This is a genomic window from Idiomarina sp. UBA4520 (genome assembly GCF_002388365.1).
In the GTDB taxonomy this organism is placed as follows: domain Bacteria; phylum Pseudomonadota; class Gammaproteobacteria; order Enterobacterales; family Alteromonadaceae; genus Idiomarina; species Idiomarina zobellii.
On record NZ_DGMK01000003.1, the window covers coordinates 1 to 42,455 of the forward strand.

Consider the following 42,455-nt stretch of genomic DNA (forward strand, 5'->3'; position numbering starts at 1 on the left):
GAATTGATAAATAAGAAAGTTCCAGCTCCTCAGGCGCATTTAGTTGCAGATTTTGCCAAACGGTTATACCGAAACATAGCGAGTGATGATTTAACCAATCGTCACGACAGCGATATGTACGGTGCTGTCTTAGGACTTTGGCATAGCTTTAACGAATATACTCCAGGCGATAAAGCACTCATAAAAGTTTATAACCCAGATGTGCCAACTGACGGTTGGGAATCGCCGCATACTATCGTGGAAATTATCCAAAGCGATATGCCGTTTATGGTTGACTCAGTTCGCATGGCGTTATCGCGTCTGGGCATTACATCACACTTGCTGTTGCATATGCCGATTAGCCATAAGCGCGACAAGAGCCAGCAAGTTACAGAGCTACAAAAGCCGGGCACGCGTAGCAAAGATAATTATGTCGATACCGTGTTCCTGATAGAAATTGACCGTCAGACCAGTAAAGAAGAGATTAAGACATTGAAGAAAGAGCTGGTCTCGGTGATGGAAGAAATTAGCCTGGCTGTTCAAGACTGGAAGCCAATGCGTGAGCGCTTGCAAGAAGTAGCTAAAGAGCTTAGTAACGATTTTTATCCTGGCGATAAAGTCTATAAAGACGAGGCTAAGAAGTTTCTTAAGTGGTTGGCAGACGACAACTTTACGTTAACTGGTTATCGTGAATATGAACTCAGCCCGGTGAAAGGTGACTATGAGCTAAAACAGCTTAAAGAGACCAGCCTTGGTTTGATGAAAAACTCGGTCAGTGATAAAGGCCGTTTGGTTTCATCCTTGCCGGAAGATGCTCGCGAAATCATCCAGAATGATCGACTGTTACTATTGACTAAAACCAATTCTAAGTCGCGTGTCCACCGTCCAGCGTACTCGGACTACATTGGCATAAAACGATTTAACGAACAGGGTAAAGTTATTGGTGAGCACCGCTTTATCGGTCTTTACTCAGCGAGCTTCTATAATAACAGCACCTCAGATATTCCTCTGGTTAGCGAAAAAATCGAGCGTGTTTTGGAAATGTCTGGTTTCGCACCACAGTCTCATGCTGCAAAGGCGTTACTGAATATTTTAGAAACCTACCCACGTGATGAAATTGTTCAGGCTGAAGAGGATGACTTATTAGAAGTCGGTCTGGGCGTGCTGCAAATGCAAGAGCGTGATATGACTCGCGTGTTTTTGCGCCGAGATATCTTTGGTCGCTTCATGTCATGCATGGTTTACGTGCCGAAAGAGCGCTACAACACCTTACTGCGTGAGCGTACGCAAAGTATATTGGCAAGAACGTTCAAAACGGAATACGACGTTGACTTTACGACGTATTTTTCAGAGTCATCATTGGCGAGAACACACTATACAGTCCGTTTAAGTGATGGTCATCAGACGATTAACGTGAAAGATTTGGAGCAAAACTTGATTGAAGCTGCACGCACCTGGGAAGATAATTTCGAGAGAATTTTACAGTCTACATACGGTGAAGCTCAGGCAACGCGTCTCAACAAGCGTTATTCTTCAGCTTTCCCTCGCGCATATAAAGAAGATGTACTACCGTCGGTGGCTATCTCAGACATTAAGCAACTTGAGTCATTAGATGATGACCACAAGTTGGGCATGGTGCTGTATCGTGCGCAAGAAGAGAAAGACGACAGCAAGCATCTGCATCTGAAATTATTCCATAAAGACGAGCCTATTCATTTGTCTGACGTGCTGCCGATGCTCGAAAACTTTGGTTTACGAGTTATTGGTGAAAGCCCGTATCAGATTAAAACGAGCGATGGTCATATTTTCTGGGTTCTTGACTTCCAAATGCTTCACACGGCGGGTTCACTGGACTTAGATGAAAGTCGCGAAACCTTCCAAAATGCCTTTGCTAAAGTATGGGACGGGCAGCTTGAAGATGACGGCTTCAACCGTTTAGTACTGGGTGCGGGTATGAACGGTCGCCAGGCAACCATTTTGCGCATGCTTGCTAAATATATGCGCCAAATTGGTACAACATTCAGCCAAAGCTACATTGAGAGTACCTTTAGTAAGTATCCGCTGCTGGCTAAATTGGTTGTGAAAATGTTCTATACCAAGTTTGAGCCGGGCACCAAAGATGTCGAGAAAAAGCTCGAAGCGTTGCACACACGCATTAACACCGAGTTGGATAACGTTGCCAACTTAGATGACGACCGCATTATTCGTCGTTACGTTGAGCTCATTGATGCCGCACTTAGAACAAACTTTTTCCAAACCGATGAAAACGGCAACGATAAGCCTTATATCTCATTGAAATTCCTGCCGGAAATGGTGCCGGAAATGCCGCTGCCATTGCCGAAGTTTGAGATTTTCGTTTACTCACCGCGTGTTGAAGGTGTTCATTTACGTGGCGGCAAAGTTGCTCGTGGCGGCTTGCGCTGGTCTGACAGACGAGAAGACTTCCGCACCGAAATTTTAGGACTGGTCAAAGCTCAGCAAGTGAAGAATACCGTTATTGTGCCGGTTGGCGCAAAAGGTGGTTTTATTTGTAAAGCGCTGCCGGAAGACCGTGAGGGCTTTATGGCAGAGGGTCAGGCATGCTACAAAACGTTCATTCGCGCACTGTTAGACATTACTGACAACATTATTGAAGGCGAAATTATTCCACCGAAAGACGTTGTGCGTCATGACGAAGACGACCCATATTTAGTGGTCGCGGCCGATAAAGGCACCGCAACCTTCTCGGACATCGCTAACGGTATCTCTGCCGAATATAATTTCTGGTTAGGCGATGCGTTTGCGTCCGGGGGTTCAGTCGGCTATGACCACAAGAAAATGGGTATTACCGCACGCGGAGCCTGGGAGTCTGTTAAACGTCATTTCCGTGAAATGGGCATTGACTGTCAAACCACTGACTTTACCTGTGTTGCTATCGGCGATATGGGCGGTGACGTATTTGGTAATGGCATGTTGCTGTCTAAACACACGCGCTTACAAGCTGCGTTTAACCACATGCACATTTTCATCGACCCAGAGCCAGATGCAGCAAGCTCCTGGAAAGAAAGAGACCGCTTATTTAAATTACCGCGCTCTACCTGGGACGATTACAACAAAGAGTTGATTTCTAAGGGCGGTGGTGTTTTCTCAAGAAGTGCCAAGGCCATTGAGTTAACGCCAGAAATTAAAAAGATGATTGGCACCAATAAGAAGTCGATGACGCCAAACGAGCTGATAAAAGCCTGTTTAACGATGGAAGTCGATCTTATTTGGAACGGAGGTATTGGTACTTACGTCAAAGGTAAAGCGGAAACCGATACTGACGTCGGCGACCGCGCAAATGACGCGTTACGTGTTAACGGCCGCGAACTCAAAGCAAAAGTTGTGGGTGAGGGCGGTAACCTTGGCTTCACCCAACTTGGTCGTATTGAATTTGCGCAGAAAGGTGGACGCATTAATACCGACTTTGTCGATAACGTCGGTGGCGTCGACTGCTCGGATAACGAAGTTAACATTAAGATTTTGCTGAACGGTCTGGTCAACAGTGGCGACTTAACACAGAAGCAGCGTGACAAGTTACTGTATGACATGACTGAAGAAGTCGCTGAGATTGTTCTGGATGACTGTAATCGTCAAACGCAGTCGTTATCGGTCACTGCGCTGCGTGGCGCTGATCAGATAAAAGAGCTGCAGCGCTTTATTCATCAGTTGGAACGTGACGGTGCGCTGAATCGTCAACTGGAGTTCTTACCAGATGATGATGAACTGGCCGAACGCCAGGCTTCGAATCAGGGGTTAACTCGTCCAGAGCTTTCAGTATTAACCGCTTACGGAAAAATGGTTCTGAAAGAACAATTGATCACAGACGAGATCACTGAAGATCCTTACCATGCTCGTGAGCTATTTGATTCGTTCCCGGTACCACTGCGTGAGCGTTTTGCTGAAGCAATGACGTCGCACCCGCTGAAAGGGCAGATCATTGCAACCAAGCTGGCCAACAACATTGTTAATGACATGGGGCCAAACTTTGTATTCCGTAAGCAGGAAGCAACAGGCGCTAGTGTTGCAGAAGTTGCCTCAGCTTATGTTGTTGCACGTGAGTGTTTCAAAGTTGAAGAGCTAGTGGACAAAATTGAAGCGTTGAACAATAAAGTACCGGCTGAAGTTCAAAACGACGTATTGTTCCAGCTTCGCCGTATGGTCCGCCGCGCAACTCGCTGGTTCCTGCGCCACAGAAACCCAACGTTGAATGGTATTCAGGAACACCTGGATTTCTACATGGGCGCATTTGATGACCTTCGTAAAAACTGTCTGAAGTACATGATTGAAGACGAAGCAAAAGTTATTGAAGAGACCATTGAGAAATACAAAGAGCATGGCTTCCCGGCTGAACTAGCGAAGCACGTTGCCAGCTTGAGCACCATTTTCTCTGCTATGGATTTAGCTGAAGTGGCTAACGAAAGCGGGCAAAACCTGAAAACGGTCGGAACACTTTACTTCCGTTTAGGTGCTGAGCTTAACTTACACTGGTTCTTAACGCAGATTAATAACCAACCGGTTGCTAACCACTGGCAAGCACTGGCTCGTGCCGCTTTCCGCGAAGAGCTGGATTGGCAGCAACGCTCACTGACGCAAGTGGTATTAAAAGCAACCTCAGACGCGAAAGACCCAGAGAAGATGATAAGCGAGTGGGTAGAGAAGAACGAAACACTGCTGTACCGTTGGCAGCAAATGCTTTCTGACTTTAAAACTACTAAGAGCCATGAGTTTGCTAAGTTCTCAGTCGCGTTACGCGAGCTGATGTTACTTAGTCATAACTGTGCACCAAAAGTATCCAGCTAATGTACGGAATTATTCGTTCATGGCTGTTTCGCCAAGACGCCGAGCGCACGCATGAGTTTGCGCTCGGTATTTTAAAGCGTTGGCACAACACCCCGTTGTCGCTGTTTTGGAAACAGAGTGTTCCAGATAAACCGTGCGAGGTGATGGGTATTCGCTTCCCTAACCCGGTGGGTTTAGCGGCAGGTCTTGATAAAAACGGCGAGTGCATAGATGCTTTTGGTCAAATGGGCTTTGGTTTTGTTGAAATAGGGACTATCACGCCGGTTGCTCAACCGGGTAATGATAAACCTCGCTTATTCCGCTTGGTAAATGATGAAGCCATAATTAACCGGATGGGCTTTAATAACGAGGGTGTTGATAAGCTTTTGGAGAATGTTAAAGCCACTTCTTATAAAGGCGTGCTTGGCATTAACATTGGCAAAAACAAAGTAACTCCCGAAGAAGAGGCTATTAACGACTACCTTATTTGCCTTGAGAAAGTCTACCCGTATGCAGATTACGTCACCATTAATATTTCATCGCCCAATACGCCGGGTTTACGTAATTTGCAGCACGGCACTGCATTAGATGACTTGCTCAGTAAGCTAAAAGCGTCCCAAGCTGAGCTGCATAAAAAGCACGATCGCTACGTACCTTTAGTCGTGAAAATTGCCCCAGATCTAACAGCAGATGAAGTCACTGTAATGGCGAAATCACTGCTCAATGCCAACATTGACGGTGTTATTGCAACTAACACAACACTTGCCCGAGATAATTTAACTGACTCGCAAGCGTCAGAAGCCGGCGGTCTTAGCGGGCGTCCGTTGCAAGATAAAAGCACAGATGTTATCCGTCACTTAAGCAACGAGCTTCAGGGGAAAATGCCGATTATTGGGGTAGGGGGTATTAATAGCGCCGCTGCGGCTAAAGAGAAATTAGCTGCCGGAGCAAGTTTAGTTCAGGTTTATACTGGGTTTATTTATCACGGCCCTAAACTTATTAAAGAAGTTGTTAACGGCTTGTAATAGATACCTGAGTCTAGTATCTTTAGCCGTATATTATTTAGTCGCATTCGAATCATTTCGCTCATATTAGAAGAATAAAGGGCAACAGCGTGGAATCACAACCGCATTGGTTATGGCTATACAATCAAGAATCTGGCGAGCTTTCTGTTAAGCTCTCAGAAGAAAACTCATGCCAAATAGCGTATAAACCAAGCCAGCTGGTCAACATTCATTTTGAACGTTCTGAATTGGATATTGAGGATGCGACTGTATTTCAGTCAACAACCGAACTCCTCGAAGGCTATCCAAGCGACAAGCTCCCATGTGCTATTGACGATGCTGCATTACATGCAATGGCCTGGAAGCGTTTCGGCCGTCCTCAAATGCCACAAAGCTGGCACTTTCAAAAATCAGATATTACTGAATGGTCAGAAGAGCGTCGTTTATGTGAGCTCAACTCCGGGTTCGATCAAGGCTTGTTTATGATTATAGATGCGGATGATGAGTTTGCATCCTGTGTCTTGCTTGACGAGTCTATGCAGTTGTCTGCCATTAAGACCATGCGCCAATTTCAAGTAATAAAAGTGACCTTAAATCGGTTACTACCCGCCACTATTGACTTAGCAATGTCTTCACAGTCGTCCTGGGGACAGCGTTTAGCATAAAGTTTTTGTGTTAGCTTTCAGGTATTCTGTTTGGAAGTAAATTTCAGAAGATTATTTAAAGGAGTTACTTTAGAAAGGATAATTGGTTGCGGGGGCAGGATTTGAACCTACGACCTTCGGGTTATGAGCCCGACGAGCTACCAGACTGCTCCACCCCGCGTCCGATGAGGCGAATACTATACCTGTCCTTTCCATAGCGCAAGCCTTATTTCACTTAACCGCCTACTATTCAGTCAAATTGGAGTTAAGTGCTTATTAATTACTCATTTAAGGTTATTTCCCGGGTTATTAAAGACAGCCAAGTGGCTCTCCGTTATAATTGCGGTTTACTGAATGAACAAGTCGGAATTTATGCATCGTTTTTTTATCGCCTGTGCCAAAGGGCTCGAAGAGCTACTTCACGAAGAATTGCAGGCTTACGAATTACCTTATTTAAAACAAACATTTGCCGGTTGCTATATCGATGCTTCTTTAGAGCAGGCCTACCGCATTGTTATGTGGTCTCGTTTGGCAAGCCGTATGTTGCTCCAGTTAGGTGAACACGAACCCAGCAGTCTGGACGACATAAAGCTGACACTGACTCAGTTTAACTGGCAAAGTGTCTTTAGTAATAATGAAACCTTTATCGTGGACTTTTCCGGTGGTAATGACGATATTCGTCATACTCAATTCGGTGCACAATTGGTAAAAGACTGTATTGTCGACTACTTCCGAAATAAGGGGCTGGCAAGACCGAACATAGAAAAGGAGCAGCCCGATATTCGTATTGCGGTTCGTCTGCATAAAGGAAAACTGGTGTGGTCGTTAGACTTCTCTGGTGACGGTATGCACAAACGTGGTTATCGGACAGAGCAGGGCGCAGCGCCGTTGCGCGAAACCTTAGCGGCAGCAATTCTTATTCGCTCGGGTATTAAAACCGAGTTAGAAAAATCCCAGCCTGCTATTTTCGATCCTTTCTGTGGCTCAGGCACTTTGCTTATTGAGGCTGCGATGATGGCTTGTGATCACGCACCGGGTCTTGGTCGCGGGCACTGGGGCTTTCTGCGCTGGAAAGGACATGACACAGCTGCATGGCACAGTGTGCTAGACGAAGCGGAAGAACGCTTCAAGGTTGGCAAGGCCGCTTTCAAAGGCACCATAAAAGGTTCTGATAGTAGCGGAAGAATGATATCCATTGCCCGCAGTAACGCGAGTCGCGTACTACTGAATAATGTTATTGAGTGGGAAGAGCGAGACGCAACAGACCTGGAAGCCCCTGCTGAATCAGGCTTGTTGGTTACAAACCCGCCTTACGGTGAGCGTTTAGGTGAGGTCGTTGAGACCTTATTGCTTTACCAGCGTTTTGGGCAAACCTTAAAAGAAAACTTTCACAACTGGCAGTTATCAATACTTGCCGGTGACGAGCAACTGCTGAAGCGTTTACGACTGAGAAGTCATAAGAAGTATTCGTTACTAAATGGTGCTATCCCAGTCACTTTAGCGCTTTATGACTTAACTAAAGAGCAGCCAAACTTTACAGAAAGTAAAAGTAATGACCTTTTAAATAGACTTAAAAAGAATTATTCAAAACTTCGCAAGTGGGCTGACAAAGAAGAGCTGGATTGTTGGCGCGTCTATGACGCCGATATTCCTGAGTACAATGCTGCTATTGATATCTATGGCGACTACTTAGTGGTTCAGGAATATGCCGCTCCTAAAACAGTACCCGACGGGGTCGCAAACGACCGTCTGTGGTTCATGCTGGAAACCTTAAGTGAAGCCCTACCATTTGATGAAAGCAATATTGTATTAAAGCGACGCCAGCGCCAAAGCGGTCGCCAGCAATATGAGAAGCGCTCGCAGGAAAGTAAGGTACTGACGGTTCACGAATACGGTGCACGTTTCGAGGTGAACTTAACCGATTATCTCGACACGGGTTTGTTTATGGATCATCGCTTAGTTCGCAAGGAGCTTTTGGACAAGTGTAATGAGCTCGATATTCTAAACCTGTTTGCTTATACCTGTACAGCATCGGTTCAGGCTGCCAGAAGCGGGGCGAAACGTGTGGTTTCGGTAGATATGTCGAACACTTACCTTAAATGGGGTGAACGCAACTTTGAACTTAACAATTTGCGTGGCGACTATGATTTTATTCAAGCTGACTGCTTTAGCTGGATGCGGGAGCAAAGAGGGAAGCAAGCATTTGATGTAATCTTCCTGGATCCACCAACGTTCAGCAACTCCAAGCGAATGACGGGCACACTGGATATACAGCGTGATCACGTTGGGTTGATAAAAACCGCAGCAAACTTGCTGCACGAAGACGGTGTCATTTTGTTTTCTAACAACCGCAAGAAATTCAAAATTGACGTTGAAGGTCTGGAGAAAGCCGGCTTTGAAGTTAACGACCAAACGCAGGCGTCTATACCTGAAGACTTCAAACGTCATAAAGGCATACACCATTATTTTATTATTTCCCGGGCGCACTAATGTCGGCAGTTTACCTATTAACTAAGCCCCATTGCCCGTTGTGCACACAAGCGTTGCAAATGCTGCATCAGTTAGCATTAGAAGAGCCTGTAGAGCTTGGCGTCGTCGATATTTCGGAACAAGATGACTTACAAGAAGAATATGGCTGGCTTGTGCCTGTATTCGTGAAAGCCAGCGATGACAGTGAACTTCGTTGGCCATTTGATGAAAAGCAATTATTGGAGTTTATTGAGCAATGAGTTTGTTGCGAGTTCAGGATGCTCATTTAGCCTTTGGCGCAGATGCGATTCTTGATGGCGTCGATTTTACCGTAGAAGCCGGTGAGCGCATTTGCCTGGTTGGTCGCAATGGCGCAGGCAAGTCGACATTACTAAAGACAATTGACGGCGAAGTTACTTTAGATTCGGGTAGTGTGCAGTGGATAGGTGATACTAAAGTATCACGTTTACCTCAGGACCCTCCTGCACAGTCTACGCAAAAAATTTATGATTATGTTGCTGAAGGCTTAGCCGAAACCGGAAAGCTATTATCGGAATATCATGAGCTTTCCGAACAGCTGGCTGATGCAGCGCATAGCGAAAAGGTGTTACAAGACTTAGAAAGAGTTCAGACCGCTCTTGATGCCTGCAACGGTTGGCAAATGGCCACTCGTATAGAACAAACATTAACGCGCTTGCAGTTACCTGCTGACGACACCATGGCCTCATTGTCTGGTGGTTGGTTAAGACGTGTTGCTTTAGCGCGCGCTTTGGTTGTTGACCCAGACTTGTTATTGCTGGATGAGCCGACCAACCATTTAGATATTGAAATGGTCCGTTGGCTGGAGGAACAAATTGTCGCCTTTAAAGGGGCTGTGTTGTTTATCAGTCACGACCGCGCATTTATTCGACGTCTGGCCACTCGCATTATAGACCTCGATCGCGGCATACTCACCAGCTACGTAGGTAACTACGACAATTACTTGGTAAAAAAGAACGAAGCGCTGGAAGTTGAGGCTGCCCAAAACGCCGAATTTGACAAAAAACTCGCACAAGAAGAGACGTGGATCCGACAGGGCATTAAGGCGAGACGAACGCGCAATGAAGGCCGAGTTCGAGCGTTACAAGACTTGCGCAAGCAGCGACAACAGCGCCGTGAACTGCAGGGTAAAGCGAACTTATCAGTGAACGAGTCACAACGTTCCGGTAAGAAAGTCTTTGAAGGCGAAAATATGTCACTGGCGTTTGGGGAACAGCAAATCATTAGCGATCTCGATTTGTTGCTCATGCGTGGTGACAAAGTTGCTTTTGTTGGCCCTAATGGCTGTGGAAAGAGTACCTTAATTAAGGTTATTTTGGGTGACCAGCCGGTGGATTCTGGCGTCGTACGCTTAGGAACAAACCTGGAAGTTGCTTATTTTGATCAACATAGGGCACAACTCGATCCAGCACAGTCTGTTATGGACAACGTGGGGGATGGTAAACAGGATATAGAGTTCCAGGGGCGTCCACGACATATCCTAAGCTATTTACAGGACTTCTTATTTACACCGAAACAGGCGCGGACGCCGGTTAGTGCGCTGTCGGGTGGTGAACGTAACCGAGCTCTTCTGGCAAAGATACTGCTAAAACCAAGCAATATTTTGGTACTCGATGAGCCTACCAACGACTTAGACATTGAAACGCTGGAACTTTTAGAGCAGATTATTGCGAATTACGAAGGCACGGTACTCTTGGTTAGCCACGACCGTGAATTTGTCGACAACACCGCAACCAGTGTCTTGTATTTCGAAGGTGAGGGCGTCATAACCGAGATAGTGGGTGGTTTTACAGAGCTTGAGCATTACCTGAAAAACAAAGCTCCTACAACTAAGGCAGATTCTTCTAAAACTAAGGGAACCAAAGCCCTAACAAAAGAGTCTGACTCGAACGAAAAACAAGAATCGAATACACAAAAATCGGTTAAAGGTTCAGCCAAGCCGCGTAAAAAGTTATCCTACAAGCTACAACGTGAACTGGAAGCTTTGCCGCAAGTTATTGCTGAAAAAGAAGCACGACTGGAAAAATTACAAGAATCAATCAATGAAGCCGGGTTTTTTGAACAACCACTAGAAAAGACAGAGCCTGTGATGAACGAAATTACTGAGCTGGAAGAGCAGCTCATGCAGGATCTTGAGCGTTGGGAAGAACTCGAAAACTTATCAGAATAGAGTAGTTATTAATAATGAAAACATTTACAACAAAAGCTGTTACTGCCGCTATTTTGTCATCGCTGTCACTGTCAGCTGCCGCTGACTTGTATCAGGTAGAAGAAGTGCCGACAGCGGACAACTTCCGTCATAGCTTTGCCAGAGATATTAACGCTCAAAATTTTGTGGTGGGTGTTTCGCGCTTACCAGAAACCGCAGAAATTGACTTTGAACGGTTGGGTGTAGAAGACCCTGACACTCTAACTGACGAGCAAATTGTTAACTTTATTCGTAATCTTGCAAACGAAAGCTCTTCAGAAACGCAAAGACAGCGTATAGGGCTTAATCAAGCGTTCTACTTTGATACGACAACCCAGGCGGTAGAACCTATTCCGCCGACGGGTGAGCAATGGGCAGATAGTACTGACAGCTTTTTCTACAGCATAAACAATGCTAACTCGGCTGTGGGTTACAGTACCGCGCCTTACGAGCTTATCGAGTATACCTATACCGATGGCGACGGCGAGGAGCAAACGCAAGAATACTTTGTCTCTGACTTTATTACTCGTGGAGTATGGTTTAACAATGGCGAAGTAACTCAGGTAACGCCACCAGAAACGCAATACTTAGGCGGTGAAACAGCGTTAATGGACATTAACGATTCAGGCTTAGCAGCCGGTTATGCGAGTGTGGCAGTCAGCCCTTTAGCTGAAGAGCGAATTGCTGACTGTACGCCTGAAGACGAAGAAACGATAGTTACAGCTCCTGTGGAAGTTTGCGCATGGAATACCTGGTTCTCCTTAAAAAATAGTGCAGCCGGTAATATTGAACCTTTTCGCTTCAGCTTTTATTCCCGAAGAAGCAATAGCGGCTCCTTTAGAGCGAACCGCTCTATCTACGACGTTCGCGGCTTCTTATGGCAGTTAGATTCTAGTGGCAATGTCATTGGTGAACCACAGCAGCTTGGCACTTTAATGCCTCGTGAAGAAGAAGATGAAAACGACTTTTCGAGTTACGCATACACGGTCAACAACAACGGTATAGCCGGTGGTCAAAGCTGGACGTATCACCCAGACTTAGACGCGATAAAAATGCCGGCTATTTTTGTCGAAGGCGAAGCCTTAGCGGTAACAGAAGACACAAAATATCGTTGGGGTTCGGTCAATGATATTAACGATAATAACGTTGCGACGGGTTACCTTGCCGAAGTTATTTCGTCTAAGCTGAGAACTACCGGCTTCATTTATAGTGTGGACAACGAACAGCTTACAACCTTACCGGGGTTCTTCACTGGCTCATCTACAGTCGCTAATGCTATTAATGATGACGGTATTGTGGTCGGGACTGGAGAAGTTGAAGCAACCTTAGCGACTCGCGACAGAGCTGGCTTTATGTTCGACTCAACAGAAGAGGGCGCTGAGTTTATTAATTTGAACGATACAATAAGCTGTGACGCTCCCTACAATATTATTGAGGCGAACAGTATTAATGACAGCGGCGTTATTGTTGCAACCGCTTTAAAAGCTGAAGAGTACACTGACAGCGAAGGGGAAACTCAAACACGCGACGTGGTCGTTACGGTGAAACTTGACCCTTCGGCAGCTGATGGCGAGCTAAACGACTGTACCCAACAAGAAAACCGTGTTGAAAGACAAGGTGCAAGTTTAGGTCTTGGCACGTTGCTCGGCTTTATGGGTTTAGGCGCACTTATTTCTGTATTTCGCCGTAAATCAAAAATTAATAGCTAAACGTTCTATATAAAAAAGTGGCACAGTTTCAATTCGTTAAAAAATGTCAACTGAGACTCTGCCACTTTTACAATTGAACTCTCTCCAAATAAGTCTATCAATAGTAGAGAGGCATTAATAAAAAGCCTCTTTAAAAGAACAACTGTGAACAACAGGCGAGGATAGATTTATGAAAAGACAAAAACGCGATCGCTTTGAAAGAGCTCACACTCAAGGCTTTAAAGCCGGCTTACATGGGCGTTCGAAAGATAACTGTCCTTATCAAACTCAAGACGAGTTTAGGTCGCATTGGTTAGGTGGCTGGAGAGACGCCATGGAAGCAAGGAATACCGGCTTGTTTCGCTAATTTGTCATTCCTTTAAAGGAGAAACGCCGATAGTTGTTGCTATCGGCGTTTTTGTTTTAAGCAAACTTATGTCGTGCAATTAAAACGTTGAAGTATCGGTAAATAATCCGACTTTTAAGTCTTTCGCGGTATAAATTTCACGGCCATCAACTTCGACACGACCGTCGCCAACGCCCATGAACAGCTTGCGTTTTATAACGCGTTTCATATCAATGTAATAACTGACTTTCTTATGCTCAGGCAGAATTTGTCCCGTAAACTTAACTTCGCCAACGCCTAATGCACGACCGCGACCGGGGCCGCCTGACCATGCCAGGTGAAAGCCCAGTAATTGCCACATTGCGTCTAAGCCTAAGCATCCCGGCATGACTGGGTCACCAATAAAGTGACACTGGAAAAACCAAAGATCAGGGTTAATATCTAATTCTGCGTGAATATAGCCTTTGCCATGAGCGCCGCCATCTTCGCTAATCTCCACGATTCTATCCATCATTAACATATCAGGGGCGGGTAGCTTGCTGTTACCTGGACCAAACATTTCACCACGGCTGCAAGCCAGCAGCTCTTCACGAGTAAAGCTCGACTGATTCATAAACACCTTAAGTAATTGAAAAAACTGTGCAGCAGTTTAGCGTACAGCTGTACGCTAAACAAATCCGACAAGTGTTTATGAGGGGGGAATTAAGAAAAAAGTCGACGCCAAAAGCCAATAGGTTGACCTGACTCATCATCTTCTAAGGTATTTTCTTTTACCTTTTGGAAAAAATTATCCGCCCTGCAGGAAGAGAGTATCTCTAATGCTTCCTCGACGTGAGCCACAGCATAGATGTGGAAGTTCCCTTGTTTTACCGCGTCAATGACTTCCTCGTTCAAGTTCAGTTGGTGCTTATTGGAAACAGGAATAATGACGCCTTGTTCGCCATTTAAACCACGCTCTTTACACAGAGCGTAGTAGCCTTCAATTTTTTCGTTAACAGCCCCAATAGACTGCACATTACCGAACTGGTCCACAGCGCCTGTTATGGCTAACGTCTGCTTCAGCGGAATATTTGCCAGAGCCGACATCAAGCAACACAGTTCTCCTAAAGAGGCGCTGTCACCATCGACCTCATAGTAAGACTGTTCAAAGACGACTGTCGCCGACACCGACAGCGGCGCGTACCGTGCAAATTGGTTTGCTAAATAAGCACTGAGAATCATCACGCCTTTTGTATGAATATTTCCGGACAAATCCGATTTACGCTCGATATCAATAATATCGCCGTCGCCATAATGGATAGTCGCGGTAATTCGCGAAGGTTCGCCAAACTCGCTACCACCGATAGTTACAACCGTAAGGCCGTTTAGCTGACCAATTGCCTCACCATGTGTATCAATACGAACCTGTTGCTCAAGTATGCTGCGACGGCTAAGCTCAGCTAAATTGCCTTCGCGGTCACGCTGTTGTTGTAAAGCGTCATCAATAGCTTGCTTATCAATTTCCGTTTGTTGACGCTCCAAAGCACAGCTGTTCGCTTCTCTTAATACTTGTAACAAGCGCACGGAGTTAAGCGTTAGCTCCTGCTGATAGTCAGTGTATCGCGCGCAAACCTTTAGTAGTCCCGCATAGCCACTTTGGCTCAAAGGTAAAACATCAGCAATTTGCCAAACGTAATTAAGGTAATCGAAGTAGGGGGCAACAGGCTCATTCTGAGTGGCATAATGCCCATGAAAGTCCGCCAGAAATGGAAAGAAATGATCAAAGTCTTCGTCGTACTCACGCAGCTGGGCATACTCATTACGAGAGCCTAATAAAATTACTTTTAAGTTAACCGGAACCGGCTCAGGACGATAGAAGAACGCTGTACCAGAGTCAGGTTTTGCTGTTGACCATTCCAGCTCACTGCACTCAATCACGTTTTTCAAACGCTTCCAAAGCTTAATGTCTTCTAAAAGCTCTGCGACTTCAATGGCTAAAACGCCACCATTGGCTTTATGAATAAGCCCAGGCTCAATAAGGTGAAGCTCTGAACGAACAGTCCCTTCAATAGCCTGTACGCCAATGTGGCCGAATAACCGTTCCTCAGTAACTCGGTCACAATAGTAATAGGGAGCAGGGTGCTCGTGTGCGACTAAAATACTGGCCAGTTGTTCGCCTTGTATGTCTGCGGGCGCCACATCTCGTATTTGTTGCATATAGTCACGCAGTTTGTGCGTGTCATAGGTTTGAGTTATTTCTTTATAGGCTTCTTCGCGATTGTCCTTGGGTAAATTAATGAACGCCCAAACCGCTTCTAAAAATGACTCAGCAGAGCCTGACGGAATATTAACCGCAACAGGTCGAAGTGCATCTTTTGGATTCGCCATATAAACCCAGTCGTACCAGCTTGAATACTCCCACTGATGCTCATTGAAATAGGCGTTAAGTACATCACGTTTTAAAATGCCAGGCGAAAACAACGCATAGATATTTGAATACGTACCATGCTGCTGCAGTGAATCGCCAAAAGCCTTAGTGGCACGTGACTGACCAACCAAAGGGTTCTCACTCAGCTCTGCAGGAAAACTCTTCAACCAGGTTTCAATATCCGGCTGTAACGCCTTGTAGTCTAATTTCATAAAACCGTCTCTTTATTATCTATGAGCGCATGATACCAGAATTCCTGAGTAACCGATGATTTGGGCCGTAAAACGCCACATTATATAATTACGTATAATGTATATTATGTTAAATAAGATATATAAAAGGATAATCAAGGCGGTAAGCGCTAACTTTAAAACGTGTGCTCTGCTACTTCAGGAAGTTTTTCAGCAAGAAAATCTATTAAGGTTCTTACCGCAGGTTTCAGTCCACGGCGATGAGAATATGTCATGTGCATAATGCCAACCGGTAAGTTCCAGTTTCGTAGTAACTGAACAAGCAGCCCTTCAGATACCGCTTGCTGTCCTATGTAATTTGGCAATGCGACAATTCCCTGGTTATTAATGGCGGCTTCTTTTAACAGCATCATGTCGTCACTAATAAGCTTGGGCTGGAAATTAATTTGCTGCTTATCACCTTGTTCATTGGTTAGCTGATAATGGTAACGACCGCTGGTGTAATGCAAACTCAGTTGTGGGTGTTGTATTAAGTCCTGGGGCTCTTTAACCGGCTGCGCGTTTAACAGCTCAGGAGAAATAAACAAACTTGATGGTGACTTTGTTAACGGCCGCGCAATTAACGAGGAGTCTTCAATATACGGACGTACGCGAAGCGCAATATCGATATTTTCATCAATGAGGTTAACCGGCCTATTGGTAGCAATGACATTAAGCTGCACTTCGGGATATTTATCCATAAACTCTGGTAGTACTTTGACCAGTAAACTTTGGCTGATGGCATACGGACAGCTAATATTCACACGACCTCTGGGCTTTTCTAACAATGCCTGAGTCACCATTTGCGCAGACTCAGCCGCATCAACTAATGACTCGCAATGCACCAAAAATGCTTCGCCAACGTCGGTAAGCTTTAACCCTGAACGCCCCCTATTTACAAGGCGTACGCCCTGCTCTTTCTCTAATTGGCTGAGCCTGCGGCTTATGGTCGACTTCGGTAGCTCTAATTCTCTTGCCGCCGCATTAATACTGCCGGCACGCACCGTGCGGGCGAATAAATAGTAATTGGCAATATTAGGTATCGACATAAGTGTTCTAATTTTGGAACGTTTAATCCCATTTTATCGTCTTTTTATTTAATTCGGAACACGTAGTATTAACGCCAACATTATGAATAAGGTAAGACTTAAAGGAGCTACCCTATGAACGTATTACATTTAGACTCTGGTATTTTTGTTGAAGGCTCAGTGAGCCGTCAGTTAAGTGCTGACATTATTAAGAAGCTACAAGCAGAAAGCGATATTTCGGTAAAACACCGCGACTTAGTGACTGACGCTATTCCACACTTAGGCGCTGATGAATTGTTAGCTGAAGATAAGCCATTAATTAACGAACTGATTGAAGAGCTCAAAAACGCCGATGTTTTAGTCATTGGCGCACCTATGTATAACTTTACCATTCCTACACAGCTTAAAGCCTGGATCGATCGGGTATTGCAGGCAGGCGTAACCTTCCGTTATACCGAAAATGGTCCTGAAGGTTTGCTGGAAGGCAAAAAAGCCTATATTGCTTCGGGTCGTGGTGGTGTCTACTCAAGCGGCGACGCAAGTGCGCTTGATCATCAGGAAGCTTACCTAAAAACCGCACTGTCTTTTATCGGCATTACCGATGTTGAAATCGTTCGTGCTGAAGGCCTGAACATGGGTGATGAGTCACGAGAGCAAGGTTTATCGAATGCTCAGTCACAAATAGCAGACATTGCCTAGTTCCCAACCTACCGACGGATAAACATATAGATACACAGAGTTAATCCGTCGGGTCCCTTTTTGCGTAAACTTTAGACAGGTTCCTAAAAGGCTTGTCTAAATGATGATAAAAACAACCTTACAGCCACGAGTCACCCATTTGTTTTTTGCATGTGCATTACTGGCAAGCTTTGTCAGTCATGCAGCCACTAAGGTCGATGTGGTGAAAGTCAAAAAACAACACGCGTATCAAACTCTCTCTGTTCCTGCTTCCGTTGCGGCTAAAAATAATAGTGAATTAAGTTTCGGTGTTTCCGGAAGACTATCGTCATTTGAATACGATGTTGGTGATAGTATTACTGCGAATACCACCATAGCACGCCTCGATACGCGGCAAATCGATGCAAGTATTGAATCGCTAAACGCGCAGCAAGCCTCCTTAAAAGCAACCCTTAAAGATGAAAGACAGCAATTAGAAGAGCTTCAAAGTCTCGCGAAAACCGATTTTGTCGCTCAAAGCGAACTACGTCGAGCGCGCGCAGCTGTTGCAGTGGCTGAAGCTGACTTAGCCGAGGTGACTGCCCGTTTGAACGAACGTGAAGTAAACCAGGATTATCATCAGCTAAAAGTCCCGTTTAATGCTGTTATTGAGGGTCTGCCGGGATTCGTACAGAATTCGCCAAAAGAATCCTAATGTATTGATATTTAATGGTTTTACCATTTTTTAGATAACGTAATATCGCGTCAACTGGCCTAAGCCTGAGGTTCCAAAAGCTCGCCAAATAATTCACGAGCTTTTTCCTTTGCTAAGCTCAGTGCTCGTTGACCATCTTCAGTGCAACGATAGTATTTACGAATTTTCCCGTTGACTTCGCGTTTTTCACTTCTTAAATAACCATTTACTTCCATCTTATGCAGCATCGGATAGAGTGTCCCGGGGCTGAGTGTATATCCGTGAGTGCTTAGCTCATCTATCATCCCTGCGCCAAATATTTCCTCGTGGGCAGCATGGTGCAATATATGTAACTTAATAAAACCAGAAAACAAATCTCTATCTTGCATTTTACCCTCAGCAATACTATCGTTATCGAGTATCGATATCGAAATCCGATATTTATTTCTTAAGTACGCCAGAACTTGTGTTATTCAAGGAGAAACTATGAAAGTTTTATCACGCCCCTTGCTCTTGGCCTATGCGTTACTGTTTAGCACGTTCAGTTTAGCACAAGAGGAAAACCCGAATGACTGGATTTTAAATGCGGACTCAAGTGAAGAACGTTTTCAACTTATTCAAGGGTATTTACGCGGCTTTGATCAACCCATGTGGGAAGTTGGAGAGCGTTATGAAAAGGTTCATGAGGCTTTGACGCGTGAAAATTATCAGCTAGCCGGTTATCACTGGCGAAAAATCAGAACCACTATTCAAAATGGATACTTAAAGCGCCCTAAGCGTAAACCAAATGCTGATAGTATTTTTTTCAATGGAACATGGGAAAGCGTAAAAGAAGCGTTTGATAGCGCTGATAAAGAGACTGCATGGAATGCTTTCGGAGAAGCCAAACGCGCTTGCATGGCCTGTCATCAGGCAGAAGGTGTTGGCTATATGAACAATCAATCGCTATTTGAGCTCGAGCAAGAATAGGAGTTATTGACGTGTCGAACAAGTTAGTTAGGGAAACGGGCTTATTTGGTGCACTTGTCATCGGTCTGGGTTCAATCGTTGGTACGGGAGCCTATGTCAGCGTTGGTTTAAGCGCTGAAATTGCGGGCTCAGGCTTGGTTTTGGCCATACTGGTCGCCGCTGCGACTGCCTTAATGAACGGTCTATCGTCGGCACAGCTTGCCGTTGCGCACCCGGTTAGCGGCGGAACGTATGAATACGGTTACCAGTTCCTGAACCCGTTTAGTGGCCGAATTGCTGGTATACTTTTTGTTATAGCCAAAAGCGCTTCTGCAGCTACGGCCGCGCTTGCGGTTGCCTGGTATATTAGCTTAGGCTTGAATGTCCCTCCGTGGATCGTCAAATTTATCGCTGTCGGACTACTGCTAACGTTTACCGTGCTAGTCTTGTCTGGTGTACGCCGGACAAATTGGCTTAATGCATTATTGGTTTTCGTCAGTTTACTAGGCTTAATTGCTTTCGTAGGAATAGGCTTAAGCAGTAGCGGCATGTCTGGAGTAGACCCAGTCACATCATCTTCCTTGTCACTATTCCACGCAGCAGCACTGATGTTTGTTGCTTTTACGGGGTATGGAAGGATTGCAACCATGGGTGAAGAGATTAGTGCTCCACGTCGAAACATCCCCAAAGCCGTCATCATAACACTGGCTGTTATTAGCGCTATTTACATTGCGGTCGGCCTTACGATTTTGCATTTAGGTGGTATTCAGTCATTCGAGCAAAGTAATTTCAATATTGCTAACTTGATCCCTAATCATAGCTGGCGATGGCTTGTGGTTACTGGAGGCGTAATCGCCATGAGTGGTGTCGTTCTGAACCTGGTGTTAGGGGTGTCCCGTGTCATTCTTGCAATGGGCCGGCGCGGCGATCTACCAGCGAAAGTGGCAGGGTTGAGCGGCGATAGTAAATCAGCACCGGCAGCGACATGGATAACTTTCGCGATAATGTCCCTAATCGCTTTGTTTGGGGGGATTAAAGCCGCCTGGACACTCAGTGCCTTCACCGTATTAATTTATTACGGGATCACGAACATAGCTGCACTGAAAGTCTCTCAGACACAACGGTTTATACCGAAATGGGTATCTATTCTTGGTTTGCTGAGTTGTTTTGGATTAGTGCTGTTGGCAGCACTAGCTTAATTGAAAACATACGGTAAGACATTGATTTATTATTCAGTAAACATTATTGGATAACACGACATTTTTGCGATAGTATTAAACGGTAGTACCTTTTAATACTTAGGTAGGTTAGAAATGGCAACATCCGTAAAACTGAATGACGATATGAAAAAACGCGTGCAGCACTTAGCAGATGTTCGTCATCGCTCAGCGCATTGGATCATGCGTCAGGCGATCCAGGATTATGTTGAACGTGAAGAAAAACGTGAAACGTTTAAGCAAGATGCACGTCGTGCCTGGGAAGATTACCAACGTAATGGTTTGCATTTGACGGCAGCGGAAGCCGATGAATGGTTAGCCAAACTTGAATCGGGTGACAATGCTGAGTTGCCAACGTGTCACAAGTAATTTGGTCCCCGGCCGCTTTAGCGGATGTGCAACGTCTGCATGATTTTTTGCGAGAGAAAGATCCGATAGTGGCCCGTAAGGCCGTCAAAAGCATCCGCCAAAACGTCCTTATTTTGGCTGGTCAACCCGAAATTGGCCGCCCGCTGGATGATATGCCCATTGAATTCAGAGAGTGGCTCATTGATTTTGGTCAAAGCGGTTATGTTGCACTCTACCGTTACGATGGCTTTGAAACGATCATCCTTGCAGTGCGACATCAAAAGGAAGTTGGCTATTCGTGATCGCTTGGCTTATTCAGTACCTCAATACGATAATCCGGGCGCAGTGCCTGCCGGTTCATATCCAGTATATAATCACCAAAACGATTAATGTGCGCGGTTCGGTATGGCGACAACCCGGCAATAATGTCGGCAGTGATTTCGGTACCATCCTCCATTAGCTGCTTGAGCACACGCGTCATGCGCTCGGTGTTGTACAGCACGACCATGTTCGCCACTAGATGATTGTACTTCACGATTTTATTTTGCTCGTGACGGACATTTTGTGCAATAACACCTTCACCGCCGAAGAACAGCCATTTAATAAAACCGTTAAACTCTTCAGATTTATTGGTTTCTGACTGAATGACCTGCCGTAAGTCCACATTATCAATGTAGTTCAGGAGAAACAGTGTTCGGATCACTTTGCCCAACTCCCGAAACGCAAAATACAGTTTGTTTTTCCGGCTGTATGTGCCGAGTCGGCGTAACAAAGACGATGCGGGCATGCGGCCCAATTTTATGGATAAAATGATTTTCAGCATGTCGGGAAGCAGCTGCTCAATCAACGCAAAATCAATGCTGCCGGCAAACAGTTGATCGATGTGCTCGTAGCGGCAGGTCTTGTCGGGTCGAAATAAATTTAAATCATGGATGTTTCGGATCCGCGGCATCAATTGAATACCCAGCAAGTACGAGAGCCCGAATACCGGATAACTTTGCGACTGAGTATCGCCGTGTAAAAACTCAGGCTGGATCTCGGATTGGTTATTCAGTAGTCCGTCAATTAAGTAGTTTCCCTCGTAGGCACCACAGGACAAAAAATGACTGTATAACGCAATGTAGGTATCGGATACGTGGTAGTAACCGATGCCGCCGTAGCCACCGTAGCGAATATGGTACTCAGACATCAGGTTCTGCTCGTACAACTCCCATTTGGTTCCGTCTACCGACGCGTGCTGCCCGCTGCCCCAGAACCTCGGCAGATCGAACTGGTTGTATGCATTGATGACGTTGGCAATGGCCTTATCTAAACGATCATCCGTCACTTGTTTTAAGTTCAACCAGGCCACCTGCTTAGGGCTGATCCCCTTGATAGAGCGCGCCGTTTGTGTGGGCCCTAAATTGCATCCGTAACAAAATAACGTAGTAACGAAACGTCTGGCCGGATCATCCACCCGGCTTTGTTGGCCGGACAAGGGATAAAATAAATCACTGAGATTTAACCAACGTTCGCTGTCCACCAAAATGTCAACGATGCTCGTTGGCTCCAGTTGTTGGCTGATGGCATCATCCACACGCTGGATGGCCGCTCCGGGTCGCTGTGTTAATAATCGCTTTAAACTGATCCGACCCTCTTTTATCTGAGCGTAGGTATTTTCCGGAAAACGTTCATCCACTCGCTGTGCCAACCGCGCCAGTTTAGATTTCAAATGCTGAATGAGTTCACCGGGCTTCTCCAGTGGTAATTCGACCTGCTGCGCGTAGCGTGGCAGCTCGCGTGCGTAGGTTGCCTCATCAATCAGCCCCTTGCGATAATCCTTGTATTGCTCGCTGTTGACCACGTACAGATCCACAGATGCCAATTCCTGTTTAATGTGGAGTAAAATGCACAGCTCCAGATATTTGCGGTGAAACGTCATAAAATCGTCGTCCCGCTTGGGCGGTCCCAGTACCAGCTTTTTCCAGGCAGTAGATAACCATTTACTGCCTTTGACACCATCAAAGGCCTCCAACACATAGCGTGTGTCAATGTGCTCCTGACGGACATCGCGCAACGATAACAGACAACGTATCAGACGTTCGGTGGTTTTGTCGCTGGAGGTGCTGCGCAATGTGAGGATGGACAGGCAATTGAATAACAGCGACCGTTTGGTGCGATAAGGCCGCAAAAGAAAGGGATAGTAATTATTGCCGGAGTAAGCCAGGTGCTCATCGCATTTTGCCATCAGCGCTTCTTTATCCGGACCCGCGCGTTCATCGAGACGTTTGAGACGCTCTGCGGCACTGCCGGGCGTATCCATTTCCAGTAGCATATCGCGCAGGGTGCCAATGAGCTCGTTCGTCTGTGCCTGTTGCTGCAGGATGTAGCGTTGTAAGTTGTCTTGCGCCTGTCTCTCCAGCCCTCGTATAAGCTTAATAAACAGCTCAGCCACATCATCCAGCGCCTGTCCGTGTTGACTGCGGATCAAGATCACGGCCAGAGCGTACCGTTTGTTGGGCCTTAAGTCGCGCATTTCTTTGGCATCCAGTGCCCGGGCTTCCAGCATAAACTGCCGGTACTTGGCGGTGGGTAATGACAAGGTTGGCATTTGGGTTTCCAGCGTCCGCAGCCATTCCACGTGATGTAAGTAACTTCGGATCGCCTTGTTGGTCGGTTTTTTAGGCTCACGTTTGAGTCGCTGCCAGTCACTGTACGTGCCTGATGAGACTTGCGTTGACAGCAACCGATCCAACTGTTTTTTAGCCACCGTACTCAGTTTTGTCGTGATCCCTGCGTACAGCTGATCATTGACCTGTTGTCGGCTCTGTTGGGCCTGTCGCTCTAAGACACTGAGTCCGGGTAACTCAAAACGGTGATGAACGAGCTCTTCGAGCATCACGTTGATGATATCGGTAATGGCTTCTTTCGTAAGCGCCGCGGTTTCAGCGACCTGACGTAACCAGCCGTGCTCTAATTGGGTAAAACGCCGGATCCCATGATGTTGGCGGATCTGAGTAATGTGACGTTGCCGGGTACCCGAGCGTTGATAGTTTGCCCATTGCTCAGGGGTGGGTTTTACGTGAATGTCGGCGACTTTTCGGATGTGCTCAATGATGGGGCTTGGTGCCTCCGCGGGTGACAGAAAGTAACCGAGTCGTTGCACCAGTTTCAGTTGCACCAAAAAACCTAAGCGGGCGATGGGTTGTGAAATGCTCGCCGCCCATTGGCGTTCATTTTCCGTCGGGTGATACCGGGCCGATAAAATGGCATAGGTAAAGTGCGCCTCCAGTTTCGGATACGCGGTTTGCACTCGTTGTGTCATGGCACGGTACCGCCTCTCATTCTGTTATTCCCATTGGCGCTGCGTTTCCGGTTCGCGGATCACCGCTTCCAGATAATAACGTTCGTCACTGGCAATGCTATGCAGCCGATCCAGTAACTCGTCGGCCACCGTATCGAGCTCCGGTCGACGCCCGGGCGCCAACTGCAATCGATAGCGATGCGGCTCTATCTGATCCACATTCGCGCTGAAGGCCTTTAAGCCGAACCGCTCCAGACGCTTTCGAACAGTACGCTCCGCCCGTGTTTTGTGATCAAGCCGTAACAAACGCAGTTCAACCGTGAGTATGACCGACGTGGCTTCGGTCAGTTTTTTACTCTGGCGTACCACTTGAGCATTGGAGGGCATCGTTTCAAAGGGGGTAGAGGCTTCCAGGTAGCGCACGGCTGACTGGAGATCGCGCCACCCAACATACTCCATCAGCTCGTTCAGCGACCAGCCTTGCTGGGTCGCCCAGTTGGCAAATCCGCGTCTCAGTGAATGGCTACTGTACTGCTCAGCCTCTAACACACCCGCTTCTTTCAGGCGTTGCCGTAATAAGGGCAACACACTGGCCGAATTCATGGGCAGTGAAGCCATTTGCCCCCATCGGTTGATCCCTCGAAACACAGGGCCTTCGGTGATCGCTGCATCGTTTAACCAATCCTGATAGGCCTGAACCGGGCAAAGCGTCGACAACGCCGGTGTACGATAGGCCTGACCCTGATTGTTTCTGTCGGATTTACTGCGGGGTAAGTAGATCGACAAGCCTTCACCCGGCGCCAAATCAATGTTCTCTACATTCAGCCGGGTCATCTCATCACTGCGGAATCCCCGCCAAAATCCGATGAGCAGCAGCGCTTTATCCCGGCTCGCCCGAAGAGAGGTGGCATTGATGGTTGGTACGGCCAGGCGACAATGATCTAACCAATCACAGGTCTGCTCCAGGGCTTCGAGTTGTATGGGGCGCGCCTGCCTAACACGAGCCGGATGCAACTCGCGGATCCCTTTTAACACCTTACGAACCAACGGCGATTTGGTGGGATCGACAAAGCCCTGCGACTGATGCCATTGTCCCAGCGCGGCCAGCCGTAACTTCAGCGTATTATGCGCCAACACACCGGCATGATCCGACAGATACCGGGCAATTTGCTCCGCTGTGGCCGGCAGCCGGCCGCCCCAGTGCGCCTCGAAGTGCTCAATGGCTGATTGATAACTGCGCCGTGTATTCTCCCGGGTCGCGGCGTGCAGGTATCGATCCAAATCACTCATGATGTCCTCATTCGGACAGTACAGTTGACGGCTCGAATTGACCGTCGGTGCTCTGTACTGCTCAGTCGCTTATTCTCGTTTATTACGTAACAGAATAGCCGATAAATCAATAAGAAACAGGCTAACCCATCATAATTTCAGATTATCTAATATTAAAAACAGTTTAAATTAGACAAATTTGAAATATAGTTTAATATGTAAATACATATTACATACCACAGTATGAAATCATCAGGAGGACAGAATGGCCAGAGGCGGTATAACCAAAAAGGCGGTCGAGCAGGCGCGCAATGCGTTACTCGCACGAGGAGAGTCAATTTCCATTGATGCCGTTCGTATCGAGCTCGGGAATACCGGCTCAAAGACCACCATTCACCGTTACTTAAAAGAGCTGGAAACCGAAGACGACAAAACGGCACTTTCAGAGTCTTTAAGTGACGAGCTGATCGCGTTGGTCAACCAACTCTCCGGTCGTCTCAAAGCTGAGGCACATCAGACGCTGGAAGCCCAAGAAGAGCGGCATAGCGAGCAGGTGACGGCGTGGCAGGAGCGATTTGAGCAACAAAGCCAGGAGTTATTGGCCACACAAGCGCATGTTGAAGAGCTGCTGCAAACGTTGAAACAAGCCGAGCAGCAACAACAGCAACTTCAGGAGACAAACCACCGGCTGGAGGTAGATAATGAGCGGCTCCAGTCCGATCTGTCCTCACAGAAACAACGCCTGTCTGAAAAAGATGAGCGTATTGCGTCACTGGAAGAAAAACACACACAAGCCCGGGAAGCGTTAAATCATTATCGTGATTCGGTCCGTGAGCAACGAGAGCACGAGCAGCGGCGCTACGAGCGCGACGTTCAGGGGCTGCAAAGTGAGATCAACGAGCTGGAGCAGGCATTGACCGCACGGCAGCACAGTTATTCAGAGCTGACGCAACGCAATACCCAATTGGAAACCCAATTGACGGAGCTTAAAAGACACTACGACGCCGTATACCAGGAAAGTCGAAGCACGGACGCTCAGCTATCCGAGTTAAAACAACAGTACGATCGACTGGACAACCGGTTTGTAAGCGTAACGAGCGAATTACAAGGTGCCCAAGACAAACAGGAGCGCTTACAAACATCGCTCACGGAGCTTACGCAGGAAAAACAGGCGTTAGAGCATGAATCAGTGCAACTGAACGCGGTGATTGCAACACAAAAAGAAATGATTGAGCACTGGTTTACTTCCGGGCAACTTAAAACCTTCTCCCCACACGGAGAGTCTTAATTCGAGTACCGGTCGTGAGATAGTTCTCTACTCGGACTTGACTCCGACTCGTTGATATACGTCATAATCACGCGTACTATCAAACACTCCTGACATCAATGGAGATGGTTATGAATATTCTCTCACCCAAAATGCTCTTGATTGCCTGCGCATTATTTTTGTATGCACCTGTCGTTTTTGCAAGCTCACCCGGCGGTGACAGTGCTGATATTATCAGTGACATCGTCGACACACCTGCAACGGTAAAAGCGAATGGTGTTGTGCGCGTGGGATGGCAGCGCGACGATGTGCCTGTCATGGTTGACGGCCTAAAGCTTCCTACTCCGGCCGGGTTGGGAAGTTGGGCTGGCTTTAAAGAAATGCCTAACGGCGGTTTTATGCTGATGGGCGATACCGTGGTCTTCGAAGATGAAATCACGCCTGCGATGGACGCAGCTTTCGCACACGACCTAGAAATCACAGCACTCCACAACCACTTTGTGTTTGATAGCCCTTCTGTTTACTTTATGCACATAGGTGGCCACGGAAAAAACCTTGCAAAGCTTGCCGAAGGCGTAAAAGCGATGTGGGATGCTATTAAGGAAGTTCGTAAACAACACGCCAAACCAGTAGATCGCTTCCCAGGCAGTGTTCCTGATATTACCGGGGAGTACAAAACTGAGGCACTTGAAGGTATTTTGGGAGCCGAGGGCAGTCTCAACGGCGAAGTACTCAAGTTCACGTTTGAACGTTCCGCGACGATGCATGGTACTGAATTTGGTGCGCCAATGGGTTTGTCAACCTGGGCAGCTTTCTCTGGCAATAAAGAGCATGCGGTTGTTGACGGAGATTTCGCTATGACCGCTGACGAAGTCCAAGCTGTGATGCATGCATTACGCGAGGCCAATATTCATATTGTTGCGTTGCACAACCATATGGTTGGTGAAACTCCTCCTTATTACTTTTTACATTATTGGGGCAAAGGAGATCCCGAAAAACTGGCGCAAGGAATACGCTCAGCGTTAAAAGCACAGAAATCCATCGCTAAACAAAGCGAATAAGCACTGGGGTGTGACTGAAATTGCCTAAAGGGAGATAAACTTATAATTTATCTCCCCTTTAAGGTATTAACCTCAATGAAAGAAGGTTCTATGCGGGGTAATAACAGATATTTTCAGTGATTTTTGGGCAGGCAATCGTTCCGGAACACGTCGATTTCTTGAGTTATTTCAACACGAACTAACCAGCTTTTAATAAAAATAACGTTTATTGAATTTATAAATAGGCATTATTTTCAAAAAGTTAACTTCTCTTTGGCGAATTTTACACGAATCCCGGCCGACCCTCTTATTGCCGAAAGGTTAGTTAATGTCGGAGAGTGGGTGACAGAAGATCAGCCCGCATTTCGGATTATCCAGCTCGACAATATGCATGTGGATGCTTATTTAGCACAGCGCTATTTACACGAAATTGATAGCTCGACCGATGTTTCTATAGAAAGCGAGGATCGCAGTATTAACGCGACTATTGCCTCTACTGTCCCTTATATAAACCCAAATGACAGAACCTTTTTACTAAGGCTGACTCCTGAAAGCCCGGACAGACTGGTTATAGGCTCGGCGGTTAATGCGAACATTAAACTGCGTAGTGCTTCTCCCAGGCTGACCGTGCCCCAAGATGCGGTTATTCGTTATAGCGATGGGCGCACGTCTGTCTGGGTTGTTGAAAATAATAACGGTAAACAAGTTGCTAGAGAAAAACTGGTTGAATTAGGCCAGCAATTCGCCGGCTGGGTCGTTATCGAATCCTCTCTTAATGAGGGTGACAACGTGGTCGTGCGAGGTAATGAGTCATTGAGCGACGGAGAGGTCGTCACACCAACCTCTAGCGAGGACTACCAGTAATCTTATGATTGAAGCTCTGATACGTCACAAGCATGTCACCATTGTTGCAGTTCTAATTCTCTGCCTGCTGGGAATAGCAGCTGCGTTAAAGATCCCGGTTCAGATGATTCCTGATTTAGAGGTTCGTACCATATCGGTGCAAACCAACTGGCCCGGTGCAACGCCGCAGGATATTGAGAAAGAAATTCTGATCGAGCAGGAGGAGTATCTTCGTACCGTTCCTAATCTGCAACGTATGGAAAGTAGCGCGAGTAACGGTCAGGCGTCCATTGAATTGGACTTTCCATTTGGAATTGATGTTACCGAAACATTAATCCTGGTTAACAATGCGTTAAGTCAGGTTCCGAATTACCCTGATAATGTTGATCAACCCCGTATCTTTGCTGCTTCTTTCTCAAGCAATGCCTTTATGTACTTCCGAGTGGCCCCCCTACCCGATAATCCTAAGAATATTGACATGGTCAGGATGCGCGATTACATCGAAGACAATGTTCGACCACGTATGTCTTCTGTCGCTGGTGTCTCACAAGTTGAAGTCAGCGGCGGCGCTCAACGGCAGGTACGCATTCAACTAAACCGCGAAGCATTGAGTAATTATGGCTTAACCGTTACCGATGTTCAGCAGACTCTACAACGCCGTAATGTCGATACATCAGCCGGTGAGCTGGAGCAGAACAAACGCCGCTACTTGCTGCGCACTGTCGGTCGTTTTGACAGCCTGGATGAAATGGAACGTACCATTATTGAGCGTAATGGCGACCGCATTATTCGACTAAAGGATGTTGCCCGCATCGACCTGAACCACTTTGAAACGAGCAGTGAGTCCTGGTTCAAAGACGAGCAGGTGTTAAGCCTCCAGGTAAAACGCGAGTCTGGTTCCAATGTTATCGATATAAAATACGCCATGCTTGAAGAGGTCGAGCGTATCAACGAAGAGCTCTTGCACCCTGCTGGCATGCAAATAATCCTAAATTCTGACGATGTCCGCTATGTAGAAGCCTCTATTCAAAACGTGCTTTTCAACCTGGCTCTTGGCGCAGTGTTTGCGACCTTAGTCATGTACGGTTTAATGCGATCGGGTCGTGCAACACTCATTGCCGTTATTGGTATTCCCATATGTACCTTGGCTGGATTCATCGGCCTGCTTCTGCTCGAACGAACCATCAATGTTATTTCATTAGCCGGCATAGCCTTTGCCATAGGCATGACTCTGGACAATACCATTGTTGTTTTAGAGAGCATTGAGCTAGAGCGACAAAAAGGGGCATCTCCTAAAAAAGCGGCTGTTCTGGGTGTGCAAAGAGTCTGGACAGCAGTATTAGCCTCTACTCTAACCACCGTTATGGTGTTTTTGCCTATCCTCTTTATTGTGCAAGAAGCTGGGCAGCTCTATTCGGACATTGCTATCGCGATTTCGTCCGCTATTATCGCCTCAATGGCTGTTTCAGTCACATTGGTTCCGCTGTTGTCAGCCTACTTTCCAGCAAAAGCCAAAACAGACGTTACTGATAAGCTTTTGAGCAGTGTTGATAAAATGACTGAATCAACACTGGCTAGCAAGCGTCGCCAACTACTGACGGTTGGTACTACTTTTGTGGCTGTCATTGCTACCTGGCTCATTCTGACACCACCCGCCGAATATCTGCCTGAGGGAGAAGAAGCTAAGACATTCGCCTCGATGAATGCACCGCCGGGTTACAACTTACAAACCATGTCAGCAATCGGCGATGAGATCCGAGCGATTTTCGATCCGGCTCTTATTACTGAGAGTAACGAAGTACAAAGCCCGGACGGCCTAACTATACCGGCTTTAAAAACAATTAGTTACAACGTTTCGCCAACTAATATGCGGATCATTGCCGAGACTCGAAACCCGGATCGTATCGAGGAATTAATGGATGCAATAACCACGGTCTACGATCGTTATCCGGGAATGCGCGCCTTTGCTACTAAAGGCTCTATTATCAGTAGCAATGACGGTGGTACCCGCAGTATTAATGTTGACGTAGGCGGTACAGATTTAGCTGAAGTTTATAATGCTGCGCGTGCCATCTACTCTCGCGCTGAAAGTGTCTTTGGTAACCCCCGTATTCAAAGTAACCCCAGCTCGTTGACATTGCAGCAACCATTGTTGGAGATAAAGCCTAATTTTGAGCGTTTGGCTGAAATTAATAGTGACGCGCAAAGCCTCGGATTTGCCGTCGCTGCGCTTACTGATGGTGCCTTTGTGGGTGAGTTTTTCCAGGGGGACGACAAAATTGATATGTATTTATTCAGTCAGGACGAAACTAATGTTAAACCGGATGATTTAAACAATATGTCGGTTTTTCAGTATCAGGGACGCCCCCTGCCACTATCAGCGCTGGCTGAAGTGAAAGAAACTGTCGATACCAGCACCGTGCGCCGTGTAGACAGTCGCCGAACGGTCACGTTAAACATTATTCCGCCGGACGATGTACCGCTGGAGTCTGGGGTACAAACCGTTCAAGAAGAAGTGATTCAGCACTTGCGCGAGCAAGGCGTTATCGATAAAGACATTACCACACAACTCTCCGGTGCGGCCGATCAACTCGCAGAAACTCAAACAGCGCTCAGCCAAAACTATCTGCTTTCGGTGGCAATTGTTTATTTACTGATGGTGGCAATATTCGCCCATTGGGGCTATCCCCTGCTTATTATGCTAACCATTCCAATGGGAATTAGTGCCGGCATCCTTGGTTTAGCGCTCATGAATGGCGTTGGCGATTTATTGCCACTACTGGGAATGAAACCGTTGAGTCAGTCGTTCGATATGATAACGATGCTGGGTTTCTTAATTCTGATGGGAACTGTCATCAATAACCCAATATTGGTGGTAGAGCGAGCAGTATACTTGCGGGACAAAGAGAATTATCCGCTTATAGACGCCATAAAAGAAGGCTTACGCTCTCGTGTGCGCCCTATCACTATTACTACATTAACAACCTTATGTGGGATTGCCCCATTGGTATTTATTCCTGGCGAAGGAACCGAGTTGTATCGAGGCGTCGGTATTATTGTGATGTTTGGTTTAATAGGTGCAGCAGTAGTGACTATTGTAACTCTGCCAGCATTGTCTGCATTGTTATTGAAAGAGCGAGTGAAGGTGAATAACTAGTAAAAGTTACTTTATCAGCAAGATCTTTGATCTTTGGTCTACTTTTCTTTATGTAAAGAAAGGGTAAATTAAGACGATATAAAGACTTACGTTAAAAGTTAAGGAACGGCAATGAAGTTAATACAGCGTCTTAGCATTACGCAAAGGCTGGTCACTTTATTAGGAATAGCGGCTTTTGGTACCGCCCTGATGGTGGCGTTTATGATGTTTATCCTAAATGGACTTTTAATAGACGAAGAAAAGCGCAAGCTGGATGCTGTATTAGATTCTGCTCATACCATTGTTAACTACTATTACGAGCAAGCTGAAAACGGCGACATAACCGAAGAAGAAGCCCGCCAGCAAGCGTTTAACAGGCTGGACGATATTCGTTATGAAGGTGCAGAGTATATTTTTACCTTGAATCGGCAAGGTGAGATGGTTCAACACCCTTTTACGAAGTCGCTGGTCGGTAAAAACGTTCTTTCTTATGAGGACCCTGACGGTACACAATTGTTCCAGGAAATGGTCGACAAAGCACGCAATAACGACCGGGGTACTGTCGAGTACATTTGGCAAAAAGGCAGCGATGCCAATAACTTAGTTTCAAAAATTAGCCGAATTCGGGTTTTTGAACCATGGAACATCATTCTTGGTACTGGCCAATATACCGATAACATCGCGGCTATTTTATGGCAGGAATTCTTTAAGCTTGCTGGTCTTGCGTTGGTGCTTGCTGTTCCTTTGATGCTTTTATTTATACTGATCATTCGCTCAATCACTCGCCCGCTTAAAACCATCAACAGCGCCATGGTTGATATTGCCGAAGGCGAAGGTGACTTAACGCGCCGTTTAGACGACTCAGGCTCGGACGAGCTTGCCAGGCTCGCCGCTTCGTTTAATACCTTCGTGCATAAAATTCAGCAGCTCGTGCAAAGTGTTCAGGAAAGCGCACACAGTGAAAGTGAAGCTGCTAAAAAACTGACTGAGCTTTCTTCAACCAGTCGTCGTCAAAGCGACGAGCTTAGCTCGCAAACAGGCTCTGTTGCTACGGCTATTACAGAGCTTTCATCGTCCGCGGCTGAAGTGGCTGAACACGCACGTCAGGCGGCAGATTCAGCGAACACGGCAGATGAAGAAGCTGGCCGCTCTGCTGTTATCGTGCGCGAGTCAGTGAATAACATTGAAGCACTAACTAATGAACTTAAGAAGGCCGGTGACCAGGCCCGCCTACTCCAGGACGGTTCGGAAAAAATTGGCAATATTCTGGGTGTCATTGTCGCTATTGCAGAACAAACCAATTTACTGGCATTGAACGCCGCTATAGAAGCTGCTCGGGCAGGTGAAGCTGGCCGTGGCTTTGCGGTTGTTGCCGATGAAGTCAGAACCCTGGCAACGCGCACACAGCATTCAACCGATGAAATTTCAGGCATTGTTGACAGCATTCAGGGAGCCATAAAAGACGTTAGCCAAATCATTACGGACGTTGAGGGTCGTTCAGCTTCGACCAATGAAGAAGCGCTGAAAGCCGAGCAAGCTATCGGTCAAATACAGGAAGCGGTTGCCAACATCTCAACCATGAACGTGCAAATTGCTTCAGCTACTGACGAGCAAAGCCGAGTCACAAAAGATCTCAACGAAAATATCACAGGTATTTCAGACCTTTCCCACGCTAACCAAGAAGCAAACGCTCAAGTTGCTGAAGTCAGTCAGAACTTAAACAAGAACAGTGTTGATTTAAGTCAACTTGTGAGCCGCTTTAAAACGCAATAACCTTGAAAGTTATGGGGATACTGGCAATATCCCCCTGTACCTTTTAGAACATAAAGCGTAAAATAAAGGTACTTTTACAAGGAGTGTGTCTGGTAAAAGTCTCCTTTTTCCTGATCTTAATCATTGCGGATTTAAAAGATGAGTCAAACTATTCCACAACAACCGAACGAATATAATATGAAGGTCGTCCGACAGTTTACTGTCATGACCATTATTTGGGGTATCGTCGGTATGGCGTTAGGTGTATTAATTGCAGCCCAGCTTGTCTGGCCTGAGCTTAACTTTAATACCCCCTGGCTAACCTACTCACGTCTTCGCCCTCTTCATACCAACGCGGTTATTTTTGCGTTTGGTACCAGTGCGCTTTTTGCCACCTCTTATTACGTGGTGCAAAAAACCTGTAAAGTGAGTCTTTTCTCAGACAAACTTGCTGCTTTTACCTTCTGGGGCTGGCAAGCGGTTATTGTTGCCGCGGTTATTACACTGCCACTGGGGTTAAACAGTACCAAAGAATACGCTGAGCTAGAATGGCCAATCGATATCCTGATTGCTATTGTCTGGATCGCTTATATCATTGTATTTTTCGGCACCTTGGCCATTCGTAAAACCTCGCACATTTATGTTGCTAACTGGTTCTACGGCGGCTTTATTGTCGTTATTGCGATGCTTCACATCGTTAACAGCTTGGCAGTACCGGTAGACTTTACTAAGTCATACTCTATGTATTCAGGTGCTGTCGACGCTATGGTTCAGTGGTGGTATGGGCACAACGCCGTTGGTTTCCTATTGACCGCAGGTTTCCTGGGTATGATGTATTACTTCGTACCTAAGCAGGCAGAACGTCCGGTTTACTCATACCGTTTATCTGTTGTTCACTTCTGGGCTCTTATTTCACTGTATATTTGGGCCGGTCCTCACCATCTGCATTACACCGCTTTGCCTGACTGGACTCAGTCGGTTGGTATGGTCATGTCAGTTATCTTGTTCGTACCCTCTTGGGGCGGCATGATCAACGGTATCATGACGCTTTCTGGTGCTTGGCATAAATTGCGTACTGACCCAATCTTGCGCTTCTTAATTGTCTCACTGTCGTTCTACGGCATGTCGACTTTCGAAGGTCCAATGATGGCAATTAAATCGGTTAACGCCCTGTCTCACTACACTGACTGGACGGTTGGTCACGTACACTCAGGTGCGCTTGGCTGGGTTGCAATGATTACTATTGGCTCTATGTACTACTTAGTACCTCGCCTGTTTAACCAAAAAGAAATTCACAGCATTAAATTAGTGAACGTGCATTTCTGGTTGCACACTATTGGTGTTGTTTTTTACATCGTCTCTATGTGGATTTCAGGTGTTATGCAAGGCTTAATGTGGCGTGCAACTAACTCTGACGGAACTCTCACCTACAGCTTTGTTGAAAGTGTTCAGGCGTCTTACCCGTTCTGGACTGGCCGCTTTATTGGTGGTGTCTTCATTGTCGTAGGTATGCTGTTAATGGCATATAACTGTTATAAAACCATTCGTGCTGGCCGTCGTGAGACTGCCGCAGGCAACGTCGTACAAACAGCCTGAGGGGGAAGAAAATGAGTCGCTTTAAACACGAATTTGTTGAAAAGAACTTAGGCTGGCTGTCTATTTTCATGATAATCGCCGTGTCTATTGGTGGTTTGGTTGAAATTACACCGCTGTTATTTCAAAACCAGACTAACGAGGCTATTAAAGGCTTGAAGCCATACACTGCGCTTGAACTTGAAGGTCGTGATATCTACATCCGTGAAGGTTGTAATAACTGTCATAGCCAGATGATTCGTCCATTCCGTGCAGAAACTGAACGTTATGGCCATTACTCATTAGCCGGTGAACATGTTTGGGAGTTCCCTCACCTATGGGGCTCTAAACGTACCGGACCAGATTTGGCTCGTGTTGGCGGTCGTTACAGTGACGAGTGGCACTATGTTCACTTAATGAATCCACGTAATGTGGTACCAGAGTCGAACATGCCGGCGTTTCCTTGGTTAGCTGAAAATAAACTAACTGGCGACAAAACTGCGAAGAAAATGGAAGTGATGCGTTCTCTTGGCGTTCCGTATACCGATGAAGATATTGCCGGTGCCAAAGAAGCTGTTCAGGGCGAAACTGAAATGGATGCGCTTATTGCGTACCTTCAGTCGCTGGGTACCGCTTTACAGCAGGCCGATAAATAATGGATTACGGAACTTGGCGCGGCGTGTTTAGCCTGATTATTCTGGCAATTTTCATTGCCATTGTGTTCTGGGCTTTCAGCCGCCGCAGTAAAAAACAATTTGATGAAGCCGCCAACTCTATTTTTGAGGATGAGACTTCATCAACGACTAATAGCGACAAACCGGAGTCGAAGAAAGATGAGTAGCTTCTGGAGTGCATGGATCATTGTTTTAACGCTAGCCACCTTAGTGGTATTGATCTGGCTGCTGCGTTGGAACATGAAGAACTACACACACATCGAAGAAGGTCAGGAAATGGACCACGAATTCGATGGCATTGTAGAAATGAATAACCCACTACCTAAATGGTGGACGTATCTGTTTTGGGCGTGTTTTGTTTGGGGCTTTATCTACTTAGCACTATACCCTGGCTTAGGTAACTTCCAGGGATTATTAGGCTGGAAAAGCTCTAACCAGGACATTCAGTCACTAGAAGAGTCTCGTCAGGCAATGAAAGAAGCCCATGAACAAGGCTTAATTGTTGAGTATGACCGAGCTGTTCGTGATGCGGAAGAAAAGTACGGTCCGATCTTTGAAGCCTATGCTCAGCAACCCATTGAAGAGTTGGCTCATAACGAAGATGCGCTTGATGTAGGACAACGCTTGTTCCTGCAAAACTGTGCGCAATGCCACGGCTCTAATGCTATGGGTGGTCAAGGCTTCCCTAACCTAACGGATGATGCTTGGCTATACGGTGGCTCTCCGGACGCTATTAAAACAACGCTATTACAAGGTCGTCAAGGCAACATGCCGGCATTTGGCGAGCAGTTTAGTGACAAGCAAATCACAGAGCTTGCTAACTATGTTGCGAGTTTAAGTGGCCGCGATCGCGACCCTGACTTGGTTGAAGCTGGCAAAGCCAACTTTGCGGTTTGTAGTGCCTGCCACGGTGCTGATGGTACCGGTAACCAGCAATTGGGTGCACCTGACTTAACAGACAATGTCTGGCTTTACGGTGGCTCCATCAATAAAATAGAAGAAACACTGAAGCACGGTCGTAATGGTGTGATGCCTGCCTGGAAAGATATTCTGGGAGAGGATAAAATACACGTCATATCGGCTTATGTTTACTCGCTCTCTGACGACGAGTAAAAGGAAATCACAAGCCCCGCTACGGCGGGGTTTTTTGTAAGAGGTTTACTATGCAACAACCTTGGTATAAGCAGTTTTGGCCTTGGTTTCTTATCTCATTACCTGTCACCGTTATGATAGTCTGCGGCGTTATTATTTACCTTGCTGTTAGCCAAGGTAACTTCCAGATGGTCGTCGACGACTATTACAAACGCGGCAAAACTATTAACGCTATTATTGAACACGTCGAGGAAGCTCAGCGTCGTGGTATCAGTTTTGAATTTACCGCACAAAACGGTACGCTCGAATTACGTTATAAAACCGGAAAGCCAGAAGAGCTCAGTGCGTTAAAAGTGCACTTTGTTCACGCTACCCAAGCGTCAAAAGATTTCGACCTAATGATGACAGGTGGCGCGGACGGAACCTACCGAGCGGACATTCCGGAAAATATTGATGGTAAATGGACCATTACGGTTGAACCTTTCGATGGTGTCTGGAAAGTCAGCGAAAAATATCAGCTACCTAAGTCTGAATTTACACCTCTACGCCCTCTTCTTTATGGCGTTTAAACGATGGAATGCTTTCACTGTTTACAGCCCGTTCCAAAAGGCGTTGACTTAACCGTCAGTTATAAAGGCGAAGAGCACGCTGTTTGTTGTGCGGGCTGTCAGGCCGTTGCCAATACCATTATTCAGCATAACCTCGATGCCTACTACCAGCATCGCGATGAGCGACCATTGGAAACGCCGTTATTGCCTGACGAATTAAAGCAGTTAACCCTTTACGACCAACCCGATATTCAAAAAGAGTTTATACGGGACGCTGGCGACAATATTCAAATAGCCACCCTGACAGTTGAAAATATTACCTGTGGTGCTTGTGGCTGGTTAATAGAGCAAGAGTTAATGAGACTTAACGGCATTAGAAAAGCGGTCGTGAATGTTAGCAGCCGGCGTTTACAGGTTCATTGGGACGAAGGTGCCCTAAAACTCAGTGAAATATTGCAAGCGCTTGCACGCATTGGCTATAAAGCGTTGCCTTTTCAACCTAACGAAGCAGAACACCAATACGAGAAACAGCGCAAGAGTTACATTAAGCGCTTAGGCGTTGCTGGTATTGCGACAATGCAAGTGATGATGGTGGCTTTTGGGCTTTATTTTGGTGTGGGCGGTGACTTGTCTGAAAGCCTTCAGCGCTTCCTCTGGATTGTCAGTTTAGTCTTTGCCACTCCCGTTATTTTATATAGCGCTCAACCGTTTTACGCCGGTGCATTAAGAGGCCTGCAGGCCAGCAAGTTGAATATGGATATCCCAGTATCCATTGCCTTATTAGGTGCATACAGCGCCAGTGTATACGCCACTATTACCAACACTGGAGAAGTTTATTTTGAGTCTATCTCAATGTTTACGTTCTTCTTGTTGACCGGCCGCTTTCTTGAGCTACTAGCAAAAGAACGAGCCTTACGCTTTGCAACTAATCGTTTAACCTTGCTGCCCAAATTAGCTATCCGTGAAACCTCTGACAGTACAGAAGAGGTAGCCGTTCGCCAACTACAGGTTGGCGATGTGATTCGTGTTAAACCGGGGGAAACTTTGCCGGCAGATGGACATTTGCTCACTGACAAAGCGCAAGTTGATGAAAGCCTTTTGACCGGTGAAAGCCGTCCTGCTGCAAAAGTAAAAGGCGACAAAGTGGTTGCCGGTAGTTTAAACCAAAGCTCCCCTATCCGCGTGAAAGTGACCGAGGTGGCTCAGCAAACCGTGCTTGCCGGTATCATTGCGATGCAAGACGCCGCTTTAGCCGATAAACCCAAAGTTCAACAAGTGATTGATAAAGTTGCGGGCTATTTCATTGCCGGTATTCTTTTAACCGCAACTGTTACCTTCTTAGCCTGGTGGTTTATCAATCCTGAGCACGCTTTGTGGGTGACGTTGGCGGTATTAGTTGCTACCTGTCCTTGTGCACTGTCGTTAGCCGCTCCAACCGCTCTAACAGGCATTATTCACCGGCTGAATAATGATGGCATCTTATTAAAGAATGCAGATGTTATTGAGTCGGTAAAAAGCTTAAAAACAGTATTTCTGGATAAAACCGGTACCTTAACCGAAGGTAAGTTTAAGTTACTTTCAAAGCGAGATTATGCAAAGTCCCATCACAATGATGCTCTGGCGGCTGGTCTCGAAAGCCACTCTGAGCACCCTATTGCGGCACCATTAAAGCAGCTTTCATTACAGCCAGTCAGCTTCAAGAGCGTCGAGAACTACCAAGGTCTTGGGTTAGAAGGTATTGCAAACGGTGTTCGTTACCGCATTGGTAGCCGGACTTTTATTCAGCAGTGGCACCCTCAACACCAGCCTGAAGGTCAACATCAGGTTGTGCTTGCCAGCGAAGCGCAAGTGTTAGCCGAATACCATGTCGATGATCAGTTGCGCTCAGGTGCGTTAGAAACAATCACAACGCTGAAGCAACAAGGGTACACACCGATTATTGTCAGTGGAGACAGTAAAGATAGAGTGGAACGTGTTGCTCATTCGCTGGGTATCAAAGAGTGGCACCATGAGACAAAACCGGAAGACAAGCTGAGTTTAATAACTGACGCGCAAAGGAACGGCCATACGGTCTGGATGATTGGTGATGGCATCAATGACAGCCCGGTACTTGCACAAGCTGACCTTTCCATGACATTTTCTAACGCCTCTGATCTGGCTCAGACGTCGGCCGATGTTATTTTAATGGGCGAGTCACTTTGGCAAATTGAAACGGTTATTAAAGGTGCGACAAAAGTACGCAGCATTATGCGGCAGAATTTCAGTTGGGCTTTGCTGTATAATGTCAGCATATTGCCCTTTGCAGCGCTTGGCTTCGTTGCGCCATGGGCAGCCGCATTAGGGATGTCGTTAAGTTCCCTGCTGGTTATCGCCAATTCATTAAGGCTATACAAGAAATGAGTGTTATCTACGCATTAATTCCGGTGGCAATTATTTTCGTTATTATTGCCATTGCTATTTTCTTCTGGGCAGTTCGCTCCGACCAATTTGAAGACATTGAGCGACAAGGCCTGAATATTTTAATGGATGACGATAAGCCCAAAAACGCTGATAACAAAGCGCCGAATAGCCAGGCTAATAAAGAGCAAGAAAGTGATAATGACGCAAAGCGCTGATTATATAACTGCTCTGATGATGGGCTTAGCGGGCGCCGGGCATTGCTTAGTCATGTGTGGTGGCATAGCCAGTGCCATTGGCGTTCGTTCTAAGCCTTATATTGTCTGGGTTTATAACCTTGGACGCGTTGCTTCTTATGTTTTCATTGGTGCTCTTGTTGGTGCAGCTATTGGGCTGGTATCTCCCGAAGGTTCATACACTACAGTGGTACTCCGTTGGCTCGCTGCCCTATTTTTATTGTTACTTGGTCTATACTTTACGGGTTGGTTCTCCGGCCTGGTTTATATTGAAAAGCTGGCGTCACCGCTTTGGCGAAAAATTCAGCCTCTCGCGGGGCGTTTGAAGAACAACCAAGGGGTTTTAAACACATTTCTGGCCGGCGCGTTATGGGGCTGGTTGCCTTGTGGCATGGTTTATACCGCACTGAGCTGGGCGGCTATTAGTGGCACGGCTCAGGGCGGTGCGTTAACAATGGCTTTCTTTGGGCTAGGTACCCTACCCGCAATGATAGCCGCCGGTCATTTTAGTCAGTTTCTGCATAACTTTTTAAAAGCCCGAGGTGTTCGCACCGCTATGGGAATTCTGCTTATTGTTTATGCACTTTGGAGTTTCGTGACACTGATCAAACCTTTTTTCCACGTATCCGGCCATTAAAGGCTTCAAATTCACTGTTCATCAGCTATTCTTAAATAAAGAAACATGACTTTTGTCGCGTTCAAGTTAAGGAATAAAGATGAATAGCTTTAGTAAGTTACTGGTCGTTTTAGACCCTGCCGACGAACAACACAAAGCACTCAAACGTGCGCTGCACATGGCACGTCTTAACCCCGATTGTAAACTCACATTATTTCTGTCTATTTACGATTTCTCATACGAAATGACAACGATGCTGTCGAGTGAAGAGCGTGACATTATGCGCTCCAACCTTATTGCTGACAGAAAAGCCTGGATTGATGACTTACTCAGTGAGTTTGACACTGACAGCATGCAAATCGAAAAAGAGGTTGTTTGGCATAACCGTCCTTTTGAAGCCATTATTGAAGAAGTTTTGAAAAATAATCATGAGCTTCTGATTAAAGGCACCCAAGTGAGTCCAAGCTTTCAGAACCTGCTCTTTACACCAACAGATTGGCATTTATTGAGAAAGGCGCCTTGTGCCGTGTTATTGGTAAAAGAACACGAGTGGCCAAGTCACGGACAAATTATCGCAGCCGTCCACACGGGCTCAGAGGAAGAGCATCACCAAAAGCTTAATAAGCGAATAATTGAACATGCTCAGGCAATGAGTAAAACACTCGATGCCAGTGTTCATTTAGTCAATGCTTATCCCAGTGCGCCGGTGAATATCGCTGTTGAAATTCCTGAATTCGATGTCACTGAATATTCAGATGCACTGGAACAACACCACATTAATAGAATGGCGGCGTTAGGTCGTGAGTTTGGTATATCCACTCATGCACAGCACCTTTCTCAAGGCTTGCCAGAGCAAGTGATACCAGACTTTGCCAAACAACTGGACGCCGAACTTGTTGTGCTTGGCACTATCGGCCGTACCGGCATTAGCGCTGCCCTACTCGGCAATACCGCAGAGCATGTGCTCGACCAAATAAACTGTGACGTACTGGCCATAAAACCGGAAGATTTCAAATGCCCCCTCGCTTGATGCGAACCGCTTAGGTATAATCCGCGCGTTATTTTAAGCATGTCGGGTAAACGGGAGCCATAATGGCAAATAGCAGTCAGTACAGCTTCAATAAGTTACAGAAGCGAATTCGCCGAGAAACGGGTAAAGCCATTCAGGATTTTGGCATGATTGAAGACGGCGATCATATTATGGTTTGCCTGTCCGGCGGTAAAGACAGTTATACACTGTTAGATACCCTTATGTACCTTCAGCGTGTTGCGCCTATTAAGTTCTCTCTCGTAGCCGTTAACCTCGACCAAAAACAACCGGGCTTCCCTGAGCACGTTCTGCCAAACTACCTGGATTCACTAGACGTTGACTATAAAATTGTCGAAGAAGACACCTATAGCATTGTCAAAGACAAAATTCCCGAAGGGAAAACGACTTGCTCACTTTGTTCTCGTTTGCGTCGTGGCATTTTGTACCGTACCGCGAAAGAGCTAAAAGCAACAAAAATAGCACTAGGTCATCATCGCGATGACATGATTGAAACGCTTTTCTTAAACTTGTTTCATGGCGGTAAGCTCAAGTCGATGCCTCCGAAACTTGCCAGTGACAATGGTGAGCACATCGTTATTCGACCACTTGCATACAATAAAGAAAAAGACATTGAGCAATACTCTCAAGCTATGGAGTTCCCTATCATTCCTTGTAACTTGTGCGGTTCACAGGAAAATCTACAACGTAAACAAATAAAGCAAATGCTCAATCAGTGGGACAGACAGTTCCCGGGTCGGGTCGAAAGTATTTTTACCGCTATGCAAAATGTGGCTCCGTCGCATTTAGCTGACAATAACCTCTTCGACTTTCTGTCTGTCATGGCAGACGGTGTTGCTAAAGAAGATGGTGACAAAGCCTTTGATGACGAGCCTATTCAAAATAAGCAGTTTGTAGCGCCCAATGACTATGAAGATGGCAATGCCGGGGTACAGAGCATAAGTATTAAACAGCTGGCCTAAAAAAGCCCCTTTCGAGAGTGTTCAATATTCTGTG

At 46.4% G+C, this 42,455-nt stretch carries 35 protein-coding genes and 1 tRNA gene; 29 read left to right on the plus strand and 7 right to left on the minus strand.

Annotated elements, in window-relative coordinates:
- From B3850_RS01220 to B3850_RS01230, 3 genes are all read left to right on the plus strand, one after another.
- Positions 1-4,800: NAD-glutamate dehydrogenase (locus tag B3850_RS01220; protein ID WP_286911266.1), on the plus strand; the 4,800-nt coding region annotated here is incomplete at its 5' end.
- Positions 4,800-5,804, plus strand: coding sequence for a quinone-dependent dihydroorotate dehydrogenase (gene pyrD / locus B3850_RS01225; protein WP_273269502.1), 1,005 nt, complete (start codon positions 4,800-4,802; stop codon positions 5,802-5,804). The genes B3850_RS01220 and pyrD, both read left to right, overlap by 1 nt.
- A gap of 89 nt (positions 5,805-5,893) precedes the next feature.
- Complete coding sequence (locus tag B3850_RS01230) at positions 5,894-6,448, plus strand: cell division protein ZapC domain-containing protein (RefSeq protein WP_286911267.1); 555 nt, start codon at positions 5,894-5,896, stop codon at positions 6,446-6,448.
- Positions 6,449-6,531: 83 nt separating this feature from the next.
- Here the strand turns inward: B3850_RS01230 and B3850_RS01235 are convergent.
- Positions 6,532-6,608, minus strand: a tRNA-Met gene (locus B3850_RS01235).
- Positions 6,609-6,799: 191 nt separating this feature from the next.
- Between B3850_RS01235 and rlmKL the strand changes: the two genes are divergently transcribed.
- The 5 genes from rlmKL (at position 6,800) to rmf (ending at position 13,178) form a co-directional block, all read left to right on the plus strand.
- Complete coding sequence (gene rlmKL, locus B3850_RS01240) at positions 6,800-8,917, plus strand: bifunctional 23S rRNA (guanine(2069)-N(7))-methyltransferase RlmK/23S rRNA (guanine(2445)-N(2))-methyltransferase RlmL (RefSeq protein ID WP_286911278.1); 2,118 nt, start codon at positions 6,800-6,802, stop codon at positions 8,915-8,917.
- A complete protein-coding gene (locus B3850_RS01245) occupies positions 8,917-9,156 on the plus strand; it encodes a glutaredoxin family protein (protein ID WP_286874304.1) in 240 nt (79 codons plus the stop codon). Before rlmKL ends, B3850_RS01245 begins: the two co-directional genes overlap by 1 nt.
- Positions 9,153-11,105, plus strand: coding sequence for an ATP-binding cassette ATPase Uup (gene uup / locus B3850_RS01250; RefSeq protein WP_286911268.1), 1,953 nt, complete (start codon positions 9,153-9,155; stop codon positions 11,103-11,105). The genes B3850_RS01245 and uup overlap by 4 nt, the downstream gene beginning before the upstream one ends.
- A 14-nt stretch (positions 11,106-11,119) precedes the next feature.
- The gene (locus B3850_RS01255) at positions 11,120-12,832 is read left to right on the plus strand and encodes a DUF3466 family protein (RefSeq protein WP_286874310.1); all 1,713 of its coding nucleotides are present in this window, start codon (positions 11,120-11,122) and stop codon (positions 12,830-12,832) included.
- Between the two features lie 169 nt (positions 12,833-13,001).
- Entirely contained in the window at positions 13,002-13,178 is a 177-nt protein-coding gene (rmf, locus tag B3850_RS01260; RefSeq protein ID WP_053953642.1) for a ribosome modulation factor, read from the plus strand.
- A gap of 79 nt (positions 13,179-13,257) precedes the next feature.
- Here rmf and fabA read toward each other — a convergent pair whose 3' ends face one another.
- The 3 genes from fabA to B3850_RS01275 all read right to left on the minus strand — a co-directional run bounded on the left by fabA (position 13,258) and on the right by B3850_RS01275 (position 16,843).
- Positions 13,258-13,770, minus strand: a complete 513-nt coding sequence (gene fabA / locus B3850_RS01265; protein ID WP_053953643.1) for a 3-hydroxyacyl-[acyl-carrier-protein] dehydratase FabA — start codon at positions 13,768-13,770, stop codon at positions 13,258-13,260.
- 89 nt (positions 13,771-13,859) lie between these two features.
- A complete protein-coding gene (locus B3850_RS01270) occupies positions 13,860-15,776 on the minus strand; it encodes an AAA family ATPase (protein WP_286874312.1) in 1,917 nt (638 codons plus the stop codon).
- A 155-nt stretch (positions 15,777-15,931) separates the two neighbouring features.
- Positions 15,932-16,843 carry a LysR family transcriptional regulator gene (locus B3850_RS01275; RefSeq protein WP_286874314.1) on the minus strand — a complete coding sequence of 304 codons (912 nt, stop codon included), beginning with the start codon at positions 16,841-16,843 and terminating at the stop codon, positions 15,932-15,934.
- A 114-nt stretch (positions 16,844-16,957) separates the two neighbouring features.
- Between B3850_RS01275 and B3850_RS01280 the strand changes: the two genes are divergently transcribed.
- Positions 16,958-17,521 carry an FMN-dependent NADH-azoreductase gene (locus B3850_RS01280; RefSeq protein WP_286874316.1) on the plus strand — a complete coding sequence of 188 codons (564 nt, stop codon included), beginning with the start codon at positions 16,958-16,960 and terminating at the stop codon, positions 17,519-17,521.
- Positions 17,522-17,621: 100 nt separating this feature from the next.
- On the plus strand, positions 17,622-18,194 hold the full coding sequence (locus B3850_RS01285) for an efflux RND transporter periplasmic adaptor subunit (protein WP_286911269.1): 573 nt from the start codon (positions 17,622-17,624) through the stop codon (positions 18,192-18,194).
- 59 nt (positions 18,195-18,253) lie between these two features.
- Here B3850_RS01285 and B3850_RS01290 read toward each other — a convergent pair whose 3' ends face one another.
- Positions 18,254-18,562 (minus strand): PadR family transcriptional regulator, encoded by a 309-nt coding sequence (locus B3850_RS01290; RefSeq protein WP_199495186.1) that lies wholly within the window; start codon positions 18,560-18,562, stop codon positions 18,254-18,256.
- 97 nt (positions 18,563-18,659) lie between these two features.
- Here B3850_RS01290 and B3850_RS01295 point away from each other — a divergent pair, with 97 nt between their 5' ends.
- From B3850_RS01295 to B3850_RS01310, 4 genes are all read left to right on the plus strand, one after another.
- The gene (locus B3850_RS01295; protein WP_272978489.1) at positions 18,660-19,142 is read left to right on the plus strand and encodes a hypothetical protein; all 483 of its coding nucleotides are present in this window, start codon (positions 18,660-18,662) and stop codon (positions 19,140-19,142) included.
- 11 nt (positions 19,143-19,153) lie between these two features.
- Positions 19,154-20,320: an APC family permease gene (locus tag B3850_RS01300; RefSeq protein ID WP_199495188.1), complete on the plus strand. Its 1,167-nt coding sequence runs from the start codon at positions 19,154-19,156 to the stop codon at positions 20,318-20,320.
- A gap of 114 nt (positions 20,321-20,434) precedes the next feature.
- Positions 20,435-20,707 (plus strand): CopG family ribbon-helix-helix protein, encoded by a 273-nt coding sequence (locus B3850_RS01305; RefSeq protein WP_199495189.1) that lies wholly within the window; start codon positions 20,435-20,437, stop codon positions 20,705-20,707.
- Positions 20,695-20,988 carry a type II toxin-antitoxin system RelE/ParE family toxin gene (locus tag B3850_RS01310; protein WP_199495190.1) on the plus strand — a complete coding sequence of 98 codons (294 nt, stop codon included), beginning with the start codon at positions 20,695-20,697 and terminating at the stop codon, positions 20,986-20,988. The genes B3850_RS01305 and B3850_RS01310 overlap by 13 nt, the downstream gene beginning before the upstream one ends.
- On the opposite strand, the gene B3850_RS01315 is transcribed toward B3850_RS01310, so the two are convergent.
- A complete protein-coding gene (locus B3850_RS01315) occupies positions 20,979-23,990 on the minus strand; it encodes a Tn3 family transposase (protein WP_286911270.1) in 3,012 nt (1,003 codons plus the stop codon). The two genes, B3850_RS01310 and B3850_RS01315, sit on opposite strands and share 10 nt — an antisense overlap.
- A 24-nt stretch (positions 23,991-24,014) precedes the next feature.
- Positions 24,015-25,259 (minus strand): site-specific integrase, encoded by a 1,245-nt coding sequence (locus B3850_RS01320; protein ID WP_286875304.1) that lies wholly within the window; start codon positions 25,257-25,259, stop codon positions 24,015-24,017.
- Between the two features lie 244 nt (positions 25,260-25,503).
- Here B3850_RS01320 and B3850_RS01325 point away from each other — a divergent pair, with 244 nt between their 5' ends.
- From B3850_RS01325 to ttcA, 15 genes are all read left to right on the plus strand, one after another.
- Positions 25,504-26,526 carry a DNA-binding protein gene (locus tag B3850_RS01325; RefSeq protein ID WP_199495193.1) on the plus strand — a complete coding sequence of 341 codons (1,023 nt, stop codon included), beginning with the start codon at positions 25,504-25,506 and terminating at the stop codon, positions 26,524-26,526.
- Positions 26,527-26,636: 110 nt separating this feature from the next.
- A complete protein-coding gene (locus tag B3850_RS01330; protein WP_199495194.1) occupies positions 26,637-27,566 on the plus strand; it encodes a DUF1259 domain-containing protein in 930 nt (309 codons plus the stop codon).
- A 252-nt stretch (positions 27,567-27,818) separates the two neighbouring features.
- Complete coding sequence (locus B3850_RS01335) at positions 27,819-28,409, plus strand: efflux RND transporter periplasmic adaptor subunit (RefSeq protein ID WP_286875307.1); 591 nt, start codon at positions 27,819-27,821, stop codon at positions 28,407-28,409.
- Between the two features lie 4 nt (positions 28,410-28,413).
- Complete coding sequence (locus B3850_RS01340; RefSeq protein WP_286911271.1) at positions 28,414-31,545, plus strand: efflux RND transporter permease subunit; 3,132 nt, start codon at positions 28,414-28,416, stop codon at positions 31,543-31,545.
- Positions 31,546-31,656: 111 nt separating this feature from the next.
- A complete protein-coding gene (locus tag B3850_RS01345) occupies positions 31,657-33,297 on the plus strand; it encodes a methyl-accepting chemotaxis protein (RefSeq protein WP_286875315.1) in 1,641 nt (546 codons plus the stop codon).
- Between the two features lie 138 nt (positions 33,298-33,435).
- Positions 33,436-34,872, plus strand: coding sequence for a cytochrome-c oxidase, cbb3-type subunit I (gene ccoN / locus B3850_RS01350; RefSeq protein ID WP_286875318.1), 1,437 nt, complete (start codon positions 33,436-33,438; stop codon positions 34,870-34,872).
- A gap of 11 nt (positions 34,873-34,883) precedes the next feature.
- Positions 34,884-35,504 (plus strand): cytochrome-c oxidase, cbb3-type subunit II, encoded by a 621-nt coding sequence (ccoO, locus tag B3850_RS01355; protein WP_286875321.1) that lies wholly within the window; start codon positions 34,884-34,886, stop codon positions 35,502-35,504.
- Positions 35,504-35,689, plus strand: a complete 186-nt coding sequence (locus B3850_RS01360) for a cbb3-type cytochrome oxidase subunit 3 (protein ID WP_100692103.1) — start codon at positions 35,504-35,506, stop codon at positions 35,687-35,689. The genes ccoO and B3850_RS01360 overlap by 1 nt, the downstream gene beginning before the upstream one ends.
- Positions 35,682-36,635, plus strand: coding sequence for a cytochrome-c oxidase, cbb3-type subunit III (gene ccoP, locus B3850_RS01365; protein WP_286875277.1), 954 nt, complete (start codon positions 35,682-35,684; stop codon positions 36,633-36,635). Before B3850_RS01360 ends, ccoP begins: the two co-directional genes overlap by 8 nt.
- A gap of 50 nt (positions 36,636-36,685) precedes the next feature.
- The gene (locus B3850_RS01370; RefSeq protein ID WP_286911273.1) at positions 36,686-37,183 is read left to right on the plus strand and encodes a FixH family protein; all 498 of its coding nucleotides are present in this window, start codon (positions 36,686-36,688) and stop codon (positions 37,181-37,183) included.
- Between the two features lie 3 nt (positions 37,184-37,186).
- Entirely contained in the window at positions 37,187-39,562 is a 2,376-nt protein-coding gene (locus B3850_RS01375; protein ID WP_286911275.1) for a heavy metal translocating P-type ATPase, read from the plus strand.
- Complete coding sequence (ccoS, locus tag B3850_RS01380; RefSeq protein ID WP_286911276.1) at positions 39,559-39,777, plus strand: cbb3-type cytochrome oxidase assembly protein CcoS; 219 nt, start codon at positions 39,559-39,561, stop codon at positions 39,775-39,777. Before B3850_RS01375 ends, ccoS begins: the two co-directional genes overlap by 4 nt.
- The gene (locus tag B3850_RS01385; RefSeq protein WP_286875286.1) at positions 39,761-40,432 is read left to right on the plus strand and encodes a sulfite exporter TauE/SafE family protein; all 672 of its coding nucleotides are present in this window, start codon (positions 39,761-39,763) and stop codon (positions 40,430-40,432) included. Before ccoS ends, B3850_RS01385 begins: the two co-directional genes overlap by 17 nt.
- A 79-nt stretch (positions 40,433-40,511) precedes the next feature.
- Entirely contained in the window at positions 40,512-41,441 is a 930-nt protein-coding gene (gene uspE, locus B3850_RS01390) for a universal stress protein UspE (RefSeq protein WP_286911277.1), read from the plus strand.
- Positions 41,442-41,503: 62 nt separating this feature from the next.
- Positions 41,504-42,421, plus strand: a complete 918-nt coding sequence (gene ttcA / locus B3850_RS01395) for a tRNA 2-thiocytidine(32) synthetase TtcA (RefSeq protein WP_286875292.1) — start codon at positions 41,504-41,506, stop codon at positions 42,419-42,421.
- Positions 42,422-42,455 lie beyond the last annotated feature (34 nt).

Excerpts from the sequence above, each read along its gene's own strand:
- pyrD (WP_273269502.1), top strand. The coding sequence starts at position 4,800 with ATGTACGGAATTATTCGTTCATGGCTGTTTCGCCAAGACGCCGAGCGC.
- rlmKL (WP_286911278.1), top strand. The coding sequence starts at position 6,800 with ATGCATCGTTTTTTTATCGCCTGTGCCAAAGGGCTCGAAGAGCTACTT.
- B3850_RS01245 (WP_286874304.1), top strand. The coding sequence starts at position 8,917 with ATGTCGGCAGTTTACCTATTAACTAAGCCCCATTGCCCGTTGTGCACA.
- uup (WP_286911268.1), top strand. The coding sequence starts at position 9,153 with ATGAGTTTGTTGCGAGTTCAGGATGCTCATTTAGCCTTTGGCGCAGAT.
- B3850_RS01255 (WP_286874310.1), top strand. The coding sequence starts at position 11,120 with ATGAAAACATTTACAACAAAAGCTGTTACTGCCGCTATTTTGTCATCG.
- rmf (WP_053953642.1), top strand. The coding sequence starts at position 13,002 with ATGAAAAGACAAAAACGCGATCGCTTTGAAAGAGCTCACACTCAAGGC.
- fabA (WP_053953643.1), bottom strand. The coding sequence starts at position 13,770 with ATGAATCAGTCGAGCTTTACTCGTGAAGAGCTGCTGGCTTGCAGCCGT.
- B3850_RS01270 (WP_286874312.1), bottom strand. The coding sequence starts at position 15,776 with ATGAAATTAGACTACAAGGCGTTACAGCCGGATATTGAAACCTGGTTG.
- B3850_RS01275 (WP_286874314.1), bottom strand. The coding sequence starts at position 16,843 with ATGTCGATACCTAATATTGCCAATTACTATTTATTCGCCCGCACGGTG.
- B3850_RS01280 (WP_286874316.1), top strand. The coding sequence starts at position 16,958 with ATGAACGTATTACATTTAGACTCTGGTATTTTTGTTGAAGGCTCAGTG.
- B3850_RS01285 (WP_286911269.1), top strand. The coding sequence starts at position 17,622 with ATGATGATAAAAACAACCTTACAGCCACGAGTCACCCATTTGTTTTTT.
- B3850_RS01290 (WP_199495186.1), bottom strand. The coding sequence starts at position 18,562 with ATGCAAGATAGAGATTTGTTTTCTGGTTTTATTAAGTTACATATATTG.
- B3850_RS01295 (WP_272978489.1), top strand. The coding sequence starts at position 18,660 with ATGAAAGTTTTATCACGCCCCTTGCTCTTGGCCTATGCGTTACTGTTT.
- B3850_RS01305 (WP_199495189.1), top strand. The coding sequence starts at position 20,435 with ATGGCAACATCCGTAAAACTGAATGACGATATGAAAAAACGCGTGCAG.
- B3850_RS01315 (WP_286911270.1), bottom strand. The coding sequence starts at position 23,990 with ATGACACAACGAGTGCAAACCGCGTATCCGAAACTGGAGGCGCACTTT.
- B3850_RS01320 (WP_286875304.1), bottom strand. The coding sequence starts at position 25,259 with ATGAGTGATTTGGATCGATACCTGCACGCCGCGACCCGGGAGAATACA.
- B3850_RS01325 (WP_199495193.1), top strand. The coding sequence starts at position 25,504 with ATGGCCAGAGGCGGTATAACCAAAAAGGCGGTCGAGCAGGCGCGCAAT.
- B3850_RS01330 (WP_199495194.1), top strand. The coding sequence starts at position 26,637 with ATGAATATTCTCTCACCCAAAATGCTCTTGATTGCCTGCGCATTATTT.
- B3850_RS01340 (WP_286911271.1), top strand. The coding sequence starts at position 28,414 with ATGATTGAAGCTCTGATACGTCACAAGCATGTCACCATTGTTGCAGTT.
- B3850_RS01345 (WP_286875315.1), top strand. The coding sequence starts at position 31,657 with ATGAAGTTAATACAGCGTCTTAGCATTACGCAAAGGCTGGTCACTTTA.
- ccoN (WP_286875318.1), top strand. The coding sequence starts at position 33,436 with ATGAGTCAAACTATTCCACAACAACCGAACGAATATAATATGAAGGTC.
- ccoO (WP_286875321.1), top strand. The coding sequence starts at position 34,884 with ATGAGTCGCTTTAAACACGAATTTGTTGAAAAGAACTTAGGCTGGCTG.
- B3850_RS01360 (WP_100692103.1), top strand. The coding sequence starts at position 35,504 with ATGGATTACGGAACTTGGCGCGGCGTGTTTAGCCTGATTATTCTGGCA.
- ccoP (WP_286875277.1), top strand. The coding sequence starts at position 35,682 with ATGAGTAGCTTCTGGAGTGCATGGATCATTGTTTTAACGCTAGCCACC.
- B3850_RS01370 (WP_286911273.1), top strand. The coding sequence starts at position 36,686 with ATGCAACAACCTTGGTATAAGCAGTTTTGGCCTTGGTTTCTTATCTCA.
- B3850_RS01375 (WP_286911275.1), top strand. The coding sequence starts at position 37,187 with ATGGAATGCTTTCACTGTTTACAGCCCGTTCCAAAAGGCGTTGACTTA.
- ccoS (WP_286911276.1), top strand. The coding sequence starts at position 39,559 with ATGAGTGTTATCTACGCATTAATTCCGGTGGCAATTATTTTCGTTATT.
- B3850_RS01385 (WP_286875286.1), top strand. The coding sequence starts at position 39,761 with ATGACGCAAAGCGCTGATTATATAACTGCTCTGATGATGGGCTTAGCG.
- uspE (WP_286911277.1), top strand. The coding sequence starts at position 40,512 with ATGAATAGCTTTAGTAAGTTACTGGTCGTTTTAGACCCTGCCGACGAA.
- ttcA (WP_286875292.1), top strand. The coding sequence starts at position 41,504 with ATGGCAAATAGCAGTCAGTACAGCTTCAATAAGTTACAGAAGCGAATT.